The organism is Streptomyces sp. NPDC001750 (genome assembly GCF_042892615.1).
Classification (GTDB): Bacteria; Actinomycetota; Actinomycetes; order Streptomycetales; family Streptomycetaceae; genus Streptomyces.
In genome coordinates this window covers 189251-244781 of the sequence record NZ_JBIAUE010000009.1, presented here as the reverse complement: position 1 = coordinate 244781, position 55531 = coordinate 189251, and the positions used below count along the sequence as shown (strand labels likewise).

Genomic DNA, 55531 nt, shown 5'->3' with positions numbered 1-55531 from the left:
CTGGGCGGCCCCGGCCTGCTCGATCGGCAGGCCGTAGACGCGCTCAAAGTCGGCGTCGAGGGTGGGGAGGTTGGCGCGGCTGGCGGCGAGCCTGAGCGCCTGTTCCGCCTCGGCGGCGGCGGCCTCCGGGCTCTTGGCCGGGGCCGACGGCGGCACGGTCCGCTCGCCCTGCTGGGCGGCCCTTTCCTTCTGCGCGAGGACCGCGTCGAGACGGGCGAGGTAGTCGGCCGGCGCGCCTGCCTCGACGGCGGCGGTCCGGATCTTGTCGAACTCGGCGCGGCTGCCCGCGGCCTGTGCCTCCGCGAGGTAGTCGCGGCGCTGCTGGCGCTGCTCCTGCTGCGGCTGCTCCCAGGGGCCGGGCTCGGCGCGCTTGCTTCGGCGCGGCTGCTGCTGCCTCTGCCCGCGCTGCTGGCGGCGCTGCTGCATCTCGGCGCGGTGCTCGGCGGTCGGCTCGACGGGGTGGTCGCGGTCGCCATCATCGATGCTGCGGCCGTCCACGGGGATCATGAACAGGGTGAACAGGAGGTACTTCAACGCGGCTGACTGGGCCTTGTTGGTGGCCTTGTCGGCGAAGTCGGAAGCCTCGCCCGGCACTTCGGCGGTGAGGCAGTCACCTGCGGGCCCGTAGACGTGGTAGCGCATGGTGATGTTGACGTGCGTCATCTTCTCGCCGCGGCGCTCGGCGCGATGGGCGGCGATGCTCGGCAGGATGAACAGGCCGTGCGCGCGCATTGGGCCCGCCATCGCCGACATGGCGTCGTCGACGCCGCGGAACTTGTAGCGCTGCTGCTGGTTCTCCTTGTCCTTCGCGACGGGCATCACGTCGCGCATGACGGCGGCGATCGCGGCAAATACGCGCGGTGCGTCGGCGGGGGCCCCGGCGGGGGCGGGCTGGTAGATCGGTGCCGTGACCGGCGCCGACGGCTGCGGCGCGGTCGCGGGGAGCGGGAGAGCGGTGACGGTCACGGGCGGGGGCCTTTCGGGGTGTGGCGGATGTGTCCGGCGAGGCGGGTGATGCGCCCGGCGACGGTGATCGCCGCGTCCGGGGACAGGTGCGGGTCGGTCTGGCACTCGGTCGGCAGCTCGTCGAGCAGCAGCTCGCGGGTGGCGTCGGCCCCGGCCGCGCGGATCGACCGCTCGTAGTCCGGCATGGCGTCGTCGGTCACGGCCTGGTCGAGACGCCGCACCGACTCGGCGTGCGCCCGCAGCAACGTGCCGAGCAGCGACGGGTTCTCCGTGTACGCGGTCGCGAGGTCGTCGAGCAGTGGGGCGAGCAACTGATCGCGGATCGGGAGGCGGACGGCGGTGCCGTCGGCGGTGAGCGTCGGGCGCAGCATCAGTGCAGCTCCTCGGGAAGGGCCGGGACGTCGAGGACCAGGACCCCGGTCGCCACGTCGTAGGCGTACGGGTGGGACCAGTCGGTACCGGGGAGCAGTCGGCACAGCAGGCCGTAGGCGGCGCGGTGCGCCTCCCGGTCGGCGCGGAGCGACAGGCCGAGCGCGTCGAGCAGCACCACGTACGCGGTCAGTTGGACGCTGCCGGTGCCGTCGGTCCAGACCGGGACGGTGCGCACCGTGTGCACGCCGGGCGCGATCTGGTCGAGCTGCCGACGGATTACCCGGGTGCGGGTGACGTGGCGGTGGCCGATGCGGGCGCCGGTCAGGTAGTGCGCGGCGCGGAGCGTGCGGCGGGTAGTCTGCGAGTTCACGAGTCGTGGTCTCCTCACGGGTCGTGTGGGCCGTCCGGGTCGCGACCGGGCGGCCTTTTGCGTGTCAGGCGGCGGTCTTGGTGGGCGTCGCGGGGGAGTGGTGGCGGGCGTACCGGCGTTCGGCGAGCTGTATGCGCGCTTCGGCGTCGGGCGTGAGGCGCCCCTCGGCGCGGTCGCGGGCGATGCGGTCGAGGACCTGGCCGAGCACCCGACGAACGCCAGCAATGGCCGTATCGCGGGGGATGGCGTTGCCGGTCATGCCGCCTGCCCGGTGTCGGGGATGAGCAGTGCGGCGGCCGGGATGCCGTAAGCGGCCTGAACGGCAGCGGTCGTTTCGGGACCAGGGCGGCCACGGCCGTTCCACAGGCGCCACGCGGTCATGGGGTGCAGACCGAGCTTGCGGGCGACGGTGGACGGGCGGCGGTGGCCGACGGCGGTTGCTGCGGTGCGCAAGAGGGTGCGGTCGTACTGAGGCATGGTCGTTCCTTTCGAGCACGATCGTCTTCTCGTGCTCGATAAAAACGTAGCATGGTTCGTGTGAGCACGAAACATATGGGGGAGTTGTGGGGATCTTGTGTTGCGCCCCTTGGTGGCGCGCCCTACAAATCGAACACTCGCCCTGCGCGTGGTGCAGGTCAGCGGTAATGTTCACTTGCGTGTTCGAATAAAGTGGGCATACGGTGTTGCACGCTCCGTACGCACAACGTCACAGAGGGGGGTGACTGACATGTCGAATGGGGGTGCTCGTCTGTCGCCTTGTATCTCGCGCGCGATAAAGTCTGCGCATGACAACAGGCCGACGCCCCACATTCGCCGCGTGGCTTACCGAGGAAATGCGCCGTCGCGGCTACGACCTCACGGAGCGGGGGGCGCAATCCCGCTTTGCGCGGGACGCCGGGATCAACCCCGCCATTCTCAGCAGAACCCTCCTTGGGAAAGCCACGCCCGACATCCAGACATGCAGGGCCCTCGCCCGCGTACTCGGCTACACCGTCCCGCACGTCCTCGTCGCTGCCGGCCTCATCACCCATGACGAGGTCGACACGCTCCCCGAACCGAGGGAGTACAGCCCGCGTGACCATGTCGCCGCGCTTGTCGGCAACGACGCTGCCGCGCAGGAAGCCGTCATCGCTCTACTACGCGCCCTGAAAAAGTGGGCGCCCTAAAGAGGTGCACATGTCCATGAAATCCGCCGTCGTCGCCACCACCGCCGTCATAGTGGTCGTCATCGGCCTCACCATTCAGGTCACCGCCTACGTCCTCAACAACGGCGCTCAAGCCCCCTGCGCTGCCGGGCTGGTCGTGACCATCGTCGGATTTCTTGGCCTGTTGGCCACCGCGCCCGCGCTCTTGACGGCGGTTCGTACCGCCGCATACGACGCCGCTTATCTCGCCTGCCTCGCCGACCGCGAGTACAACCGGACCGCCACCGCGCCGCCGTCCGCACTGCTCCGCCACATCGACCGCCGCGCCCAGTAGCTCAGGCGCGGACAGCATCAGGCCCCGGACGCCCTGCGCCCGGGGCCGAGTCATACCCGCAGAAAGGACTACCGCTGTGCCGCAACAGCCTCGACCACAGCCACCCGCAGACGGCACCCCCGCCTACATCGGCTACATCAGGGTCTCGACTTGGAAAGAGGAGAAGATCAGTCCGGAGCTGCAAGAGACGGCGATCCGCGGGTGGGCGGACCGCCGCGGCGTTCGACTGCTAGAGCCCCTGGTCCTCGACCTCGACGCCACGGGCCGGAACTTCAAGCGCAAGATCATGGGCGCCATCCGACGTGTGGAAGCGGGCGAGGCACGCGGCATCGCCGTATGGAAGTACAGCAGATTTGGTCGTTCCCGCGACGGTGTCTCCGTCAACCTCAAACGCCTGGAAGACGCAGGCGGGCAGCTCGAATCCGCTACCGAGGAAGCCGATGCTCGAACCGCTACAGGCCGACTCCAGCGCGGCATCCTGTTTGAGTTCGCCGCCTACGAGTCAGACGTACGCGGCGAGCAATGGCGCGAAACGCACGACCACCGCCGGTACAAGCTCCATCTTCCGGCCTCCGGACGCCCCCGCTTCGGATACATCTGGACACCGCGCCGCGTTCTCGACCCTGCCGAACCAACCGGGTGGAAGCTGCAAGAGGAGACGTATACGGCCCATCCAGAGGCCGGGCCAGTCATGGCCGACCGGTACCGACAGTACGTCGACGGGGCCCCGTTCTACACCTTGATGGCCGATCTGAACAGCGCTGGTTGGCGCACCGTACGCGGCAACACGTGGTCGCAACAGACGCTGATGCGGTACATGGATTCGGGGTTCTGCGCCGGTCTGCTCCGCGTCCATAACCCTGCCTGCCAGTGCCCCCAGGAGAAGCGCAGCAACTGCAACAACACACTCTTCATACCCGGCGTTCAAGAAGAACTGATCGACGCCGAGCTGTGGCAGATGTACCGCGAGCGGCGCGACACGGTGAAAACCACCCCACCCAGGGCAAGACAACCCCTCTACCCCTGCACCAACCTGATGCGTTGTGGTGGATGCCGCGGCACCGTTCCCGCCCAGTCCGCGCAGCGAACATCCGAGGGGGTGATCACCAACATCCGTGGCTACTCCTACGCGTGTGGGCGCCGGGGCATCACGGGCACGCACGGATGTTCTGGGGTGTGGGCCACACGCAGCCACGTTGAAGACGAGGTGCACAGATGGGTTGAGCGTGAGGTGGCCCCGGCGGCGGACGCGGCCGGCCCGATTCCAGTGCCGCGTACAGCTGAGGTCGACCAGAGGGCAGCAGCCGCCCGAGAGCGGGCCCGGTTGGAGGCGGAGTCGAACCGTCTCGCGGACGGTCTCGCGAACCTGCGCGCCGACCACGCCATGAACCCCGGCGACTACGGGCCTGGCGAGTACGAGGCGGCGCGCGACAAGATCAGGCAGCAGCAGGCCGCCAACACAGCAGCAATGGAACGCGCGTCAGCTGTCGAATCCGAGCCGCACCGCGCCGACTACGGCCCGCTGCTCATGGCCCTTCTGGACGCCTGGAATGAGATGCACAACTCGGAGAAGAACTCCATGCTGAAGCAGGTGATTCGGCGGGTCGTTCTCGTACGAACGGACGGCACCGCAAAGGTCGAGATCCACCCAGTGTGGGAGCCTGACCCCTGGGCCGCGACACTCGTCGTGGCCGCAATGTAGGAGCATGTTTTGTACACAGTGACCACCGCCAATGTAAACGGGCTCCGTGCCGCCGCCAAGAAGGGATTCGTCGAGTGGCTGGCCGGGACCGAGGCCGATGTGATCTGCCTCCAGGAGGTACGTGCCGAGCCGCGGCAGCTGCCGGACGAGGTGCGTGACCCCGAGGGCTGGCACACCGTGCACGCCCCCGCGGCCGCCAAGGGGCGGGCGGGTGTCTCGCTCTACACCCGGCGTGCGCCGGAGCGGGTGCAGATCGGGTTCGGCGGTTTCGGCCCCGCCGGGAGCGAGGAGTTCGACGCCAGTGGCCGCTACGTCGAGGTCGATCTCCCCGGTGTGACGGTCGCCAGCCTGTATCTGCCCTCCGGCGAGGTCGGTACGGAGCGGCAGGAGGAGAAGGAACGGTTCATGGCCGCGTTCCTCCCGTACCTGAAGGACCTCAAGGACCGGGCCGCCGCCGACGGGCGCGAGGTCGTGGTCTGCGGCGACTGGAACATCGCCCACCGCGAGGCCGATCTGAGGAACTGGCGGGCCAACAAGAAGAACTCCGGCTTCCTGCCCGAGGAGCGGGAATGGCTGACCCGGGTCTTCGACGAGGCCGGGTACGTCGACGTCGTACGGGCCCTGCACCCGGACCAGGAGGGGCCGTACTCGTGGTGGTCCTACCGCGGGCGGGCCTTCGACAACGACGCCGGCTGGCGGATCGACTACCAGGTGGCTACGCCGGGTCTGGCCGCCCGCGCGGTCAAGGGCTGGGTCGAGCGGGCCGAGACGCACCCGGAGCGGTGGAGCGACCATGCCCCGGTGACGGTGACCTACGACCTGGCGTGAGCGGACCTGGCGTGAGGACGGGCCTGGTGTGAGCGGATCCGGCGTGGGCCGGGGGCGTCGAACGCCATGGGCCTGGCGCCCCGGGGCGGAAACACGGTCCGGAACGCGGACCGGAATCGTGAACCGGAACCGCGGACCGGAGTCGCCGCCAGGAGTCGGGACCAAAGGGGCGGAACCGCGGACTCCTCTTTTGCGTCGTCCGTTTCCGTGCACCCTTTCCCGCTTGTCCGTTCCGCCCCTCCGTTCCCGGCCGGCCGTCTTGGGGCGTGCCGTGATCGCCGCGCCCGGCCGCGCCCCCGTTCCCGCCCGTTCGCGGTGTTCCGGTCCGCGTGCCGGGGCGGCGGCGGGTCAGGGCGGCGTGGGCTCCCGGTCCGCCGGTGGCCGGTCGGGGGGCTCGCGGCGCAGTCGGCGGTCCAGGGCCATGGACAGCTCGGCGTCCATCACCGCGCGGGCCAGCGGGCGGAGCTGGGGCGGTTCGGGGGCGTCGGTGCGCGCTTCGAGCACGTTCACGAAGAGGTCCGCCAGGGCGTCCATGTGTTCGCGGACGCGGCGGCCGGCCGCGAGGACCGTGGCGAGCGGTACGCCCTCGCGCACCAGTTCGGCCGATGCCTCCAGCAGGCGGCGGCTGATGTGGACGATCTCGTCGCCGTCGGTGGCCAGGTAGCCCAGCTCCAGCGCGGTGGCCAGGTTCTCCGGGGTGGTCTCGCCCTCGAAGTAGTCCGCGAGCTGTTCGGGCGTCATGCGGACCGGGGTCTCCTCGGTCGGTTCGCCCAGTCCCAGCACCTCGGCGACATCCCGTCCGCTCTCGAACGTGCGGGCGAGATCGGCGATCCCCGTGAGGGTGTGGCCGCGCTCCAGCAGGCCCGCGATGGTGCGCAGCCTGGCCAGGTGGTGGTCGTCGTACCAGGCGATGCGCCCCTCCCGGCGGGGCGGCGAGATCAGGCCGCGCTCCCGGTAGAAGCGCACGGTCCGCACGGGGATGCCGGCCTCCTTGGCCAGCTCCTCCATCCGGTACTCACGATGATCGCGTCCTTCAACCACATCCGCACCTTACGTCGTACCGACGGTAACTTCCCTTCGCCGTACCCCTACCCATCGGTACGGAGCTGTTCTAGGCTCCCATCGCGCCAGTGATTGCTGGCGGAGTCGTGTGACGTATCGCGGGAGGCGGCAGCATGACCCAGCACGAGCACGTAAGAGTGGCGGTGATCGGATCCGGATTCGGCGGCCTCGGGGCCGCGGTCCGGCTGCGCCGCGAGGGCGTCACGGACTTCGTCGTCCTCGAACGGGCCGACTCCGTGGGCGGCACCTGGCGCGACAACAGCTATCCGGGCTGCGCCTGCGACGTGCCGTCGCACCTCTACTCGTTCTCGTTCGCGCCCAACCCCGAGTGGCCGCGCACCTTCTCCGGGCAGGAGCACATCCGCGCCTACCTGGAACACGTGGCGGACACCTTCGGGCTGCGTTCGCACATACGGCTCAACCACGAAGTAACGCTCATGCGGTGGGATCGCGAGGAGCTGTACTGGCGGATAGAGACGGCCAACGGGGCGACCTTCACGGCCGACGTCGTCATCTCCGCGACCGGCCCGCTCTCGGACCCGAAGACGCCGGACATCCCCGGCCTCGAAGGGTTCCCCGGGCGGATCTTCCACTCGGCGCGCTGGGACCACGACTACGACCTGACCGGCAAGCGCGTCGCGATGGTCGGTACCGGCGCCTCCGCCATCCAGATCGTGCCCGCGATCCAGCCCAAGGTCGGCCGGATGACGCTGTTCCAGCGCACCCCGCCCTGGGTCATGCCGCGCATGGACCGCCGGATCAGCGGTGCCGAGCGCTGGCTTCACCGCACGCTCCCGATCTCCGGAACCGCGCGTCGCGGACTGCTGTGGGGGATCCGGGAGCTGCAGGTGAGTGCCTTCACCAAGCACCCGAACGAGCTGGGTCTGGTCGAGAAGATCGCCCGGTCCAACATGGCGCGCGCCATCAAGGACCCCGTGCTGCGGGCCAAGTTGACCCCCTCCTACCGCATCGGCTGCAAGCGGATCCTGCTGTCCAGCACCTACTACCCGGCTCTGGCCCGGCCCAATGTCGATGTCGTGACCTCCGGCCTGGCCGAGGTGCGCGGCTCCACGGTCGTCGCGTCCGACGGCACGGAGGCCGAGGTCGACGCCATCATCTTCGGCACCGGCTTCCACGTCACCGACATGCCGATCGCCGAGCGGGTGGTGGGCGCGGAGGGCACCACGCTCGCCGAGGCGTGGAAGGGCGGCATGCGGGCGCTGCGCGGCGCGACCACGGACGGGTTCCCGAACTGGATGACGATCATCGGCCCCAACACGGGTCTCGGGAACTCCTCGATGATCCTGATGATCGAGTCCCAGCTGAACTACATGGCCGACTACCTGCGCCAATTGAACGTGCTCGGCGGCCGGGTCGCCCTCGACGCGCGCCGCTCCGCGGTGGACGTCTGGAACCGTCGAGTCCAGCAGCGGATGAAGCGCACCGTGTGGAACACCGGCGGCTGCGACAGCTGGTACCTGGACGCCAACGGGCGCAACACCACCGTCTGGCCGGGCACCACCACCGAGTTCCGGAAGGTGACGCGGGCGGTGGACCTGGGGGAGTACGAGGTCGTACGGGCCCGGGAACGCTCCGCCGGAGCGGGTGCCGTCGTCGGGGCGGTCGCCGCCGGTGCGCCGGGGGTGGCCGCCGCCTCCGGGGCTTTTGGAGGTTCCGCGGCGTCCGCCATGGCGGGGTCCGCCGGGAAGAAGGCCGCGGGATGAGCCGGCTGCTGCGGGGCGACGGCGTCGCCCCCGTTCCGATACGCACGCTGACCGCGCTCTCCGCCGACGGCGCCCGTGTCCACGTCGAGGTGCACGGTCCGGACGGCGCGCCCGCCGTGGTCCTGTCGCACGGCTGGACGTGCAGCACCCGCTTCTGGGACGCGCAGATCAGGGACCTCGCGGTGGATCACCGCGTCATCGCCTACGACCAGCGCGGGCACGGCCGTTCGCCCGAGGTGGGCCGCGAGGGGTACAGCACGGAGGCGCTCGCCGACGACCTCGAAGCGGTGCTGGCCGCCGCCCTGGAGCCGGACGAGAAGGCGGTGATCGCCGGGCACTCCATGGGCGGCATGACGGTGATGGCCGCCGCGCGGCGGCCCGGTCTGCGTGCCCATGCGGCCGCCGTACTGCTGTGCAGCACCGGCAGTTCGCGGCTGGCCGCCGAGTCGCGGGTCGTTCCGCTGCCGGCCGGGGGCGTGCGTGACCGAATACACAGGGCGATCCTGCGTTCGCCCGCACCGCTCGGGCCGGTCACACCGTTGTCACGGCGGATGCTGAAGTACGGGACGATGGCACCGGGTTCGGCTCCGGATCGGGTCGAGACCTGCGCCCGGATCGTGCACGCCTGCCCCCGAACGGCGAGGCGGGCCTGGGGGCATGTCCTCGCGGACCTCGACCTCGACGCCTGCGTACGGGAGTTGAAGGTGCCGACGGCGGTGATCGTGGGTACGGAGGACCGGCTGACGCCGCCCGCGCACGCCCACGCCCTCGTGGCGTCGCTGCCCGGCTCCCTGGGACTGACCGTGCTGACGGGGATGGGGCACATGACACCGGTGGAGGCTCCGGAGGCGGTCACCGCGAAGATCCGGGAGCTGATCATCGCGTACGTCCCCGCGGGCGGCACGGATGCCGCGCGCGGCGGGACTCGTACCGCGGCGGGGGACGACGGCACGGCCGAGAAGGAGGATGTGGCATGAGCGGTGCACGGAGTCTCGAAGGGCAGGTCGTCGTCGTCACGGGCGCGGCGCGCGGCGTCGGCGAACTGCTGGCGCGCAGACTCTCGGCGCGCGGCGCGAAGCTCGCGCTGGTCGGCCTGGAACCGGACGAGCTGAAGAAGGTCTCCGAGCGGCTGCACGGAGACGGCGACCACTGGTTCGCGGACGTCACCGACCATGAGGCGATGGCCCGCGTCGCCCAGGAGGTCAAGGAGCGGTTCGGGAAGGTCGACGTCGTCGTCGCCAACGCCGGGGTGGCGACGGGCGGTCTGTTCGTCGACTCGGACCCGGAGGCGTGGCGCCGGGTCATCGAGGTCAACCTGATCGGCGGCGCCGTCACCGGGCGGGCGTTCCTGCCGGTGCTCATGGAGAGCCGCGGGTACTTCCTCCAGATAGCCTCGCTCGCCGCGATGACGCCCGCGCCGATGATGACCGCGTACTGCGCGTCCAAGTCGGGCGTGGAGGCGTTCGCGCACAGTCTGCGCGCGGAGGTCGGCCACCGCGGGGTGCGGGTCGGGGTCGGCTATCTGTCCTGGACCGACACGGACATGGTGCGGGGCGCCGACGAGGACGACGTGATGCGGGAGTTGAGGCAGCGACTGCCCTGGCCCGCGAACCGCACATATCCGCTGGGTCCGGCCGTCGACCGGATCGTGTCCGGTATCGAACGGCGTTCCGCGCATGTGTACGCGCAGCGGTGGCTGCGGGGGATGCAGTCCGTACGCGGCTACCTGCCGACGCTGATCGGGGTCGTGGGACAGCGCGAGATGCGCCGGTTCGGGCCGCGCCTGGCGGGCGTGCGGAGCGGGCTCGTGGGCGCCGGGGGAGCCGCGGATCAGGACGCACGGGCGGTGCGCGCACGGCGTGACTGAGCGTGACTGATCGACATGCGGCGGGTGTCGGCGCGTGCGACTGTGGTCGAGGTCCTCACGGACCGCCCCCACGCACCCACGAGGAGTGAACAGCATGGGCATCGCAGACCAGTTCAAGGACAAGGCGCAGCAGCTCGCCGACCAGGCCAAGAAGAAGTCGGACGAGGGCCGCAACGAGGAACGCGGCCAGGGCCGCGGCCGGACGGGGCAGGGCCGGGACCGGATGCAGGGCACGTCCGACCGCTCTCAGCAGACGTCGCAGCGGGGTCGTGACAGGCTCCAGGACGCGGAGAACGACATCCGCGACCGGCGCCGCGACGACCGCTGACGCCACGGCCGCCGGAGCGGCGAGCGCTGACGCGTCCCCGACTCGTCGGTTTCGGACTTCTCGGCTTCGCGACTTCTCGATCCCGCGACTTCGCGGGTCGGCGGGTCGGTGGTCCGTGAGTCCGAGCGTCGTCCGCGAGTACGCGCGTTGTCCGTGAGGGGTGTGCCCGGGAGACCGGGCGCACCCCTCATGCGTGTGGTCCGCCAGGCCGAGGTGCCCGCCGGTCACGGGCAGCGGACCACCTGCCCCGCCCACGACAGCCCGCCGCCGAAGCTGAACAGCAGTACGGGCGCGCCGGGGGAGACCTCGCCGCGTTCGACGAGCTTGGCCAGGGCGAGGGGGATGGAGGCGGCGGAGGTGTTGCCGGAGTCGACGACGTCGCGGGCGACCACGACCCCTTCGGGCAGGGCGAGTTGGCGTACGACGGAGTCGATGATGCGCAGGTTCGCCTGATGGGTGACGATCGCGCCGAGGCCGTCGGGGGCCACCCCGGCCCGGCGGCAGGCTTCCGCGGCGAGCGCGGGGAGTTCGGTGGTGGCCCAGCGGAAGACCGTCTGGCCCTCTTGGGCGAAGTGCGGATGCCAGTCGTCGACGAGCCGGACCGCGTCGCGCCGGGTGGGGTCCGAGCCCCAGACGACCGGACCGATGGAGTCGTCCTCGGCCGCGCTCACCACCGCCGCCCCGGCGCCGTCACCGAGCAGGACGCAGGTGCTGCGGTCGGTCCAGTCGGTCACGTCGGACATCTTCTCGGCGCCGACGACCAGGGCATGCCGGGCGGCCCCGGCACGTACCGCGTGGTCGGCGGTGGCCAGCGCGGTGCAGAAGCCGGCGCAGCCGTTGTTGAGGTCGTAGGCGACGGCGGCCGGGATGCCGAGGCGGCCGGCGACCTGGGCGGCGATGCTGGGGCAGCGGTCGATCGCCGAGCAGGTGGCGACGGTGACCAGGCCGATCTCCCGCGGGGTGAGCCCGGAGGCGGCGAGTGCCTTGCCCGCCGCGGCGGCGGCCAGGTCGGCGACCGACTCCTCGTCCGCGATGCGGCGGGTGGCGATCCCGGTGCGCTGCCGGATCCACGCGTCGTCGGTCTCCACCATCGTGGCGAGGTCGTCGTTGGTCAGCACACGGTCCGGCTGGTGGTGGCCGAGCGCGGCGATGCGGGCTCCTGGCATGGCAGCTCCTTGGTGGGCATCAGGATGCCGCGAATATAGCGAACGACCGATCGGAAGTTAAAACGCGGCGCACGGCGTGCCCCCGGATACCCTGGAACTCATGAGCCCGCGCAATTCCGTCGTCGAAGCCCGCAGGACGCGGGACCGGATCATCGAGCGCAGCGTCGCGGTCGCCTCGGTCGAGGGCCTGGAAGGGCTCACGATCGGGCGTCTCGCCGCCGACCTCGGGATGAGCAAGTCCGGCCTGCTCGGCCACTTCGGCACCAAAGAGGTGCTTCAACTCGCCGCCCTGGAGCGGGCGTCGGTGATCTTCCTGGCGTCGGTGTGGGAGCCGGTCGCCGACACCGGGCCGGGGCTGACCAGGCTGCGGGCGGTCTGCGAGCGGTGGATCGACTACCTGGAGCGCGAGCGGGAGGCGTTCCCCGGCGGCTGCCTGTTCACCACCGCGGTGGTCGAGTTCGACGGCCGCGCCGACGGGCCGGTCCGGGACGTGGTGGAGCGGCTGTTCCGCATCTGGCGGCGCCGCCTCGTGGTGGACCTGCGCCTGGCGGTACGGGCGGGCGAGCTGCCCGCCGACACCGACCCCCGCCAGATCGCCTTCGAGCTGATCGGCCTCTACATGGGCCTCAACCACGCGATCCAGCTGGAACGGGACCCGCAGGCCCCCGAACGCACCCGCCGCGCCCTCGACCGCCTGCTGCCGACATCCTGAGCGGACGGCTCCGGGGCCGGGCCGTGCGGGACTGCCCCCGACCGCCGGTTCACGGCCGGGGCCCGCCCGTCACCGAGGTGTCAGGAGCGATCGTCGGCGGTGGACGCCAGATCGCTCGGATCGGTGTTCGCGCCGCACAGGACGACGGCGATCCTCTCGCCCTCACTCGGGCGGTAGCCGTACGGGGCCGACGCGGTGAGCGCGGCCAGGGCGGCGGAGGCGGCGTGTTCGACGGCGACGCGGTGCTGGTCCCACAGCGCCCGGCGGGCGTGGACGATCTCGCTGTCCGGTACCAGGACGGAGCGCACGTCCTCCTGGCGGGCGGCGTGCAGGGCGAGCGCGGTGGCGCGGCGGGCGCCGAGGGAGTCGATGGCGACCGAGTCGACGGGCACGTCGACCGGGGCACCGGCCTCGACGGCGGCGTTCAGCGCCCGGCAGTTCTCCGGTTCGACGGCGACCGTACGGATTCCGTGGTGCCGGGCGGCGGTGGCGACACCGGCGAGCAGACCGCCGCCGCCGACCGAGACCACCACGGTGTCCAGGCCGGGGATTCGGGCGTGAATCTCCTCCATCAGGGTCCCGGACCCGGCGGCGATCAGCGGGTGGTCGTACGCGTGCGAGGCGAGGGCGCCGGTCGAGGTGGCGAACTCCGCACACGCCTCCAGGGCTTCGGCGTACTCCGCGCCTACGATCCGTACGTCCGCGCCGAGTTCGCGGAGCCTGGCGACCTTGACCGCCGGGGCGAGCGTCGGCAGGAACACCGTTGCCCGCACGCCCTGTTGCCGCGCGGCCCAGGCGCAGGCGAGCCCGGCGTTGCCGCCCGAGGCGATGGTCACTCCCGCGTCCGGCAGGGTGCCGGCCTCGCGGTGGGCCTGGATGAAGTTCTGTGCGCCGCGCGCCTTGAAGGAGCCGGTGTGCTGCAGGAACTCCAGCGCGAACCAGACGTCCCCGAGGGGAGCCTCGGACTTGCCGTCGGAGGCACCGAGGTATGCCGTACGGACCGTTCCCGGGTCGACGGGCGCGACGGCGACCGGGCGGACGTGTCCGGTGATCCGGTCGGTGGCGGCCTTGATGTCGTCGTACCTGAGCTGCTGCACTTCGTTGCTCCTGCCGGGAGGGGGACACGGGCCGGTGGGACGATCCGGTCGGCTCAGTAAAACAGGCTGTCGGAGTACGTGTGCGCCGGTCACGCCACGTGTGCCCGGGTCGCTGTCACGTGTGTGCCGGGCTGAGCTCGGCGTACTGCTGCGCTGCGGTCCCGTTCACCGGATGCGGTTGCGGTACGCGCGAGGCGTGGTGTTCCAGTGGGCGCGGAAGCGGCGGGTGGCGTAGCCGGGGTCGTGCCAGCCGACGGCGTGGGCGGCGGCCGCGATGGTGGTGTCGGTGGTGCGCAGCAGGTACGCCAGCCGTTCCGCTCTGATCCGCTGGAGGTAGGCCATGGGCGAGGTGCCCGTGTCGGCGCGGAAGACCCGGGCGAACTGAGAGGGGGAGAGCGACGCCTCCCGTGCCAGCGCCGTGAGGGTCCAGTGCTCGTCGATCCGGTCGTGGAGGAGCGAGATCGCGTGGGCGACGCCGTGCCGGTAGTGGGTGACCAGGTGGGAGGCGGTGGTGGAGCGCCGGTGGTGCGGCGGCGGGCGGACGTCCGCGTTCCGTCCCAGCTCGTCGTTCTCCAGGGCCGGGGCGAGCACGGCCAGCAGGTCGAAGAACCGTGCCAGGCGGGAGAACAGGCTCTGGCCGTTCGCCTCGACGAACCTCTCCAGGGGCTCCTCGGTCCTCCGGTGAATGGCGGGGTCCAGTTCGAGGGTCATGGCCGACGCGCTGCCATGGCGTCCGACGCCGGGGTGCAGCAGGGGGCCGATGCGCGGGAGGTCGGCCAGCCAGGCGAGTTCGCAGGCCAGCAGCGAGCTGGAGAGATACACGTTGGTGATCGCCAGATCGCCCTCGGGCTCGGTGGCGTGCCAGCTTCCCGGGGCCAGGACCACCAGGCTGCCCTCCCGCAGGGCGGTGACACCTTGTTCCGTGTGCTGCTCGGCCCGGCCGGACCGGACGAACGCGAACTCGGCGAAGTCGTGCGAGTGCGCGCAGACGGGGCGGCTCACCGTAGTGCTTTCGGCGGCGAGAGCGATCTGTCCGGGCGGGAAGACGTCGGCCTCCAGCATCGTCAGCACATCACCACGTCCCTTCCTCTCCCCCCTCCCGATCCAACCTTCTTCGAGCGCCGCGTGCCGCGTGCGCGCAGCCCTGTACGAGGTATGAGGTACGAGGCACGCGAGGCACGAGCGAGGGGCGGCCGTCACTCGTCGACGGTCATCTCGTCCACGTCCTGCCGAGTCAGCTCGGCGCCCGCGGTCATCGCCTCACGGACACGGGCGAAGAGGTTGCCCTCGAACTCGTCCGTGGCCATGGTCCGCCGCCAGTAACCGACGACCGGGGAAGCGCTCTTGGCGAACCCGGCCCGGGTGCGCAGGTATCGGCGGAGCGCCTTGAGGCTGGAGGACTCCCCGGACACCCAGACGTGCTCGGTGGCCCGGCGGGTCAGTTCGTCGCATACGGCCGAGACGAGCACGTCCCCGGCGTCCGTCCCGTGCGGGGCGTGGACCCACCGGCAGGCGGTGTCGCTCAGCGACTCGGCGAGCGGTACCTCGTCGTCGTGGTCGCATGCCAGCAGGATGATGCGGATCGACGCGTCGGCACCGAGTTCTTCGGCGAGGGTCTCGATGGCGGGCAGCGATGCCGGGTCGCCGACGAACAGGACGTCGGAGGCCGTGGGAGGGAGCTGTCCGTTGCCGTCCGATATCCCGATGGCGCTGCCGGGCTGCGCGGTGGCGGCCCAGAGGGCGGCCGGGCCGTTCTGGTGGATGGCGAAGTCGATGTCCACCTCGCCGGACTCGGGCCGGTGGTCACGGACGGTGTAGGTGCGGACGATCGCCGGCCGGGCGCCTTCCGGGTACACGAACCGCAGGTTCTCGTCGATGCGGGGAAGAACGAGTTCCGCGCCGGGCTCGGCGGGCAGGAAGATCTTGGTCTTCGCCGCCGCGCCCGAGGTCCGGAAGCCGCGCAGCCCGGGGCCGCCGAGGGTGACGCGCACGAAGCGCGGCGCCAGCTGGGTCCTGGCCACCACGACGGCGCGGTGGACGCGGTAGCGGGGCTGCTGCTCGGCAGTGGAGGACTCGACGGTGTCGGTGGCGTCGGCGGTCTCGGGGGTCCTGGTGGCCTCGGCGGGGGACGCGTCGGTCAGTGACATGGGAGGGCGGTCCTGACTGGTCGGGAGGTGGCGATACCTCGTAGGTTAATTAGGTTTGCCTTACCTACCTAGCGTGCGGGATGTTCGTGGTGTGCGGCCAGGACGGACAGCGCGCGATCCAGGACGATCGGCGCATCCATGCCCGTGCGCTGTGCCATGAGGCGCGGGATTCGCCCTCGGGGCGTCTTCGTCCGCTCCGCGTGTCGACCCGCAGCCCGCCGGGATGTCCTCCCGCTCACCGCCGCTTGTCACTGGCCGGATTCGCGGTGCGCCGCGCGCTGCATGAGCCGCACGAGGGCGGCGAAGCCGCATACGAGAAGGACGTTCGCGACCGCTCCCGTCGCGAACAGTGGCAGTGAGTCGAACAGGCTCGGGTCGGCATCCGGGGCCGTGGTGTCCAGCGCTTCGCCGAGAAGGGTGAGCGGCAGGTACGACAGGGCGAGGACGGCCAGGTGGACCCCCAGGAAGGTCGCCAGTAGCAGGACGTACGCCAGGATCTCCGGTTGGCCCATGGCGTCGAACGCGACGGAGGTCACGGAGACGAGGCCGACGTACCAAGCGGCCGGAACGACGAATCTGATCCTGCGGTGTGAAGTGTCCGTCTGTGTCATGGGGGACGCCCGCCTTCCTGGAGGGGAGGGTTCGGATCCGGACTCGGGGGCAGCGTGACCGGGCCCCTGTGGAGAGGGGCCGCACGTTCTGCCGTTATTGAACATGTTCAATTCCGGGTCTTCAAGCGGGCGGCGGCGGAGGGTCCGGCCGGGTGACGGGCCGTCGGTGCTCCGTGGACGGCTTCGGCCCCGCCCCTGTCCGGTGGACAGGAGCGGGGCCGAGACCGCTCATCGGGCCGAATCGCGTCCGGCTACGGCCGGGTGGTCGTCCGGCGTCGCTTCCACCACACGAGGCCGCCGCCGAGTGCGGCGAGGGCCGCGGCGATCGCGGCGATCAGGCCGACGGGGGTGTCGGAGCCGGTGTGGGCGAGGTTGCCGTCCGGGTCCTTCGGCGGGTTCTGGCCGTCGCCCGCGCCGCCGGTGGGCGGGGTCGTCGGCGCCGGCGCCGGGGTGGTCGGCTTGTCGGTGGGCTTGTCCGTCGGGGTGGGGGTCGGTGTCGGAGTGGGCGTCGGGGCCGGGTTGTCGTCGTCCCCGATACGGGTTCCTCCGCCCAGGTAGAGGGTGTCGGTGTCCCGGTACGACGTGTCGTCGGACTTCAGGGAGTTGTGGGTGGTGTTGTCCAGGTCGCGGTTCTCCGTCTGGAAGCGGACCTTGGTGATGTTCCGCTTCGGCGACTTGGAGAAGTCGACACCGCCGACGCCCTGGGTGAAGGTCTTGCCGTCGTACTTCAGCTCGAACCACTCGACGCCCTCGCGGAGGGACTTCATGTACCGGTCGTAGGTGCCCTGCTTGGTCCACTTCTCGTTCGGGGCACGCAGCGGCCAGGCGGAGACGTCGTTGGAGTCGATGAACGGACGGAAGTCGGTCGGCGACTTGGCGTCCTGCCGGCGGATGTACTCGGCCGCGACGCGGGAGGTGTAGACGCGGCGCAGGTCGGCGTAGTTCGCGCCGGTGTTGACCCGCTTGGACACCTCGGGCATCACGTTGGTGCGCAGGTTGGCCTCGCTGAAGCGCTTCTCGGCCTCGGTGAAGGTGCAGTTGTGGGCACCGGGGGCGGACCAGTCCATGTCCATCCACTCGGTGGACACCTTCAGCGGCGCGTCCAGGATGTAGATGCCGCCGTCCTGCTCACGGACCTGGGCCACCTCCGGCTCGATCCACAGCCGGACCTCGGGGAAGCACGGGATGCCGTCCTCGCGGGGCTGGGTGTCCCAGAAACGGCGTGCGCCCGCGTGCTTCTCCGGGTTGATGGCCTCGGCGAAGTCGAACTTCATGTCCAGGTCGGCGTCGAGAAGGATCCGCCCGGCGTCGGTGGACGCGAACTTCGAGTCCATGATCTTGTCGGGCTGGTCCGGGTTGAGGTTGACCCAGAACTTCTCCGGCGTGAGCGCCAGCCACGTGAACAGGGCGTCGGAGGCGAGCTGCATCTTGGCCTCGCCGCCGAAGCCCGGGTTCTCGTCCGGGTCCGGCATCATGTCGGCCTTCATCGAGTACTGGATGCCCTTGCCCTTGCCGAGACCGCCGACGTAGCGCAGCTCCAGGGTGGTGAAGTCCACGCCGCCGGGTCCCCCTCGGGGAAGGGTGCCCCGGGTGTCGAGGCGGCGGGCGTCGGCCTGGATGCGCCGGGCCTCGTCCAGCGTGCGGCCGGAGCCGTTGATCCGGTCGTTCAGCGGACCGCGCGTACCGCACGACGAGGCGGCGGCGATTCGGACACGCGCACTGCCGCCGGTCTGGCAGCCGGGGGCGAACGAACCGTCGTTCCTGCTGTAGCCGGGGATCGGAGTGGTCTTGCCGACGGGGTTGTAGAAGCGCTGGTTGCCCCGGACCTGGTTGGACGTGCCGGGCCGGTCCTTGACGACGTCACGGTTGAGGTCGGTGATGTGCTGCTGCTGACCGCGGGTGAACCTCTTCGCGCCGGTGAAGCGGAAGGTGTGGTCCGGCATCGACTTGGCGACGACGCGGTCCTTGGCGAGCTGCTTGGGGTCGAGCCGCGAGTTGGACTTGAACTCGTTGAACTCCTTGGTGCGCTTGTTGTAGGCGTCGTACCGGCGTTCGCCGACCTTGTTGCCGTCCTTGTCGAAGAGTTCGACGTAGTACTCGCAGAGCCAGTCGGGGCCGATGAGCTTGTAGTCCTTGACGAGCTGGCGCTCGAAGCCGGAACCCTTGTGGTTGTTCGTCTGATTACGTATGTAGCGGTGCTTGAACCAGTGGTCGAACGTCAGGCCCTCTGCGTTCGCGAGGAAACGGGCGTAGATCTCCATGGCCCGGTCGGCGGGCTTGCCGGAGGAGTCGGCCTGCTTGGTCCAGGCGTCGACGTTCTTCTTCAGGTCGCCGGGGACCTTGGACAGGGCCTGCTTCGTCTGGGCCGCCGTGGGCGCCCTCAGTCCGTCGTAAGCCTTGCCGGGGAGGTCGAATTCGTAGTTCTTCGGCAGTTCATCGGACTTGTGGAGCAGCCCGGACGGGTCGTCGGGAAACCCGGAGTCCCGTGGAGTGGTCTTGGCGGCCGGGAGGCCGTTGCGGGTGTCGCAGCGCTTGCCGGTGCCCGGCTTGGGTTTCGCCAGGACGGGCGGACCCGCCGCGTAGGCGGTCTCGACGGCGGGCAGTCCGGTCAGGGCGACGGCGGCGGCCAGTGTGCCGGCCGCGGCCCATCGCACGGTCAGCCGCCACCGTGCGGGAATGCGTAATTTCCGGTTCAAGGTGCTTTGTCTTCCCCTCGGTTGGGGGCCGGGGGATGTACGGCGGCGCGCGAGGCCCCCGTGACGTGTACGCGCCGTCCTCCCACAGTAGGGGGATCCACCGTCACGGCAAACGCATTCACGACGTCGGCCACGACGTGTCAACTGCCGTGAAAAGAAGGAGATTCGGGCTGGGTTGTGGCGGTCAGACGAAGTACAGGTGCTCCATCGCGCGGACCGCGGACTCGGTGTGACCGACGCGGAACGCCTGGGTCTGTACGTCGGGACGGTTCCAGGGGTCGGCCCGTCCCAGGGCGAGGGTGGCGAGGGCGGACCACTCGGTCTCGTCGGGTTCGTCCTCGTCCAGGTAGAGGCCGGCGTTCTCCAACACCTCGGTGGTCAGACCCAGGGAGGCGATCACGGCGTCGGGATCGCCGCCTATGACGAACGGTTCGTCCCCGGGCCACCCGGAGGCGTGGAACATGGCGCCGTCCGGCAGCCACACGATGTCCTCGGTGTGATCGGCGCCCGCGTGGAAGTGGACGCGGCCGACGACACGGGCGTCGGGGAACCGCTCCCGCAGCGCCTGTGCCTCGTACAGCAGCGGGGTGTCATTGCCATTGTCGGCGAGCGCCGGATCGCAGATCCCCAGGACGTGACCCCACGCGCCGGCCTGTACGACGTCCAGATCGGTGCGCCGGTCGGGGTAGGGCACGTCGAGGGCGGACCGGGGCCCGAGGTCTTCGACGATCGCCTCGACCGTGCCGAAGGAGGCGGCGAACGCCACTGCTCGCGCAAGGTCGTTGGGGGGAAGGGCGTGAGTGCGGCCCCGGAGGTCCGTGTCGAATGGAGGCTGGAGGACGGTGAGGTTGCAGTGCCCCATGGAGCCGCGGACCGTCCGGTCCGGCGGGGAGGTCCAGAATCCGTTGCTGTTCATGGCCGCAACGGTAGTGGCGCGTCGGCGCTTGTACCCGCGACCGAGCACCTACCGATCTGCCGCCCACGCTGGGGAGTTGACGAGTGAGGGGCATACGGAAGGCCAGCGGCTCAAGGCTTCGTGACCACCGGGCGCGAAGTCCTGCCGCCAGGCACCGCCCGGCGGCAGGAGTCCGGGATCAGCAGAAGTAACGCCTCGGCAACGGCCCCGTTCCCGCCCCGGGGCGCGCCCAGGGGCGGTTCACGTCGGGTCGGGGAGGTGTCCCCATCCGGTCCAGTTGCCGTTGCTGTCACGCCAGTTGGCCCACAGCCAGCCGTCGGTACCCTTGAGGACGATGGCGAAGAGATAGGGGCTCACCTGCTGCGTGCGGATGCCGACGCCGCTGCGCCACTCCCCGCCCATGGACGTCCACGAGGTCCAGGTGCCGGAGGTGTTCGTCCAGCGCGTCCACACGGCGAGGTCGGTGCCGATCGCGAATTCCTGCTTCGTTCCGTTCGAGTACGTGTAGACACTCACGCCGTACTCGCAGATGACGACCCCACCGCCGCCCACGTTGCAGTGGCTGAGCGCCTGCGCCGGGGTGGCGGAGACGGCCAGGCCCGCGACGACGGCGGCTGCGAGGAGAGCAGCCTTGAACTTCTTCATCCCGAATCCCTTTCGCTCGAACGCCATGGGTATGAGCCGGGCCCGGTGTGGTCAATCACCGGGCCCGGCTCGTCGGCGCCCCTCCACTCTCCGGCTCACGGCTGACGTTCCGCTCACGTTTCGCTGACGTCCGTGGGTGTTCGTGACCGGGCACGGCTCCCTGCTCCGGTTGGACGTCCCCGTATCGCCACCTTCGGTGACCCGGGAATGGCATGCGCACCCTCTCAGGCGCCGGGCCGCCTCGTCGTCGGCGTCGGGCACCAGCGTCGGTGTGATCGCCGGTCACGCCTGCCGATCCCCGATCGTGGACAGCGGGTGCAATGAGCCGGCAACGTGTTCGCGTCCTCTTCCGGCCTGGTCATCGGGACCACCTCCTTGACACAGTGAAGGCCTCGTCACTGTGTCGAGGTCGAGCGGAACCGGGCCGAGAGACGTCCGGGCATCCTGGTCCGCCGAGGCGGGTGCTCGTCACGTCGGACGAGACACGCGTGGCGACGCCGACGAGTCGGATGCTCCGGTGAGGAAGGCGGCAACATGACGGGGAACGGATGGAGTGCCGGGCGTCGCGCGCGGCGGGCGAGCCAGTGGGCGCCGCGTCGGCCGCGCCTGGTGGGGGCCGGCCTGGGCCTCGGTGCGGCATTGCTGGTAGCGGGATGCGGGCTGGTGTTCGTCATGACGGTGCAGAGCAGGCCGTTGATCGCGGTGCCGCTGTTCCTGGTGGCGATCGTCGTGGGGGCCACGCCCATGTGCGTCAGGGAGGGCCCGTGGGCGCTGGCCCTGGCTCTCTGCCTGATGTTCCTCCTGGTGGTGGCGTCGTTGGGGGTCGGTCAAGCCGTGCTGAACTGGCGCGGCGAAGAGACGCCCGCGACGGTCACCAAGATCCTCCACGTCGAGCGTTCGGCAGGAGCAGGTGAGAGGTACCACTGCACGCTCCGTCTCCCGAACGGCCGCACGAAGTACTTGACCGACAGGGATGCCTGCGGCGCGTCCACCCGCGTCGGTGACCGAGTCCATGTGTATGTCGACCCGTACAACCGCGTGGACTTCCCGAATGCGATGGCGCCCTGGCCCTGGCTCACGCCACCCGTCGTCGGGACGGCCCTCGGAGTGCTCACGGTGACGGCGGCCGTGACGGCGTCCCAGGCGATGAGGAGCTGGCGGCGAACGCGGGGAAGGAGCTGAGCGAACGCGGTGAAGGAGTTGAGCGAATCCGCCGTCCTCGATCAGGCCGGTGAGCCCCGGGGCGTGTTTCACCAGGCTGAGAGGTCCGGATACGGTCATTTCCATCATTTCCTTTTGAACCACCCTTGGGGGGCAACGTGCGAACCCGCACCGCCACTGCCGCGCTGGTCGGTCTGGCCACCGTGACCCTGTTGGGCTGCGACCCGGGCACCAAGGCCCCGCAACAGACCGACACGCCACCGCCCACCGCCGCCGCTTCGCATACGACTCCAGCGGAGCAGGACGACAAGCCTGTCGAGCGGAAGAAGGTGCCGGACTTCGTCGGGATGGGGTTGCAGTCCGCGCAGGACAAGGCGCAGGCCGAAGGGTTCTACGTACTGAAATCCCATGACAGTGCCGGTCGGGGCCGGATGCAGGCGTTGGACCGCAACTGGAAGGTCTGCTCACAGAACCACGCCCCGGGCAAGACCGTCCCGGTCGACACCGCACTCGACTTCGGCGCGGTGAAGCTGGAAGAAACCTGCCCCTCCACGGACCAGCAGGAGCCCGCTCCGGCCGGGAAGTCCATGCCCGACTTCGTCGGCAAGTCCGTCAAAGCGGCACGAGGCGCCCTCGACTCAAGCACCTCGCTCACCGTCAAGGACGCCGCCCGCGACCGCATGGTCCTGATGGAGAGCAACTGGAAGGTCTGCACGCAGGACCCGAAGGCCGGAGCCGCGCTCAACGGCCAGCCCGTCGAGTTCACCGCGGTCAAGTTCGACGAGTCCTGCCCGTAGCCACCCTCGGGATGGGATGGGGTGAAGCGGGACGGCTCCTGAGCTCTCCGGGGGCTCCCGTCCCCTTGCTGCGCAGACGCCCGGCCAACTGGACTTCGTTCAGGCCGCTTTGACGGACTCGATGAAAGCGGCCCAGGCGGACGCGGGGAGGACGAGGAGGGGGCCTTCGGGGCGCTTGGAGTCGCGGACGGGGGACGATGCCGGGGCGGCCGTCCGCGACCTTGAGAACGAACGAGCGAAAGAGGGCGATGTCCCGGGCCGTCTCCAGGGCCTGCGCGAAGAGTTCGCGTGCGGCGATCCAGTAGCCGGGGGACCGCAGCAGCGTCCCCCAGCGGTTCGGGACCTCCGCCGTGGGCCCTACATCCGTGGCGCGCGCCCTGAAGCGCTTCTTCACGCTCCTGTTTGCCGACGGAGTGTCGGTATCTACTGTCCGCATGACTCTCCTGAGCGAACGCGAAGTGCCGACTCCCGATGGCATCAACCCTGCGCGTGCCCGCAGCGTCGTCCGGGCTCTCTACACGGGTCCGACCCTGACCGCCGCCGACCTGAGCGCGCCCCTCCTCGCTCTTCCCGACAACGCGCTGCCCGAGGACGCCCACAAGCACATGCCGCTGCCCGGTGCCGTTGCCGTCGCTGACATCCCGACGACCATTGCCCGTTGGGCCAGGCTCGGCATCCACGGCGTCAAGGTCTTCGCGTACGGCCATGATCGCGACAACCGGGCCTCCGGCGCCGTCGCGCCCGGCAACCGCATGGTGCGCGCGATCGACGCGGCGAAGAGCGTTGCTTCGGACATCGCCGTCACCACCGAGGTGTGCGGCTGCTCCTGGACTGGCAGCGGCGAGTGTGTCCTGCGAACCGACGAGGGCGCGATCGACCTTGAGGCTACCTACCGACTCATGGCCGCCATGGCGGTGCAGCACGCCGAGACCGGTGCCGATGTCGTGTCCCCGACCGCGATGCTCGACGGCTCCGTCCATGTCGTCCGTCAGGCCCTCGACGACGCCGGACACCGCGATGTCGGCGTGAACCCAAACCTTGCCATCCACACCGGTTTGTACGGCCCGTTCAAGACCCTCATGGGCACCGACCCCCGCGCCGGGCACCGTCGTGGCCTCCAGCTTGAGCCCGGCCGCGCCGATCGGGACACGATCACTCAGGCTCGTCGCTGGATCGGGGAAGGCGCGGACTCCCTCACCCTCCAACCCGTCATGACGGCCGTCGATGTCCTCGTCCGACTCCGCGACGACCAGAGGGTGCCGATCGTCGCGTACTCCACCTCGGGGGAGTGGGGCGCACTCCAGGCCGTCGGAGCGGTCGGTACGGTCGAGTACCTGGCGATGCTCAAGCGCGCGGGCGCGGACCAGATCCTGACCTTCGCCGCCGAGACCGCCGCCCGGTATCTGGAGGCCACCCGTGCGTGACGCCCCTTGCCGACGTCCGCGACGGCTCGACGCGATCCTTGCCGATGCCGCCCGCGGCGGGTTCGCCATGTCCTGTGAGCACCGCACCGGTTCTCTCCTCGCGACCCTTGCCGCGTCCAAGCCTGGCGGCCGATTCGTCGAACTCGGCACCGGAGTTGGGGCCGGTGCCGCGTGGCTCGCGTTTGGTATGGACGCCACAGCCCGCCTCACCACGGTCGAGTCCGACGAGGACGTCCAGGCCATCGCTCGCCGACACCTCGGCGACGATCCGCGTATTCGGTGGGTCACCGCCGACGCGGACGCCTGGATCAGCGAGCAGGTGCCGGGCGAACAGTTCGATTTCGCCTACGTCGATTGCAGGCCCGGCAAGTACCTGCGCCTGCCCGACCTCCTCGCCCTGCTCAAGCCTGGCGCCCTGTACGTCGTCGACGACATGCTGCCGCAGAACACCTGGCCCGAGGGCCACCAGTCGCGTGTCGACGAGTTTCTCGAACGACTGCCCGATGTCCTCAATTGGCGCGCCACGCCGATGAACTGGGCCTCCGGCCTGGTGGTGGCTGCCCGTATCTGAGGGTCTATCGTGCCCTCATGTCAGTCGACCTCATTCGCATCGTCTCCCGCGACTCGCCGATGGCCCTCGCCCAGGTGGAGCGTGTACGAGCTGAACTGGCCGCGCTCCACCCCGGCATCGAGAGCACTGTGCTCCCGGTGAAGACGACCGGTGACAAGTGGATGGGCGACCTCTCCCAGGTCGAGGGCAAAGGCGCCTTCACCAAGGAAGTCGACGCCGCCCTGCTCGCCGGAGAGGCAGACCTTGCCGTCCACTGCGTCAAGGACGTTCCTGCCGACCGCCCCCTTCCGGCCGGCACGACGTTCGCCGCCTTCCTCAAGCGCGACGACATCCGCGACGCCCTCATCCATCCCGGCGGACTCACGCTCGACCAGCTCCCGGCCGGAACCCGGATCGGTACTTCCTCGGTACGGCGGGTTGCCCAGCTCTCCGCCTGCCATCCGCATCTGGAATGCGTACCGATGCGGGGTAACGCCAACCGTCGCATGGAGAAGCTGGCCGCCGGCGAAGCCGACGCCCTGCTCCTCGCCGTCGCAGGATTGAAGCGGATCGATCGCACGGACGTCATCACGGAGGTCATTCCGACCGAATTGATGATGCCGCCCATCGGCGCGGGTGTCCTCGCGCTCCAGTGCCGCGAGGGCGATGCGGAGCTGATCGACACGGTCAGCGCGCTGGGCGACCACGACGCCTACCGCGAGACGCAGGCGGAGCGGATGCTTCTGCACGTCCTTCAGGGACACTGCAACAGCCCGATCGCCGGGTTCGCACGGGTCGAGCGCGGCGGAGAACTCTCGTTGAGAGCGTGTGTCTTCTCTCCGGACGGCAAGACCGTGCTCAACGCCCACGAGTGGGCGGGCCGTCTCGACCCGGCCACGCTCGGCACGTCCGTCGCCGTCGCCCTCCTCCGGCAGGGCGCTCGCGACGTGATCGACAGCATCGCGCACTGACCCGTCCCGCTTGTCCCGGCCGGGTCGACCCTGTCAACGCCGTTGTGATCAAGCTGTCTTGACGGAATCGATGAACGGGGTCCAGGCGGACGCGGGGAGGACGAGCACCGGGCCCTCGGGGCGCTTGGAGTCGCGGACGGGGACGATGCCGGGGCGGCCGTCCGCGACTTCGAGGCAGTTGCCTCCGGAGGTGTTGCTGTGACTGCTCTTGCGCCAGGTGGCGAACCCGTCCGCGACTTCGAGGCAGTTACCTCCGGAGGAGTTGCTGTGACTGCTTTTGCGCCAGTGCGCGAACTCCTGGGCGACTTCGAGGCAGTCGCCTCCGGAGGAGTTGCTGTAGCTGCTCCTACGCCAGGTCGCGGCGGTCAGGTCGAGTCGGCTGCACACCATTTCTGTAGTCCTCTGCCGCTTCCTCGATCAGGGTGAGGGACGCCTCCGGCGGCAAGGCGGCGGCCCTCAGCAGATCGTACGACCTCCGATACTGCTTCACGAGGCCCGGATCGTCGACGGTGTGACCGTGGTGCTGGCTCTCCGTGTAGAACAGCGGCGGTGCGTCCGCGAAGTCCAGAATCATGGCGTTGCCCAGCATGAGGGCGTGCGCGCCCGCGTTCCACGGAAGAATTTGGGCAAGGATCCGGCCGCGCTTGATGAGGGTGGCGATGTGGTCGAGTTGCTCGGCCATCAGCTCAGGAGACAGGATCGGCTGGCGCAGCAGGGACTCGTTCAGGATGGTCCAGTACTGCGGGGTCCGGCGGTTCGCTTCGAAGAGTTGTGCCCGCTCCAGTCGCGCGTTGACCTTGGTCTCGGTCTCCTCCGGAAGCTCCGGCAGGCGTTCGGCACAGACGACGGCCCGCGCGTACGGCCCTGTCTGAAGCAAGCCGGGGAAGACGGTAGGCGACCACTGCTCGATGACCTCGGCACGCTTCTCCGCGTCCAGTACGCGTTCGAAGTACTCCGCGTGGCCCTTGCGCCGTGCTTTGCGTACGTCTTCGCAACGCCGCTCGAAGAAGCCGTCCGTCGCCAGTACTTGGTCCACGTGTCGGGCGAGGTCGCTGGGCATGCGGCGGTAGCCGCGTTCGATCTCGCTGAGGTACGTGATGCCGTAGTAGCTGCCGTCGAGCAGCTTTTCGAGGGTGAGGCCCGCCTGTTCCCGCTTGAAGCGGAGTTCGCTTCCGTAGAACTGGGGGACGCCTTCGGAGCCGTCGATCTCCTTGCGCGTAGCCACGGTTGACCACCTTTCGCGCCGTGCCGAGTGGAGCGGAAAACCTCTTCACGGTAGAGGCCGTCGCGGCAGCGTGTGAGGGGTTCGTCACAATGTGCTGCGGATGGTTGACGGTTCGCGCCCCGTTCCTTCGGGCGACCGAACGTGTCGGGCGTGGTACGTTCTGTGACCTTGAAACTCAATAAGGTGACCCCGGCGGCGCGCCAACGTCCCGGGGTCTGGCACAAGGAGAAAAGACCTCCTCATGCAGATTCATCGTAGCCGCCATACGTGCGGTTTCACTGTTCTGCCCAACGCGTTGTTGCAGGACCGGCGGTTGTCGTACACCGCTCGTGGCCTTCTTGCCGATCTTCTTTCCCGTCCTGATGGTTGGTCCGAGGACGGTCGTCGGATGGCCGATTCGAGTCCGCAGGGGCGGTTGGCGGTGGCGAAGGCGCTGCGGGAGCTGACCGCCTTCGGGTACTACCGGGTCCACAAAGTCCGTCGCGAGGACGGGACGTTCGTCAGCGAGTCCCATGTCTACGACACCCCGCAACAGTCCGTCCCGGGATCGGCTTCGGGTTCGGGGTCGGGCCTGATGTGCCAGGTCGTACCGGGTATCGACCGTCCGGGTTCCGGTGGACCGACCGCCGGTGGGCCTGGCGCCAACCCCGTAAAGAACCGTGGGAAAGAACCCTCCCTCCCCGGTCCGAGGCGACGACCGGGCGCGGCCGGTGTCCGCGACGGGGGCGTCATCACGGGTATGGGCGAGCCGCCGGAGGTGCCCATGGTCAGCGACGTATGTACGGCTGGCGACGCCGCGCGTACGGCTACGGGGGATTTCGGGGTCGGTGCCGGGACCGATCGAAGCCGTGTCGATGAGGCGATTGCCGAAGCGCATGGGGTGGCGGTTGCCATGTTGTTCCGGGTGATCGGTCCGGAACCGCGTCTGCGGCTCGGTGCGGTCGAGGCGCTCGGCCTGGCGCCGCTGGTCTCCGCCTGGCTGGAGCGCGGGTACGACCACCGTGACCTGGCCGGGGCCCTGTTGGGCGGGCTGCCCGCCCGTATCCATTCCACCTCGGCGCTCCTGCGCAACCGTCTGACGCGGAAGCTGCCCCCGTCCCCTGCAGTCATGAGCCCCGATTGTTCGACGCCGGGACGGCCTGGTTCGGGCGTGCCGCGCTGGGCAGAGTGCGAGGAGTGCGGCTACCCCGTTCCGCGCGCCGGCCGCTGCCCTGACTGTGCGGCCCCGTCCGACGGTCCCGGCCCCGGTCCCGACTCCCGTCCCGATGACGAAAGCGCCCGTCGCTCGGAAACGACTGCCAGGGGCCGCGCCCTGGTACGCGCTGCCATGTGCGAGGGGGCGGTGGCGGTGCGGACGGCGGACTGCTGTGTCAGTGGTGCCTGACACACTTCCGGCCATGGAAGCGAACCTTCGGACAAGAATCCATGAACTCGGGCGCAAACGGGGCATTCCCGAGGCTGTGGTCGAAGAGGTTTTACGACATGTGCGCCCCTCCATCAACCTGTGCGAATACGACGGGTCGTCGTGGCGGGAAGGCATCCCGCCTGCGGCCATGGCGGGCGGCCTGCCCAGGCTGCCCGAGGGGATGGAGTGGCCCGACGACGACCAGCCGCACCTCGTCACCATCGACTGTGCGGCACTGCCCAGGGACGTCCTGGACATCGATCTGCCGCAGGACGGCCTCCTGCTGGTGTTCTGCAACTTGGACCATCACGACGCCCCCGTCCTCCTGTACGTCCCCGCCGGTACCGAGACCACCGAGCGGGAACCGGAGATTGTTGACGAGGACCACCCGGTCCACGCGCGGACGCCGCTCTACCCCGTGGTCGTTTGGCACCTCGACTACGGAAACTGGGGCAGCATCCCTGGCGTGCTTGAGTTCACCGAACATAACCCGCCGGGTGAGCACAAAATGAAAGAGTTCATTGAAGATCTGGAGCGTCTGTTTGGTGATTCCAGTCACGGGCGCATTCGGCTTGGCGGCGACTCGCTCTACTTCCAGATCCCCCCGGAGGATGACGGTCTGACCCATTTCCTCACTGTTTTCGCAGATCCTTTCGATAGCGTGCTCAACTTTGCCTTCGGGGGAACACGGGAGGACATCGCGGCCCGCCGTTACGAGAAACTCAGGCACTACTGCGAACCCATCTGACTCGTCCCCGGAACGGACCCAAGGCCGGTTCCTGAAGCGCGTGCTGACAGGGAACGGACCTCCCTGTGCGTTTGCGGCGCGGAATGGTACTCCTATCGGCCGTCAAGCGGCCTGGAGCCAGTTGCGATAGCTGCCAGCAAGGTCGTCGTCGCGGCGCATGCCGCGTTCAAGGGCGGAGGTCATGGTGGGGTCGGCCTGGGCACAGGCCGGCCCCACCACCGTCCCGGGACGACTGCTCCCCGTGTGTCGTACTGCGGGACAGAGGCGGACGCGGAGGCTGGGGCGGCGACGTCGGTTCCGGCGAGGCTGCCGCGAAAGACGGAGCTGAACAGAGCGAGTGTGCCCACATCAGGGGGAACAGCTGCAACGAGTGGTCGGGGCGCCAACTTTTACATCCACACGGAAAGGCAACCCATCGCATGCAGAAGATCGCGCTCTTCGGCGCGCCCGCTACTGGAAAGACCACCCTGGCCAGAAGGCTCGCGTCCGAGCTCGGCTCCTGTCACACAGACCTGGACGATCTCCTGTTCACCCCCGACGGGGCACTGCCGCTGGCGGAGTTCCGCCGACAGGCCGCGGAGATCACGAGTGGGGACGCGTGGATCGTAGAGGGGAACTTCTCGAAGCTCGCGGATGTCGTCTGGCATCGCGCCGACGTTCTCGTCTGGCTCGATTTTCCGCTGCCCCTGATCGTCTCCCGCATCGTGCGCCGCAGTCTGCGTCAGCTCGCCGGGCGGGAGGACAGTGCGCAGGCCAGGCGGTTGACCTGGGGCAGGGCATTCTTCGGCCGCCGGTCGCTGCTGCGTACCGCTGTCCGCAAGTACCGGAACAACCGCCCTCGTTACGTCCAGCAGGTGGGCCAGACCGCAGCCCTCGGGGTCGAAGTGGTCAGGCTGCGCAGTCCACGGGAGGCCGAACGATGGATGACCGTGCTGCGCCGGGCCGAGGCAGAGCCCTGACGGATGCGATCGCCCTCGTCGGAACCGCATGTGACCGCCCCATCGGTCGATCACCCGCCGGCCAGCTGTCAGTGGGGCGAGCGGTTCGCTGGTCTTGCGGAACGCGAACGGGGCGGGGCGAAGAGGGTGCCGACAGATGACCTTCGCGCTGTGCGCTGTGGAGCGGAATCCCTTTCACGACGGGGGCCATTGCGGCAGCGTGTGAGGGGTTCGTCACAATGCGCAATGAAAGGCGACCAGCTCCTCATGGACAGCCCACACCACACGCCCCCGCACATGGCGGTCGGTTACGACATCGACGCGGACGTCCGCGCCCTGCGCGGGGCCCTCGCGGCGCACGGCATCACGTTGCCGTCCCTCGGCGTCGATCCGTTGAACCTCGCCGGGGGCGCGGGACAGCCGCAGCTCGTGGCGCTCGGCAACTGCAACGCGGCGACCGCGCGTCGGCTGGCCGATGTGCTGCGTGCGGCGGCCGACGCGTGACCGCCGAGACGTTCGAGCCGTTCGACCCGTTCACGCTGGAACTGATCGCCGTGCCGAAGGCCGTACCGCAGGTGCGGCAGATACTGCGCGACTGGTGCGGTCAGGTGGACGCGCTCAACCTGCTGCTCTGCGTCAGCGAGTTGCTGGCCAATGTGATCGTGCACCTCGGTGAGGGCACGCCGGTCGGTCTCCGCGTCACCGGTACGGACTGCGGTCATGTCCGCGTTGAGCTGAGCGATCCGGAGCCGGGGGTGTGGCCCGCGCCCCGGGCCGCGGGCGTGGAGGACGAGTCGGGGCGCGGGCTCGCGCTCGTCGGGGCGCTCGCGTCGCGGTGGGGCGTGGAGCAGGGCGTGCGCGGCAAGACGGTGTGGTGCGAGCTGCCCGCGCCCGATGGGTGGGGGCGGGTGGTGGACGAACCGGTCGCCCCCGGTGGCGGAACCGTGGCGGGTGCCGTGCCCGGGGCGGGGTGACGGCGGGCAGCACGTCGTGCGTACGCCCCGTCCCGGGGCCTCGCCGGTCCCTTCGGTCCCGGGACCGGTGGGACCTGTGGGACCGGCGAGGGCCCGAGGCGTACCGCCGGACGGTGTTCAACGGCGTTCAGCGCAGGGTGAGCGAGGTCTCCGATTCGACGCGGGTCAGCTTCTCCGGGTTGCGGACGTAGTAGAGGCCGGTGATGCGGGCGTTCTCGACCCGGAGGGCCAGGACGCCGTCCATCTCGCCGTCCAGGCGCAGGACGAGCGCCGGGTTGCCGTTGACCAGGGTGGGGTCATTGGTGACCGTGCCCGTGGCCCTGCCGGAGCCGCCGATGATGAAGCGGGCCACCTTGTCGGCGCCGGTGATCGGCCGTCGTGCCGCCTGCTTGACGCCGCCGCCGTCGCTGACGAGGACGACATCGGGGGCGAGCACGTCGAGGAGTCCCTGGAGGTCCCCGGTTTCGAGCGCGCGCCGGAACGACTCCAGCGCCGCCCGGGTCTGGCTCGCGGAGACCGTCGTGCGGGGGCGGCGGGCATCGACGTGACGGCGGGCGCGGTGCGCGATCTGGCGTACGGCCGCGGGGCTCTTGTCGACGGCGGTCGCGATCTCGTCGTAGCCGACGTCGAAGACCTCGCGCAGCACGAACACGGCGCGTTCCGTCGGTGACAGCGTTTCGAGCACGAGCATCAGCGCCATCGACAGGCTCTCGGCGAGCTCGACGTCCTCGGCCACGTCGGGTGCGGTGAGCACCGGTTCGGGCAGCCAGGGGCCGACGTACGCCTCCTTGCGGCGCGTCAGCGCGCGCAGCCGGTTGAGCGACTGCAGGGTGGTGATCCGGACCAGGTAGGCGCGCTGGTCGAGCACCTGCCCCAGGTCGACCTCGACCCACCTCAGCCAGGTCTCCTGGAGGACGTCCTCCGCGTCGGCCGCCGAGCCGAGCATCTCGTAGGCGACGGTGAACAGCAGGTTGCGGTGGGCGACGAAAGCCTCGGTCGCCGGGTCGGTGGGTCGGGTCGGGTCCGCGGTGTGCGGCGGCTCGGTGGCGTGGTCGTCGTTCTCGTTCAAGTCTCGCCTCTCCCGGGTCACTTCTCGTCCCGTCTCTCCCGAGACACTCGTCTCTCAGGCCGCCCGCTCGGCGGTGGCCGACCGCCCTGTGGTGGTCGCTGTCCCGCCCTCGGTCCGGGCGCGTGACGCCCCGTGCTTGCGAGCCTCGTTCGTCAGCTGCTTGACGGTGGACACGCAGACGAACTCCTTGAGCTTCGCACCGGAACGCCCCGCGACGTAGAAGCGGTTCGCGGTGTCGTCCAGGGACGCGAACTGGAAGATCCCCGCGCGACGGCCCAGGCTGATGCACTGGCCGAGGAACCGCACCTTGAGCGGTGCGGGCCGCTCGCCCGCGATCCGGCTGAGCACCGTGCGGGCGGCGCGGATGCCGAGCTGGCCCGCGGCCTGGCAGCTCATCCGGAACGGCAGGTCCTTCGGCGCCGCCGCGTCCCCGGCCGCGACGATGCGCGCGTCGTCCACGCTCGTGAGCGTCCGGTCCGTGAGCAGACGGCCCACGGCGTCGGTGCTCAGCCCGCTGCGGGCGGCCAGGTCCGGCACGCCGAATCCGGTGGCCCAGACGGTCACACCGCTCGGGAGCTCACGGCCGTCGTCGAGCCGCACGGCGTCGCGGGTCACGGCCGTCACCCTCGCGCCGGGGCCTTCGACCACGGTCACACCGAGTTCGGCGAGGGTCCTGGCGACGGAGCGGCGGCCCCGGGGGTGCAGGTAGGGACCGAGCACATCGCCGCAGACCAGGGTTACGGCCCGGCCCACCTCCGCCAGTTCGGCGGCGGTCTCGATACCGGTCGGGCCGGCCCCGACCACCGCCACCGGGGCCGTCGCGGGCGCGGCGTCGAGGACCGGCCGCAGCCGCCGTGCCTCCTCCAGGTCGGCGATCGGGTGGGCGAACTCCGCCGCGCCGGGCACGCCGGGGTCGGCGCTGCCGCTGCCGACCGCGTAGATCAGGTAGTCGTAGCCGACCGTGCCGCCGGAGGACAGCGTCACGCCGCGCCCTGCCGCGTCGATCCGGTCCGCGCTGTCGACCACCAGCCGGATGTTCTCCGCCAGGACCTTCCCGTAGTCGACGACCGCGTCATGGGTCCCGGCCACCAGCTGGTGCAGGCGGATGCGCTCGACGAAGTCGGGGCGCGGGTTGATCAGGGTCACGGTCACATCGTCGCGGCCCGCCAGACGGTTGGCCGCGACGACGCCGGCGTACCCGCCGCCGATCACGACCACGTCGGTGTTCTCGGTGTTCTCGCTCACGGTGTCTCCTCCGTTGCCGTGTTCCGGGCTGCCGCCGGGTTTCGGCATCAAGACACCGCGTGACGGGTCGCTGTGACAGCACGTGAGGCAGATCACTCCGGCGTGCGTGCGGGCGGGCTGCCGGACGAACCGTGCGGGGTGGTGGCTCAGCGCGGGGGCAGCGGCGGGCGCCGCCGGTCCGGGACCGTGTCGTACGTCGGCGGGGTCGCCGCCGGGTGGGCGGCCAGCAGGTCCAGGGCCACCCGTACCGCGTCGTCCAGCACCGCGTACCGGCCCTCGGCCCAGTCGAGCGGGGTGCGCAGGGCCTCCACGTCCGGCTCGACACCGTAGTTCTCGACCGACCAGCCGTACGTGTCGAACCAGGCCGCGTTCATCGGCACCGTGATCACCGTGCCGTCGCCCAGCCGGTGGCGGCCGGTCATGCCGACCACGCCGCCCCACGTCCGCTGGCCCACCACCGGGCCCAGCTTCAGCAGCCGGAACGCGGCGGTGATCATGTCGCCGTCGGAGGCCGTCGCCTCGTCGGCCAGTGCCACCACCGGGCCGCGCGGGGCGTTGGAGGCGTACGAGACGGGCTGGGCGTCACGGGTCAGGTCCCAGCCGAGGATCGTCCGGGTCAGCTTCTCGACCACCAACTCGCTGATGTTGCCGCCCGCGTTGCCCCGTACGTCCACGATCAGAGCCGGGCGGGACATCTCCATGCGCAGGTCCCGGTTGAACTGGGCCCAGCCGGAGCCGCCCATGTCCGGGATGTGCAGGTAGCCGCACTTGCCGCCGCTCAACTCCCGTACGACCTCACGGCGTTTGGCCACCCAGTCCTGGTAGCGCAGGGGGCGTTCGTCGACCAGCGGGACCACCGCGACGCGGCGGGGGCGGCCCCCGTCGGCCTCCGGCGGCCTGAAGGTGAGTTCGACGGTGGTGCCGCCCGCCGCCGCCAGCAGCGGGTACGGGCCCGCCACCGGGTCGACCGGGCGGCCGTCGACGTGGGTGAGGACCGCGCCCGCCCGGATGCCCGTACCGGCCAGTGGGGAACGGGCCTTGGAGTCGGAGGAGTCGCCGGGCAGGATGCGCCGGATCGTCCAGTCGCCGTCCCGGCACACCAGGTTGGCGCCGAGCAGGCCGATGGCCCGCTGGTAGTGCGGCGGGCCCTCGTTGCGGCGGGACGGTGTCACGTACGCGTGCGAGGTGCCGAGTTCGCCCAGGACCTCCCGCAGCAGATCCGCGAACTCTTCGGGGGAGGCGACCCGTTCGACCAGCGGGCGGTACTGGTCGAGGACCCCGTCCCAGTCGATGCCGGACATCCCCGGGTCCCAGAAGTACGCGCGGATGATGCGCCCGGCCTCCGCGTACGCCTGCCGCCACTCCGCCGCCGGGTCGACATCGTGCAGGATGCGGCGCAGGTCGAGGTAGACGGTGGTGTCGCTGTCGGCGATCTCGGTGGCGGGCACGGCGCGCAGCTCGCCCTCGTCCATGACGACCAGCCGGGTGGCGTCGCCGCTGACCGCGAACCAGTCGAGATGGCCGACGAGTTCGGTCTTGTGGGCCCGGGAGATGTTGAAGTGCTCCAGCGTGGGACGGCCGGACACGTCCGCCGGGTTGGCGAACGTCTCGCCGAGCGCGCCCGAGATCGGCCAGCGCAGCCAGACCAGCCCGCCGCCGCTCACCGGGCGCAGCCCCGAGTACTTCGACGCGGACACCGGGAACGGCGTCACCCGGTTCTCCAGCCCCTCGAACTCCACGCTGACCGTCGACGGTCCCGCCAGTTCCTCGCCCGTGGCGGGAGCGGTCGCCTGGACGTCGTCGACCGGGTCGAGCCCGCCCGCCGCCGGGCGGCCCTCGGGGGAGAGGGCGAAGGGGGAGGGGGTGGCGGAGGAGAGCGGGACCAGGTACGGGCGGCAGCCCAGCGGGAACGACAGGTCGCCGGTGTGCACGTCGTAGACCGGGTCGAAGCCGCGCCAGGAGAGGAACGCGAGATAGCGGCCGTCGCCCGTGAAGACCGGGTTCTCGTCCTCGAAGCGGCCGTTGGTGACGTCGACGATCACCGGGGCGCCGGTGCCGAGGATGCGGGCCAGTTTGATCTGCCGCAGCGACCGCCCGATGCCGGGGTGCGACCAGGTCAGCCAGGCGCCGTCCGGGGAGAACGCCATGTCGCGGACCGGGCCGTTGACGGAGCGGATCAGCTCGGCCGGTTCGCCGGTGGCCGTCTCCTCGTCGGTGTCCAGGAGCAGCAGGCGTCCGTCGTGCGTGGCGATCGCCAGGCGTTCGCCGTCCGGGTCGGCGATCAGTTCGTGGACCCGGCCGATCCGCCCGGACGCCAGCCGTCGCGGCGGACGGTCGCCGCTGGCACGCGGCAGGTAGGCGATCTCGATCGCGTCCGCGCCGTCCGCGTCCGTGACATAGGCGACCTGGCCGCCGCTGCCGAGCATCTCGGGCAGCCGGACCCGGACGCCCGGGGTGTCGGCGATGGTGCGGGCCGGGCCGTCGCGGTGGGTGAGCCAGTACAGGCTGCCGCGTACGGCGACGGCGCTGGCCCGGCCCGTCTCGTCCACGGACAGCGAGGAGATGTTGCTGGCGGCCGAGACCTGGTGCGTACGGCGTCCGGCGCGCGGCCCGCCGAGGCGCACCTCCAGCTTGCGGGGGACGGCGTCCGGCGACGCCAGGTCGTCGACCAGCCATACTTCGCCCGCGCACTGGTATACGACCCGTCGGCCGTCACTGGAGGCGTGCCGGGCGTAGAAGGCGTCGTGGTCGGTGTGGCGGCGCAGGTCGCTGCCGTCGGGGCGGCAGGAGTACAGGTTGCCGACGCCCTCGTGGTCGGAGAGGAACGCGATCCGCCCGGCGACGATCATGGGCGAGTCGAGGTGGCCGCCGATGTCCGGGAGCAGCCGCTTGCCGTGCAGCCAGAGCCGTCCGGTGGCGCCGCCCCGGTACCGCTTCCAGGAGGCCGGCTCGTGCGGCGGCGTGCCGGTCAGGAGCAGGGTGCGGCGCTCGCCGTCGACGTCGGCGACCGTGATGGCGGAGACCGGGCCCCAGGGCAGTTTGCCGCCAGGGCTGCCGTCGGTGGGGAGGGTGTAGGCCCAGGAGAGGTGCGACAGGGGCTGGTTGTGCGAGGAGACGGCGAGGATCTGCGCGGTGTCGTCCGGATCGGGGGTCCAGCCGCAGACCTGGGCGTCCGTCGAGCCCCAGTAGGTGAGCCGGCGGGCCGGGCCGCCCTCGACCGGCACGAGATGGATCTCGGGGTCGAGGCTGCGCCACGTGGTGTACGCGATGCGGGTCCCGCCGGGCGAGAACCGCGGATGGCCGATCCGGGTGCGGTCGACGGTCAGCCGCCAGGCCCGTTCGGGGCGCTGTCCCTCCGGGGCGAGGGGGGCGACCCAGAGGTCGTCCTCGGCCGCGAAGCAGATCAGATCGTCGTGGAGGTGCGGGAAACGGAGATACGCGACGTCGTCACTCACCTCTCCATGCTTTCCGCGCGGAAGAGGCCCGGCAACTCGTGGTCCCGGGGGATGGCGGGCGGCTGTGGTGCGGTGGCCGTGGCGCGGTGGCTGCCGTGCGGCCTTGTGGTGCGGTGGCTACGGTTCGGCGGCCGGGGCGCGGCGGCCGTGGTGCGGTCTGTGGTGCGGAACACAAGCGAAACGGTGTGGTTTCGCTCGGCGGGCGCGCTAGCGTATGTGTACGAAACAGTTTCGTTCGATTGGCTGCCGCTCGAACCGCGGGGCAATGGGAAAAGCAGGAGGTCGTACCGTGGCACGCACCCGGCTCACGCCCGAGCGTGAGGGCGAGTTGTACGCCGCCGTGCTCGACCTGCTCCGCGAGGTCGGTTACGACGCCCTGACCATGGATGCCGTCGCCGCCCGTACCCGGTCCAGCAAGGCCACCCTCTACCGCCAGTGGGGGAGCAAGCCCCAGCTGGTCGTCAGGGCCCTGCGGCACGACAAGCCGGTGGCCCTCGCCAAGGCCGACACCGGGTCGCTGCGCGGGGACTTCCATGCCGCGCTGGACCCCGTCGACACCTGTCGGATGGAGAAGGACTCCGCGTTGATGCGGGGTCTGGCCCATGCCGCCCACGGCAATCCCGACCTGCTCCAGGCCATGCGCGAGCTGCTGATCGATCCGGAGATGACCGGCCTGGAAGCGATGCTGCGCAGAGCCGTGGACCGGGGCGAGGTGCGCGCGGACCACCCGGCGCTGAAGTACGTCCCGCACATGCTGATCGGCGCCTACACGACCCGGTGGCTGGTCGAGGACCGTGCCGTCGACCGCGCGTACATCATCGACTACCTCGACTCCGTGATCCTTCCGGCCCTCGGAGTCTGACCGTCCCGTCCGTCCTGTCCGTCCGATCCATCCACCACCCCCGCCTCTCCCGCACTCCCTCGCTCCGCCCGCTTCGTCCGAGTATTCGTACGGTCGCGTCCCCCCGTACGAGCGCGCCCCTCACTTCTCCCCATAGCACCGAGCCCCACCTGACACGCCGCTCTCGTCGTCGGGCTGGTCCCCCATGCCGATTTCCACCCATACGACCTGACCGGGAGTACGCCCTCGTGGCCACATTCCTCTACAAACTCGGACGGTTCGCCTTCCGGCGCCGCCGGTTCGTCGCCCTGATCTGGGTGGCGCTGCTCGCACTCGCCGGGTTCGGCGCGGCCTCCGCGTCCACCGCCGCCTCCAGCTCCTTCTCCATCCCCGGAACGGAGGCCCAGCGCGCCTTCGACCTGCTGGAACAGCGCTTCCCCGGAGTCAGCGCCGACGGCGCGACCGCCCGGGTCGTCTTCAAGGCCCCCGAGGGCCAGAAGATGACCGACCCGGAGAACAAGGCCCAGGTGACCAAGGCCGTCGGCAGCCTGAAGTCCGGATCGGACCAGGTCGCCTCGGTCGCCGACCCGTACACCGTCGGCGCCGTCAGCAAGGACGGTTCCACGGCCTACGTCGCGGTGTCCTACAAGGTCAGCGCGATGGAGCTGACCGACGAGACCCGGGACGCCCTGAAGGACGCGGGCCACGCGGCGCAGAAGGGCGGGCTGACGGTGGAGATCGGCGGTGACGCGCTCCTGGTGATCCCGGAGACCGGTGCCACGGAGGTCATCGGTGTCACGGTCGCCGCCGTGGTGCTGGTCATCACCTTCGGGTCGCTGGTCGCCGCCGGGCTGCCGCTGCTCACCGCCCTGATCGGGGTCGGCATCGGCGTCTCGACGATCACGGCGCTGGCGAATCCGCTCGGGCTCGACTCCACCACCTCCATCCTCGCGATGATGATCGGCCTCGCGGTCGGCATCGACTACGCGTTGTTCATCGTCTCCCGCTACCGCGCCGAGCTGGCCGAGGGCCGGGAGCGCGAGGAGGCGGCCGGGAGGGCCGTCGGAACGGCCGGTTCCGCGGTGGTCTTCGCGGGTCTCACCGTGGTCATCGCGCTGGTCGGCCTCGCGGTCGTGAACATCCCGATCCTGACGAAGATGGGCTTCGCCGCGGCCGGCACGGTCGTGATCGCGGTCCTCGTGGCGCTCACCCTGGTGCCGGCGATGCTGGGCTTCGCGGGCAAGCGGGTCATGGGGCGCAAGGCGCGCAAGGCCGCGTCCGAGCCGGTCGAGGCCAAGCCGAACATGGGGACCCGCTGGGCCCGGTTCGTGCTGCGCAAGCCGGTGTGGGTGCTGCTGGCCGGGGTCATCGGCCTCGGCGTCGTCGCCGTACCGGCCACGTCTCTGGAGATGGGCCTGCCCGACGAGGGCTCCCAGCCCACCAGCAGCACCCAGCGGCGCGCCTACGACCTGCTCTCGGACGGTTTCGGCCCCGGCTTCAACGGGCCGCTGCTGGTCGTCGTCGACACCGCGGACAGCTCCGACGGCAAGACCGCGGTCAAGCAGGTCACCGACGAGATCTCCGGCATCCGGGGCGTCGCCGCGGTCACCCCGGCCCAGTTCAACAAGGCCGGCGACACCGCGATGATCACCGTCATCCCGAAGGACCGCCCGAGCTCCACCGAGACCGAGGACGTGGTCCACGCGATCCGGGACGCGGGCGCGGACATCAAGTCCGACACCGGTGCGAAGGTCCTGGTCACCGGGGCCACGGCGATGAACATCGACTTCTCGCAGAAGATGAACGACGCGCTGCTGCCCTACCTGGCGCTCGTGGTCGGCCTGGCCTTTCTGCTGCTGATGCTGGTCTTCCGGTCGGTGCTGGTGCCGCTGAAGGCAGCCCTCGGCTTCCTGCTCTCGGTGGTCGCCGCCCTGGGCGCGGTCGTCGCGGTCTTCCAGTGGGGCTGGCTCGGCTCGCTCTTCGGCGTGGAACAGACCGGCCCGATCATGTCCATGATGCCGATCTTCATGGTGGGTGTGGTCTTCGGTCTCGCGATGGACTACGAGGTCTTCCTCGTCACGCGGATGCGTGAGGCGTACGTCCACGGCGAGAAGCCCGGCCAGGCGATCGTCACCGGATTCCGCCACGGAGCCCGGGTCGTCACGGCCGCCGCCGTGATCATGATGGCGGTCTTCGCCGGCTTCATCGGTTCCACCGAGCAGATGGTGAAGATGATCGGCTTCTCGCTCGCCATCGCCGTCTTCTTCGACGCGTTCGTGGTCCGGATGGCGATCGTGCCCGCGGTCCTGGCGCTGCTCGGCGACCGTGCCTGGTCGCTGCCGCGCTGGCTGGACCGGCTGCTGCCGAACGTGGACGTCGAGGGCGAGGGGCTGCGCAAGCAGCTCGGCGACTCCACGGACCCGCAGGACGGTTCCGGCCACGGCGGAGGCGCGGAGGGGGAGCGCGAGCTGAGCCGGGTCTGAGCCGGAACCGGGCGCGGGGCGGGCCGGTGGGCCGGGCCCCGCGAACCGGTCCGTCGAGCCCCGGGACCGGGCCTGAGCGGCGCGCGGTCCCGGATGCGCCGGTCACCCGTCGGGACGGGGTGCCGACGCGTACGACGAAGCCCCCCGTGCGAGGGGGGCTTCGCCGTGCGTGGCGTGCGGCCGTCGGCCGTGTACCGGAGGTACGCACAGGGTGCGCCAGGCACGGTCGCTCAGGTGTGGACGTGGGAGCCGACGCCCTCGTCGTCGACGTTCTCGTCCTCCGTGCGGTGCAGGAAACGGATCAGCGGCGCGTTGTCGAACTGCACCACCTCCACGCCCTCCTCCGTGTGGCGTTCCACGACCAGCTGCGTCCGTCCGCACGGCCACACCCGGACGCCGCCACGCTCGGCGGGGCCGCTGAGGCCGCGCCCCAGCAGCTCGCGGTCGAGCGACCAGTCGATGCCGCCCGGGAAGGCGAGGTGGACGTTACGGGGGTCGGTGTCGGCGTCGTACAGCAGATCCACCGGCACCGCCGGCAGATCGGGGGTGTCGTTGACGAGCCAGGCTTCGGCCTGTTCATGGATCACGGGGGGCATGGCGGACTCCTCGTGTGTGTTCTTCCCCGCATCAAATGTCGCATATTTCATTCCATAAGCGCTTCGAACGGGTGCCCGGTACGGGTGTATCCACCGGTTCTCGGGCGCGCTCGGGTCGGGCGTGTCACTCGGACTGTGACCCACTCGCTCTTGCGAAGGGTTTGCAACAAGGTCCTATCATTGAGCGGTTCACGACATCCGACGTCCGCGACCACGCGGGACCGCAGGAAGCGGAGCCCTCATGCACGTACCCGACGGATTCATCGACCCACCCGTCTCCGCCGTCGCCGGAGTCGTCGCCGCGGGCGCGGTGGCCGTCAGCCTGCGGGGCGCGCGACGGGAGCTGGGGGGCACCTCCCGCTCGAGCGCAGTCGAGAGTGGGGGAGAACGCACCGCTCCGCTGGCCGGTCTCGTGGCCGCGTTCATCTTCGCGGTGCAAATGCTGAACTTCCCGGTCGCGGCGGGCACCAGCGGGCATCTGCTGGGCGGGGCGCTCGCCGCGATACTTGTCGGGCCGTACACCGGGGTCCTCTGCGTCTCCGTGGTCCTGCTCATGCAGGGCATCCTGTTCGCCGACGGCGGCCTCACCGCGCTCGGCGTCAACGTGCTCGACATGGGCATCGTCACCACCGTCGTCGCGTACGCCGTCTTCCGCGGGCTGACCGGTGTGCTGCCGCGGTCCCGTCGTTCCACGACCATCGCGTCCTTCGTCGCGGCTCTGCTCTCCGTACCGGCCGCGGCCTGCGCCTTCACGCTGATCTACTGGATCGGCGGCACCACGGACATCCCGATCGGCAAGGTCTTCACCGCGATGGTCGGCGTCCATGTGCTGATCGGTGTCGGCGAGGCCGTGATCACCGCGCTGACCGTCGGCGCCGTCCTCGCCGTGCGCCCCGACCTGGTGCACGGGGCCCGCGGACTCGCCGCCCCGCTCAAGCTCCGGGTCGACGGCGAACTCGTCGACGCGCCCGCCCGGCAGCCCGTCGCCCCGGTCGCCGCCCGCTCCAACCGGGGCTTCTGGGCCGTCGGCCTGGTCACCGCGCTCGTCCTGGCGGGCTTCGTCTCCTTCTACGCCTCCTCGTCCCCCGACGGCCTGGAGAAGGTCGCCGCCGATCAGGGCATCGACAAGAAGACCGAGGAGCACGCCGCCAAGGACTCCCCGCTCGCCGACTACGGCGTCAAGGACGTCTCCGACGCCCGGCTCTCCGGCGGTCTCGCCGGAGTGATCGGCGTCGGTGCCACGATCGCCGTGGGCAGCGGGGTCTTCTACGTGATCCGCCGCCGTCGCACCCCGGACGCGACCACCGGTGCCGCGACCGCCGGCAGCGCGCGCGGCGGGGAAGACACCTGACATGGGCGCCGGCCACGCGCACCGGCTCTACCGGCCCGGCCGCTCGCCGGTCCACGAGCTGCCGCCGCACTGCAAGCTCGCCGCCGCCCTCTGCTTCGTCGTGGTCGTCGTCTCGACCCCGCGCGGGGCGATGTGGGCGTTCGCGCTGTACGCCGTACTGCTCGGCGCCGTCACCGCCCTGGCCCGGATCCCCGCCGGACTGCTGCTCAAGCGGCTGCTCATCGAGGTGCCGTTCGTCGCGTTCGCGCTGCTCATGCCGTTCGTGGTGCCCGGAGAACAGACCCAGGTGCTCGGCCTCTCCGTCAGCGTTCCCGGCCTCTGGGGTGCCTGGAACGTCCTCGCCAAGGGCACCCTCGGCGTCGCCGCCTCCGTGCTCCTCGCCTCCACCACCGAACTGCGGTCGCTGCTGCTCGGCCTCCAGCGGCTCAGGCTGCCCCCGCTCCTCGTCCAGATCGCGTCCTTCATGATCCGCTACGGCGATGTGATCACCGACGAGATGCGCCGGATGTCGATCGCCCGCCGCTCGCGCGGCTTCGAGGCACGCGGGATACGCCAATGGGGTGTCCTGGCCAAGTCGGCCGGCGCGCTCTTCATCCGGTCGTACGAGCGCGGCGAACGCGTCCACCTCGCCATGATCAGCCGCGGCTACGCCGGTTCCATGCCGGTCATCGACGAGGTGACGGCCTCCCGGACCCAGTGGGCGCACGCCGCCGCCCTCCCCGTCCTCGCCCTCGTCGTGTGTCTGCTGGGATGGACCGTATGAGCACGCCCACGTCCACGTCCGCCGCCGCGCCCTCGCTGGAGGTCAGCGGTCTCGCGTACGCCTACCCCGACGGTCACCAGGCCCTCTTCGGGGTGAACCTCACCGTCGGCCGGGGCGAGCGCGTCGCGCTGCTCGGCCCGAACGGGGCCGGCAAGACCACCCTCGTCCTCCACCTCAACGGCATCCTCGACGCAGGCGCGGGCAGCGTCCGCGTCGCCGGGCTCCCCGTGGAGAAGCGCAACCTCGCGGAGATCCGCCGCCGCGTCGGCATCGTCTTCCAGGACCCCGACGACCAGCTCTTCATGCCCACCGTCCGCGAGGACGTGGCCTTCGGGCCCGCCTCCTTTGGGCTGCGCGGCGCCGAACTGGAGGAACGCGTCACCGAGGCGCTGAAGCGGGTCGGCATGGAGACGTACGCGGACCGCCCGCCGCACCACCTCTCCTTCGGGCAGCGCCGCCGCGTCGCCGTCGCCACCGTCCTCGCCATGCGGCCGGAGATCCTCGTCCTGGACGAGCCGTCGTCCAACCTGGACCCGGCCTCGCGGCGCGAACTGGCCGACATCCTGAGGTCCCTGGACGTCACCGTGCTCATGGTCACGCACGACCTGCCGTACGCACTGGAACTCTGCCCGCGCTCGGTGATCCTGAGCGAGGGCGTCATCGCCGCCGACGACCGCACCCAGGACCTGCTCTGCGACGAGGAGCTGATGCGCGCCCACCGCCTGGAGCTGCCCTTCGGCTTCGATCCGCGTTCCGTCACCGTGGACACCACGCGGCGTTGAGCGTTCCGGCCCGCGCCGGCCGGTTCTTCCGCCGACTTCCGGCCGATCCGGCCGCGCGCCTGCCCGTGAATCCGACCGCGAACCCGCCCGCGAGTGCGTCCGTGAACTTCGGGTGACCCGCCACCCGTCCGGCCCCCTGAGGGATGCACCATGGAGGGATGAGCGGGAGCGGGAGCGCAGGAGCAGGCGTGGACGTACGCGGCACGGTGGCGGCCGGATTCGAACCGGTCCGGGACGCCTTCGTCCGCAACTTCGAGCAGCGCGGCGAACGCGGCGCGGCCGTCACGGTCTACCGGGACGGCCGCAAGGTCGTCGACCTGTGGGCCGGTACGAGAGACGTCGACGGCACCGAACCGTGGGCCGTGGACACCGTCCAGATCGTCCGCTCCGCGGGCAAGGGCATCGCCTCCGCCGTACCGCTGCTGCTGCACCAGCGCGGCCAGCTCGACCTCGACGCCCCGGTCGGCACGTACTGGCCGGAGTTCAAGGCGGGCGGCAAGGAACGCGTCCCGGTCCGCCACCTGCTCGCGCACCGGGCCGGCATCCCCGCCCTCGACTGCCCGTTGACCCCCTCCGAGGCCACCGACGGGATCTCCGGGCCGCAGGCCGTCGCCGCCCAGTGTCCCCAGTGGGAGCCCGGCACCGGACACGGCTACCACGCCCAAACCTACAGCTTCCTCATCGGTGAACTGGTGCGCAGGGTCACCGGGCGCACGGTCGGCCGCTGGATCGCCGAGGAGATCGCCCGCCCGCTCGGCCTGGACTTCTGGTTCGGCCTCCCGGCCGACGAGGCGCACCGGGTGGGACGGATCGGTCCCGTCGAGACTCCGGACGGGCCGGGCGGCGGCGCCCTGCGGCTGCGTCCCAAGCGGTCCGTCGCCGAGGCGTACCGCGACCCGCTGTCCCTCACCCGCCGCGCCTTCGGGGCCATCGACCCGCTGCCCGACGAGAACGACCCCGGCTACCGGGCGGCCGAACTCCCCGCCTCCAACGGCATCGCCACCGCCCGCGCCCTGGCCCGCTGCTACGCCGCGATGATCGGCCCGGTCGACGGGCACCGGCTGTTCGCCCCCGCCACGCTCACCCTCGCGCGTACCGAGGAGTCGGCCGGACCGGACCGTGTCCTGGTCGTCAACACCCGTTTCGGACTGGGCTACATGCTGCACGGACCGGCCGCCCCGCTGCTGGCCCCCGGCTCCTTCGGACACCCCGGCCGGGGCGGATCGCTGGGCTTCGCCGACCCCGAATCCGGCATCGCCTTCGGCTATGTGACGAACGGTCTGCAGAAGGGAGTCACCGCCGACCCCCGTGCCCAGGCACTGATCAGGGCAGTACGGTCGGCGCCATGACTCCTGCTGCTTCCTCCGATTCCCCCGCTGCCCGCACCGACGCCCCTTCTCCTCGGGCCGGTTCACGGTTCGAGGGATACGGCGTGCTCATCACCGGAGCGGGCCAGGGCATCGGCGCGGCCACGGCCCGCCGCCTGGCCTCCGAGGGCGCCCGGGTCCTGGTCACCGACCTGGACGGCGACCGCGCCGAACGCACCGCCGCCGCCATACGCACCACGGGCGCGACGGCCGAGGCACTGCCCTGCGACGTGGCCGACCGGGCGGCGGTCGAGGCCGCGGTCGCGCACGCGGTCGCCGCGTTCGGCTCCCTCGACGTGCTGGTGAACAACGCGTACGCGTGCACCGCCGACACCCCGCTCTTCGAGGACGCACCCGACGAGTCCTGGCAGCGCGACCTGGACATCACGCTCACCGGCCCGTACCGCTGCGCCCGCGCCGCCCTCCCGCACCTGGTGGCCTCCGGGCGGGGCGCGATCGTCAACATCGGCTCGGTCAACGGCGAACAGGACTTCGGCAATCACGGCTACAGCGCCGCCAAGGCGGGCCTGGCCAGCCTGACCCGTACCCTGGCGGGCCACGCGGGACCGCGCGGCGTGCGCGTCAACCTGGTCGCCCCCGGCACGGTCCGCACCGATGCCTGGGCGGGCAAGGATGCCGAACTGGCCCGGGCCAGTGGCCTCTACCCGCTGGGCCGGGTCGGCGAGCCGGAGGACATCGCGTCCGCCGTCGCGTTCCTCGCCTCCCGTGACGCGGCCTGGATCACGGGGACGACGCTGCGGGTGGACGGCGGACTGACCGCCGTCAACTACGGCTTCCGGAAGGCGATTTCGGGGGAGTAGCGGGGTGATCGCACGATGCCCGCCGCGCCGTGTCGTACGGCGGGGCGGGCATCGTGCGATCCACGCGGCGACGGGCACCCGGGGCGTGCGAACGGTCGGCCGCCGGGCGACGGGCCGACCGCCTCCTGGTGGGCCGACCGCTGGTCGACGGGTCGGCCGTCAGCCGACGGGTCAGCCGTTGGCCAGCGGGGTGTCGTCGGCGGTCCTGCGCCACAGCCGGTCGGAGCTGGGCTGGGCGATGTTCAGGTAGAGGCTGTCCCAGCTGCCGTCGTTGTACCTGTTCAGGCTGAGCGCGAGATTCTTGTCCACCATGGGGCGGTACGTCCACCAGCCCGTGTAACTGTCGCCGACCTTCTCCGGGTGCAGACTCCACTTCTGCAGCTGCGAACCGTCACAGGTCCGGACGACGACCGTGGTCCCCCGCTGGGGCGTCGCGGCAGCGGGCTGGAGGCACTTGTTCGCGGCCTCGTTCCGCAGCGTGGCGGTGTAGGTGTGGGGGGCGTCCGCCTGCCAGGCGGAGAGGTCGATCTCCCACCGCTCGGTGCTGTACCTCCACGCGGGGTCGCGCAGGGTGATGCCGGTGGCGCCCTCGGCAGTGCTGTTGCCGAGCAGTGCCAGGCGGCTCCCGTCCATCTTGTTGATCAGGTCCTGGCCGGGGAGGGGCGCCGCGGAGACGGGTGCCTGACCGGAGGCGGCGAGGCCGGCCACAGCCAGTACGGCAGCGGCGAGAACCCTGGCGGGGTGAAGGCGCTTGGGCATGGTGGTGTCCCTTTCGGTGCTGGGGAGTGCGCGTCCGGAGCTGAGCGGTGCGCGCGGGCGGAGACCTGGGCATCCAAGCAGCCACCACCCCCGCGGAGACGGGGGCGCGGGGCGGGTGCGCTCCCTTTCACCCCATCGGCGGCCCACCCCGTCGGAGGCCCACCCCGTCGGAGGCACACCCCGGCGGGGGCCACCTCTTCCCGCGTCGGTTCAACTCGTGTGGAGCATCAGCCCGATGCCGACGACCATCAGCCCCGCCGCCGCCAGGCGCGGCGCGCCGAACCGTTCCTTGAAGAACAGCGTCCCCATGGCCGCGCCGACGATGATCGACGACTCCCGGAGCGCCGCGATCGGGGCCAGTGCCGCCCGGGTCTGCGCCCACAGGACGAGGCCGTACGCGGCCATCGAGAGCGCCGCGCCCAGCAGTCCCCGAGCGGCGTACGGGCGCAGCTGCGCCATGAGCACGCCCCGCCGCCGGTACAGGGCGTACGCCGGGATGGCCAGGCCCTCCAGGATCATCAGCCAGACGATGTAGCCCAGCGGGGTGCCCGCGGCCCGCACCCCGACCCCGTCGACCGTGGTGTACCCGGCGATGGCCAGACCGGTCGCGACGGCGGCGAGCAGCGCCGGCCAGTCGGGTCGCCCGCCGGACCCGCGGATGCCCCAGAGGGCCAGCCCCACCAGCCCCGTCGAGGCCACCGCGACCCCCGCCGCGACCCAGGCGTCCGGGCGTTCGCCGACGAAGACGGCGGCGAGGACGGTCACCACCAGCGGGGCCGTGCCGCGGGCGATCGGATACATCTGCCCGAAGTCGCCCAGCGTGAACGAGCGCATCAGCAGCAGCATGTACACCACGTGCAGAGCGGCCGAGACCGCGAGGTACGGCCAGGCCCCGGCGGCCGGGAACGGGACGAAGCAGGCCGCCGCCGCGCTGATCAGCAGCGCGCCCCCGGAGATCAGGGTGAAGGAGACGAGCTTGTCCTCGATCGCGTGTGCGATGGCGTTCCAGCCGGCGTGGGTGACCGCGGCGACGAGTACGGCCAGGGCGACCAGCGGTGTCACGCGGACTTCTCGCGCACGTCCACGACCGTTCCGCCGGCGTGCGCGATCAGCTCCTCGGGGCCGAGGGGGAACACCGTGTGCGGGGTGCCCGCCGCCGCCCACACCACCGCGTGCTCCAGCAGCCCCCGGTCGGCCAGGACCCGGGTCCGCGTACGGTGCCCGAAGGGCGGTACACCCCCGATCGCGTACCCGGTCGTCTCCCGGACCAGGTCCGCCCCGGCCCGCTTGACCTTCCCCGTCCCCAACTCCGCCCGCACCAGCTCGACATCGACGCGCGAGGCACCGTCCATGAGGACCAGCACCGGCACGCCGTCCGCCTCGAAGACCAGCGACTTGACGATCTCGGACAGCTCGCAGCCGATCGCGGCGGCGGCCTCGGCGGCGGTACGGGTGGCCTCCGGGAACCGGCGTACCGCGACATCGAGCCCCAGCTCCCGCAGGGCCTCGGCGAATCGGGGGTGGGCGTCGGACGGGGCGGCGGAGGCGGAGAAGGAGGAGTTCATACCCCCGCACGCTACCGAAGGCCGCGCCGGCCCTGGCGGCGGGGACGCCGAGAGAACCGGGGACCGGGGCCGGCGGAGGTCGTCGCGACATCACGGCCCGACGGAGGGACGAAGGCCGCAGAAGGCCGCGCCGCTCGACGCCACGACCGTCCCGGGGAACCGGGCTCAGAGGGTGGCGGCCCCGGCGCGGTCCGGATGCGACCGCAGCACTTCCGCCAGCGGTCGCGCGGTCCTCTTGTGCCCGAGGTACTTGACCGCCGGATGCGCGTCCAGTCCCGGATTGCGCACCAGCAGGGTCTTCTCGAGGATCTCGGACGACTCGTCCGTCACGACCTTGCGGAGGTCCAGGGACGCGACGATGTAGTCGTCCCGGTCGGCCACGTTCACCCAGCGACGCAGCATCCCCGGCACGTGCGGCGGTTGAGGACGAAGCCGCTCCCGGATGATCGTGCGCATCCCCAGCGGCGAACCGAAGGTCACCAGCAGCGGCAGCGGCTGCCGCAACTGGTGCAGCGCCTCATATGCGACCACCGTACCCAGCGAGTGCGCGTAGACGGCACGGGTCTCCGGCCCGATCTCCGCCAGCAGGGCCTCCTGCGCCTGCTTGCGGATCCGCTCGTCGTCCAGATACGCGGCGACCTGGGCGAGGTTGGCCACGATGGTGGCCTTGAGCGCGCCGAAGACCGAGCGGGCGACCGGTCCGCAGCGGCCGAGGCTTCCCGCGACCACCCGGAACAGCTCCAATGGGCCCTGCTCGGGCCCCAGGTCCTCGCGGAACGGGGTCAGTTCGTGGGCGGCCTCCTCCCGGTCCTCCGGGCGGGTGGCGTGTGCCGCGATGTTCTCCAGGCAGTTCAGGCCCACCTGCCCGGCGGTGTCGGTCATGCCCTCCGGCAGCCGCTGGTCCCATTCGTCCCGGGGGACGTAAGGGTCGAACAGGTCGCGGTAGTAGGCCATGGCCGTGCTGATCCGGTCGCCTTCCAGCGCGGCCGCCGCCTCCGTCTCCTCGGCCCTGCGCAGGGACTCCGCCAGTGCCGCGCGCCATGCGGTGTGCAGTTCCTCCGCGGGCTCGTCCAGCGGTCCGATCCCATGAACGAACACGACTTCTGCCACGTGCGCGGCTCCCTCCACCCCGTTCGCGCGCCCGGTCCGCCCGGACGATGCGGGACGGGCGGCGCGCACCTGCGGCCCCAAGCCTCCGGCCGCCCGGTGCATTTCGTCAACTCGCCGCTTCGGTTGCCGCGTTGACTCGATAATAATTGGATGTCGAACCGCTTTTCCTTGGTGATCGCTGCTCAGTGGGATGCGTCCGGTCGCAACCTGGACGATCTGGAGCAGGAGGCACGGCTGCTGGACGCCTACCTGCGCGATGACGACAGAGGCGGCTGCCTGCCCGCCCACGCGGGCGGTCTGGTGCTCGACCCGGGGACGGTGGAGACGGTGCGGGACGCGGTCGCGTCCGCGTTCACCCATGCGACGCTGTCCGCCGAGGAAGGGCCCGCGACCCTGGTCCTCGCCTTCCTGGGGCACGGATTCGGCGTGCGCCACGACGATTTCCTCTTTCCCATCGCCGGCACGCCCGCCACACCCGACTCCGAAACGGCCTATTCCGTCCCTTCCGGGCTCCGGGACGGCCTGTCCCGGCACGGGGACGTGCGGGCACTCGCCGTCCTGATCGACGCCTGTCAGTCGGGGGTCGCCGCGCTGACCGCGGCCAGGGAGTGGATCCCCGCGTCGATGGAACGCGGCCGGGAGATCGGCCTCGTGACCTCCGCCTCGGCCGACCAGAGCGCCTACGGGCTCTCCTTCCTGCGCGGCGTCAACCAGGTCCTGCGGCACGGCCACGCCCGGCTCGGCAGGGAGCTGTACGACGAGGACCTGCGCTGGGCGGCGGGACGACAGGTCAGGGGACAGGTGCCCCAACTGGTCCGGCACGGCGGGACGCGCGCCGGCGACACCCCGGAGCGACCGCACTGGATCACCAGGAACGTGGCGTTCATCGCCGCCCACAGCGTGCTGGCGGACAGCGGCGTCGGCAGGGAGCAGCTCGGCCGCCTGCGACTGTTCCAGCCCCCCGAGCCCCTGCCGGAGATCACCCGCATGGTCGGTGCCCACCGCGCGGTCGCGGTCGTGGGGCGCCGTGGATACGGCAAGAGCGTACTGGCGGCCGCCCTGTGCAGGTCCGAACTCCTCCCGTCCGAACCCGACTTCGACATCGTGGCGCTGCACGAGTTCGTGGAGACGGACATGGACGAGCCCGTCCTCGCGGACGTCGCGACGCAGCTGCGGACCCACCTCCCCGGCTTCGAGGACGCCCGCACCGCCTTCCACCAAGAGGTTCCGGCCGCCGTACGCAACGACTTCCCGCCGGAGCGCCGACTGGTCACCGAGCCGCTGGCGCGCTGCGCGACGCCCGGCAGGCCCGTGCGCGTCGTCATGGACGCCCTCGACCAGCTGCATCCCACGCAGCGGATGCGCGTCACCGACGCGCTGAACGCGCTCGCACACGAGGCGCCCTCCTGGTTCGGGATCGTCGTCACCAGCCGCGACGGCCTCGAACTTCCCGCCGACTGGCAGCGGTTCGCGATGCCCCCGGCGTCCCGGGAGCAGTTGAGCGAGTACGTGCGGCTCAAGGTCAGCCAGGCGGAACGGCGGGCCCGCATCGTGGAGGTGGCCGACGGCAACTGGCAGACGGCCCGGTTGTGGGCGGACGCGGGCAGCAGCAGGGCTCCGGTGGACGGCGGTTACCGGACGGCGTTCCACCGGGCTCGCAGGCTGGCGCCGGGCGGGGCGAACCAGACCGACGCCGTGCTGAACGTGCTCGGTGCGGTGGGCCGAGGCCCGGTGCTGCCCCGGCCGCTGCTGCTCCGGGGCGCCGCGCTGCGCGGCGGTCCCGGCACGGACACGGCGCTGGACCAGGTGCTGGAGCAGCTGGCCGGGCTGCTGAGCAGGGTTCCCGACGCGCGTGTCGGTGAGATGATCGGAGTCGACCACCAGACCATGGTGGACCACATGAACACCGAGGACGACAGGCTCGACCTGAACGACGGCCACCGATCGCTGGCGGAGGCGCTCGACAGCATGGCACCCATGAACTGTCACGATCCGGACGACCCGCTGCACGCCTACGCCCGGGACTCCGAACCCCTGCACCTGTGGCACATCGGGGACTACGAACGGCTGCTGGAGAGCCTGAAGGCCCGTGCCTCCTCCGACGCGGCGGCCAACCGCGACCGGCTCATCGGCTGGTCCCAGCGGCTGTCCCAGACTCCGGGCCCGGAGAGCCCGTTCACATTGCGAGCCCGTCAGCAGGCCGCTTACTGGGCCGGACGAGCGGGGTCGTACAGCAGGGCGCACGCCATGCACGAGGCCGTCCTCGCCGATCAGCTGCGGGTCTTCGAGGACCCCGAGCATCCGGACATCCTGGAGAGCCGGCACCGCATCGCGTACGCGACGGGGCAGATGGGCCGGTTCGCGGAGGCGGTGGAGCTCCACGAAGCGGTTCTGGGGGCGCAGACACGGGTGTTCGGGGCCGACGACCGGCGCACGATGGAGACCCGGCACCACATCGCGTACTGGACGGGCCGCGGCGGCGCCATGGCGGAGGGCCTGCGGCGCCACGAGGAACTGCTGCCGCAGCAGCTCCGTGTCCTCGGGCCCACGCACAAGGACGTCCTGGAGAGCCGGCACTACATCGCCTACTGGTACGGCCGGCTCGGCCGCCCCGAGGAGGCGCTCGCCATGCACGCGGAGCTGCTGCGGGACCGGGTGGCGGCGTACGGCGAGGACCACGAGCAGGTGATCTTCAGCAGGATGAACATCTGCAAGTTCACCTGTGAGGCCGGAAGATTCCGGGCCGGGCTGGAGGACTACCGGCAGCTGCTTCCCCAGGTGGAGCGGGTGAAGGGCGCGGAACACCCTGACACACTGCTGGTCCGGCTCAACATCGCCCGCTACACGTGGGAGCTGGGTGACGTCGCCGCGGCATTGCCGCTGCACGAGGAACTGCTGGCCGACCAGCGCAAGGTGTCCATCGAGCGGCACCCCACCATCCTGATCTGCCGCAACAACCTGGCGTGGCTCCGCGGCGAGCTGGGCGACCCGGAACGTGCGCTCGGCGAACTGACCGCGTTGCGCGAGGAGCGCGTGGCGGCGTACGGGCGGGCGGACCACACCGAGGTGCTGACCACCCGGCTGGGCATCGCCTGGTGGACGGCGGCGACCGGAGATCTGACCGCGGCGGTGCGGGAGTTGCGCGCGGTGGTCGCCGACCGCGCCGCGGTCCTGGACGACGACACACACCCCGACGTGCTGGACGCTCGTTCGCGCCTGGGCGAGCTGCTGGTCCGCACGGCGGAGGGCGACGGCGTCGCGGAGGCCGTGGAGCTGCTGACGGCGACGGAGTCCCAGCAGCGTGACCGGGCGGGTGATCTGCATCCGTACACGCTGGCGACGCGCGCCCGCCTGGCAGCCGCCCTGTTCGCGGCCGATCGCCCGGAGGAGGCCCGAGTCCTGCTCGGCCGTCTCCTGCCCCAGCAGGAGGAGGTCCTCGGCGCGGGTCACTCGGCGACGCTGCGTACGAGGGATCTTCTGCTCTGACGGCGCGGCCGCCCGGAACGTGGTTCCGGGCGGCCGGGGCCGGAGCAGGTGTCCGCCCGGCGGCCCCACCGGGCCGCGTGGAGCACTCGCGCTCTATGAACCCGCGCGGAGGACCGCCGCCACCACCGGGCCCGCCGCATCGCCGCCGTGGCCGCCGGACTGGACGACCGCGGCGGCGGCCAGGTCGTTGCTGAAGCCGGTGAACCAACTGTTGGACGTGGCCTGGCCGTCCACCTCCGCCGAACCCGTCTTCGCCCCCTTGTCGCCGCCGACCGAGGCCATCGCGGCCTTGCCCGTGCCCCAACTCGCGGTCTGCCGCATCATGTTGGTGAGCTGCTGGGACACGGAGGGGGACAACGAACGGGCGGCCCTGGCGATGGGGCGGCCGTCGAGGTCCGGGTCGACGATGATCGGCTGGTGGAAGGTGCCGTTCTTCGCGGTGGCGGTGATGGACGCGACGTTCAGGGCGTTCATCTGGATCGTGCCCTGGCCGATGTACTGGGCGGCGGCCTCGCCTCCGGTGGCCTCCGGCACGCTGCCGTCGAAGGTGGCCACACCCGTCTGCCAGTCCAGGCCGATCCCGAAGACGTCACGGGCCTCCTTGGCGAGCGCCGCGTCGTCCTTCGTGTCGTCGATCAGCTTGATGAAGGCGGTGTTGCAGGACCGGGCGAAACTCGTCGTCAGGGTGCCGTCCGGGATGGAGAAGTCGTCCAGGTTCTTGAAGGTGCGGCCCATGTACATCGCGGTGGTCGGGCACTCGATCCTCTGGTTCGCCGAGGTGAGCCCCTTCTCGATCAGCGTCGCCGCGGTCACGATCTTCATCGTCGAACCGGGCGCCTGCTTGCCGAGGAACGCCGCGTTGAATCCGTCGGCCGGGTTGTTGGCGACCGCCCGTATCGCACCCGTGGACGGCCTGATCGCGACCACCGACGCCTGGTTGTACTTCTTCACCGCGGTCTCGGCCGCCGCCTGGGCGTTCGCGTCCAGGGTGGTCCGCAGCCTGCCCGGTCTGCCCTCGCTGAGGGTGACCAGGGTCTTGTCCGGGCCGCCCGCTTCCGCGCTCTCGATCACGGTCTCGATGCCCGCGGTGCCGCCCGCCTTCTCCCCGTACTTCTCGCGCAACGTGTCCAGGATCGGGCCCAGGGAGGGGTACTTCTCCCTGGTGAGCACCTTGCCGTCGTGGTCCACCGCCTCGATCGACGGCGACGACGCCTCCTTGGTCTTCAACGACGCACCGGCCGTCAGCTCCGGGTGGATCACGACGGGCTTCCAGTCGACCAGCGGCCTGCCGGTGGTCTGACCGCGCACCACGGTCAGTTCGGACGCGTACGACCAGGGCTTCGACTTCCCGCCGAACGACACGGTCGCCTTCACCGTGTACGGCACCTTCGTACCGACCGCCGCGCCCGGGGTGATCACCGCCCGGCTGACGTGGGCCTCGTCCCGGTAGCCGGCGAGGACCGGTTCGGCCTCGGTCGCGTTGTTGGTGAGCTGCGACGCGACGGCCGCGTCACCCTTCGCCCAGGCGTCGAGGAACCTCTTCGACACGTCGTCGATCTCCGCCTTGGTGACCGGTCCCGTCCGCACCTCGGCGGAAGTGGTCCCCGCGCCCGATCCGTCGTCGGCGTCGTTCAGCGTGTTCAGGACGTTGTACGCCCCGTAACCCACCCCGCCGGCCACGACCGCGAACACACCGCCGACGATCGCCACCTTCGCTCCACTGCGCATCCTTGCAGTCCCCTCCCCAGGAGTTCCCCCCCTGAACGCGTACAAGTGAACGCGTTCAAGCGGATGCCGCTGGGCACCCTACGGGACACCACCGACAACCGGGACCGCCGTTATCGGAACGGGATATGTGCGGTCTGAACGCATCAGGACGTGCCGGGACACGCCGGTCGGATCCGGGCGGCGGGACGTGTTGGCCGGATCCGCGGGACATGCCGGTCGGGTCCGGGTGACCTCCCGGTCCGAGGACGTGCTCGTCGGACCGGGGCGGCGTGCTCGTCGGATCCGGGTGTGCTCGTCAGATCCAGGTGTCCAGCCACATCCGTGCGCGCCAGGCGTCGTCCGGGATCGGGGCGCCCGTGTAGATCGGCCAGAAATAGATGAAGTTCCAGATGATCAGCAGCACCAGCACGCCCGCCGCGACCGCCCCCAGCGTCCGGCGCCGATCGCTCGACACGTCGCCGCCCGGCGGGCCGGTCTCCCACGTCGGTCCGAGGCCCGCGTCCGCACCGGTTTCCCGGCCCTTGCCCGTGCCCGTCCCCGCAGTGCCCGTGACCGCAGCAACCGCACTCGCCCCCGGGCCCAGCATCGCGCCGATCATCATCGCCACCGCCAGACACAGGAACGGCACGAACACGACCGCGTAGAAGAGGAAGATCGTCCGCTCCTGATACAGGAACCAGGGCAGCCAGCCCGCCGCCACTCCGCAGGCGATCGCGCCCGCCCGCCAGTCGCGCCGGAAGATCCACCGCCACAGCACGTACACCAGGGCGAAGCACGCGGCCCACCACAGCAGCGGCGTCCCGATGGCGAGCACCTCGCGGGAGCACTTTCCGGTCGCCGATTCCGCGCAGCCCGGCTGCTCCGACCAGAAGTACGACACGGGCCGGCCGAGCACGATCCAGCTCCACGGGTTGGACTGGTAGGTGTGGCCGGAGGTCAGGTTCACGTGGAACTCGTAGACCTGGTGCTCGTAGTGCCACAGGCTGCGCAGCCAGTCCGGCAGCCAGGTCCAGGCGCCACCCTTGCCGTCGGTCTGTGCCCAATCGCGGTAGTAGCCCTTGCCGGTGACGATCCACCCCGTCCAGGAGGCGACATACGTGAGGACAGCGACCGGGACCGTCGAGACGAACGCCGGCAGCAGGTCCCGCTTCAGCACCGCCGTGTACGGGCGGATCGCGCCCGCCGTCCGCCGCGCGCCCACGTCCCACAGCACCGTCATCAGACCGAAC

At 70.8% G+C, this 55531-nt stretch carries 53 protein-coding genes and 1 pseudogene (2 of these 54 cut by a window edge); 27 read left to right on the top strand and 27 right to left on the bottom strand.

The annotated features are described in order from the left end of the window. The 5 genes from ACFYY6_RS17170 to ACFYY6_RS17150 form a co-directional block, all read right to left on the bottom strand. Window positions 1–966, bottom strand: the 5' portion of a protein-coding gene (locus ACFYY6_RS17170) for an ERF family protein (RefSeq protein WP_389193801.1). It extends 51 nt beyond the left edge of the window; 966 of the gene's 1017 nt are visible here — the first part of the coding sequence; its start codon is at window positions 964–966; its stop codon lies beyond the left edge, outside the window. Continuing rightward, the gene (locus tag ACFYY6_RS17165; RefSeq protein ID WP_389193799.1) at window positions 963–1337 is read right to left on the bottom strand and encodes a hypothetical protein; all 375 of its coding nucleotides are present in this window, start codon (window positions 1335–1337) and stop codon (window positions 963–965) included. The genes ACFYY6_RS17170 and ACFYY6_RS17165 overlap by 4 nt, the downstream gene beginning before the upstream one ends. After that, complete coding sequence (locus ACFYY6_RS17160) at window positions 1337–1708, bottom strand: hypothetical protein (RefSeq protein ID WP_388969206.1); 372 nt, start codon at window positions 1706–1708, stop codon at window positions 1337–1339. Before ACFYY6_RS17160 ends, ACFYY6_RS17165 begins: the two co-directional genes overlap by 1 nt. A 64-nt stretch (window positions 1709–1772) precedes the next feature. After that, window positions 1773–1967, bottom strand: a complete 195-nt coding sequence (locus tag ACFYY6_RS17155) for a hypothetical protein (protein ID WP_388969209.1) — start codon at window positions 1965–1967, stop codon at window positions 1773–1775. Beyond that, window positions 1964–2185 (bottom strand): XRE family transcriptional regulator, encoded by a 222-nt coding sequence (locus ACFYY6_RS17150; RefSeq protein WP_388969212.1) that lies wholly within the window; start codon window positions 2183–2185, stop codon window positions 1964–1966. Before ACFYY6_RS17150 ends, ACFYY6_RS17155 begins: the two co-directional genes overlap by 4 nt. 308 nt (window positions 2186–2493) lie before the next feature. Here ACFYY6_RS17150 and ACFYY6_RS17145 point away from each other — a divergent pair, with 308 nt between their 5' ends. The 4 genes from ACFYY6_RS17145 (at window position 2494) to ACFYY6_RS17130 (ending at window position 5717) form a co-directional block, all read left to right on the top strand. Beyond that, entirely contained in the window at window positions 2494–2874 is a 381-nt protein-coding gene (locus ACFYY6_RS17145; protein WP_389193796.1) for a hypothetical protein, read from the top strand. Between the two features lie 10 nt (window positions 2875–2884). Beyond that, a complete protein-coding gene (locus ACFYY6_RS17140) occupies window positions 2885–3187 on the top strand; it encodes a hypothetical protein (protein ID WP_389193793.1) in 303 nt (100 codons plus the stop codon). Window positions 3188–3263: 76 nt separating this feature from the next. Next, the gene (locus ACFYY6_RS17135; protein ID WP_389193790.1) at window positions 3264–4889 is read left to right on the top strand and encodes a recombinase family protein; all 1626 of its coding nucleotides are present in this window, start codon (window positions 3264–3266) and stop codon (window positions 4887–4889) included. A 9-nt stretch (window positions 4890–4898) separates the two neighbouring features. Then, the gene (locus tag ACFYY6_RS17130) at window positions 4899–5717 is read left to right on the top strand and encodes an exodeoxyribonuclease III (protein WP_389193787.1); all 819 of its coding nucleotides are present in this window, start codon (window positions 4899–4901) and stop codon (window positions 5715–5717) included. A 348-nt stretch (window positions 5718–6065) separates the two neighbouring features. On the opposite strand, the gene ACFYY6_RS17125 is transcribed toward ACFYY6_RS17130, so the two are convergent. Next, on the bottom strand, window positions 6066–6725 hold the full coding sequence (locus ACFYY6_RS17125; RefSeq protein WP_389193935.1) for a MerR family transcriptional regulator: 660 nt from the start codon (window positions 6723–6725) through the stop codon (window positions 6066–6068). A gap of 167 nt (window positions 6726–6892) precedes the next feature. On the opposite strand from ACFYY6_RS17125, the gene ACFYY6_RS17120 reads away from it, so the two are divergent. The 4 genes from ACFYY6_RS17120 (at window position 6893) to ACFYY6_RS17105 (ending at window position 10698) form a co-directional block, all read left to right on the top strand. Beyond that, window positions 6893–8503, top strand: coding sequence for an NAD(P)/FAD-dependent oxidoreductase (locus ACFYY6_RS17120; RefSeq protein WP_351624047.1), 1611 nt, complete (start codon window positions 6893–6895; stop codon window positions 8501–8503). Next, on the top strand, window positions 8500–9480 hold the full coding sequence (locus ACFYY6_RS17115; RefSeq protein WP_351518894.1) for an alpha/beta fold hydrolase: 981 nt from the start codon (window positions 8500–8502) through the stop codon (window positions 9478–9480). Before ACFYY6_RS17120 ends, ACFYY6_RS17115 begins: the two co-directional genes overlap by 4 nt. After that, window positions 9477–10370 (top strand): SDR family oxidoreductase, encoded by an 894-nt coding sequence (locus ACFYY6_RS17110; protein ID WP_351518896.1) that lies wholly within the window; start codon window positions 9477–9479, stop codon window positions 10368–10370. Before ACFYY6_RS17115 ends, ACFYY6_RS17110 begins: the two co-directional genes overlap by 4 nt. Window positions 10371–10464: 94 nt before the next feature. Next, on the top strand, window positions 10465–10698 hold the full coding sequence (locus ACFYY6_RS17105) for a hypothetical protein (RefSeq protein ID WP_351518898.1): 234 nt from the start codon (window positions 10465–10467) through the stop codon (window positions 10696–10698). Window positions 10699–10922: 224 nt separating this feature from the next. On the opposite strand, the gene ACFYY6_RS17100 is transcribed toward ACFYY6_RS17105, so the two are convergent. Continuing rightward, window positions 10923–11864 (bottom strand): beta-ketoacyl-ACP synthase III, encoded by a 942-nt coding sequence (locus tag ACFYY6_RS17100; RefSeq protein WP_351518899.1) that lies wholly within the window; start codon window positions 11862–11864, stop codon window positions 10923–10925. Window positions 11865–11964: 100 nt separating this feature from the next. Between ACFYY6_RS17100 and ACFYY6_RS17095 the strand changes: the two genes are divergently transcribed. After that, a complete protein-coding gene (locus ACFYY6_RS17095; protein WP_351518900.1) occupies window positions 11965–12576 on the top strand; it encodes a TetR/AcrR family transcriptional regulator in 612 nt (203 codons plus the stop codon). Between the two features lie 80 nt (window positions 12577–12656). Here the strand turns inward: ACFYY6_RS17095 and ACFYY6_RS17090 are convergent, their stop codons facing one another. From ACFYY6_RS17090 to ACFYY6_RS17060, 7 genes are all read right to left on the bottom strand, one after another. Then, the gene (locus tag ACFYY6_RS17090; RefSeq protein WP_351624051.1) at window positions 12657–13673 is read right to left on the bottom strand and encodes a serine/threonine dehydratase; all 1017 of its coding nucleotides are present in this window, start codon (window positions 13671–13673) and stop codon (window positions 12657–12659) included. Window positions 13674–13838: 165 nt separating this feature from the next. Then, window positions 13839–14735 (bottom strand): AraC family transcriptional regulator, encoded by an 897-nt coding sequence (locus ACFYY6_RS17085; RefSeq protein WP_351518965.1) that lies wholly within the window; start codon window positions 14733–14735, stop codon window positions 13839–13841. Between the two features lie 134 nt (window positions 14736–14869). Beyond that, window positions 14870–15820 carry a siderophore-interacting protein gene (locus ACFYY6_RS17080; RefSeq protein ID WP_351518902.1) on the bottom strand — a complete coding sequence of 317 codons (951 nt, stop codon included), beginning with the start codon at window positions 15818–15820 and terminating at the stop codon, window positions 14870–14872. 248 nt (window positions 15821–16068) lie between these two features. After that, on the bottom strand, window positions 16069–16431 hold the full coding sequence (locus ACFYY6_RS17075; protein ID WP_351518904.1) for a hypothetical protein: 363 nt from the start codon (window positions 16429–16431) through the stop codon (window positions 16069–16071). Between the two features lie 251 nt (window positions 16432–16682). After that, window positions 16683–19127, bottom strand: a complete 2445-nt coding sequence (locus ACFYY6_RS17070; RefSeq protein WP_386606803.1) for an LPXTG cell wall anchor domain-containing protein — start codon at window positions 19125–19127, stop codon at window positions 16683–16685. Window positions 19128–19311: 184 nt separating this feature from the next. Next, window positions 19312–20043: a DUF6333 family protein gene (locus ACFYY6_RS17065; RefSeq protein ID WP_389193782.1), complete on the bottom strand. Its 732-nt coding sequence runs from the start codon at window positions 20041–20043 to the stop codon at window positions 19312–19314. A 240-nt stretch (window positions 20044–20283) separates the two neighbouring features. Then, a complete protein-coding gene (locus ACFYY6_RS17060) occupies window positions 20284–20688 on the bottom strand; it encodes a hypothetical protein (RefSeq protein WP_389193779.1) in 405 nt (134 codons plus the stop codon). 534 nt (window positions 20689–21222) lie between these two features. Between ACFYY6_RS17060 and ACFYY6_RS17055 the strand changes: the two genes are divergently transcribed. Both ACFYY6_RS17055 and ACFYY6_RS17050 read left to right on the top strand, forming a co-directional pair. After that, window positions 21223–21870, top strand: a complete 648-nt coding sequence (locus ACFYY6_RS17055; RefSeq protein WP_389193776.1) for a DUF3592 domain-containing protein — start codon at window positions 21223–21225, stop codon at window positions 21868–21870. A gap of 137 nt (window positions 21871–22007) precedes the next feature. After that, on the top strand, window positions 22008–22646 hold the full coding sequence (locus ACFYY6_RS17050; protein ID WP_389193773.1) for a PASTA domain-containing protein: 639 nt from the start codon (window positions 22008–22010) through the stop codon (window positions 22644–22646). 99 nt (window positions 22647–22745) lie between these two features. On the opposite strand, the pseudogene ACFYY6_RS17045 reads toward ACFYY6_RS17050, so the two are convergent. Further along, a pseudogene (locus tag ACFYY6_RS17045) lies at window positions 22746–22835 on the bottom strand (DUF397 domain-containing protein); the annotation flags it as partial. Window positions 22836–23011: 176 nt separating this feature from the next. On the opposite strand from ACFYY6_RS17045, the gene ACFYY6_RS17040 reads away from it, so the two are divergent. From ACFYY6_RS17040 to hemC, 3 genes are read left to right on the top strand one after another with little or no spacing between them, the layout of a single operon-like run. Continuing rightward, entirely contained in the window at window positions 23012–24070 is a 1059-nt protein-coding gene (locus ACFYY6_RS17040) for a hypothetical protein (RefSeq protein ID WP_351518911.1), read from the top strand. Continuing rightward, window positions 24063–24641, top strand: a complete 579-nt coding sequence (locus ACFYY6_RS17035; RefSeq protein ID WP_351518913.1) for a class I SAM-dependent methyltransferase — start codon at window positions 24063–24065, stop codon at window positions 24639–24641. Before ACFYY6_RS17040 ends, ACFYY6_RS17035 begins: the two co-directional genes overlap by 8 nt. A 17-nt stretch (window positions 24642–24658) precedes the next feature. Continuing rightward, entirely contained in the window at window positions 24659–25591 is a 933-nt protein-coding gene (gene hemC / locus ACFYY6_RS17030; RefSeq protein ID WP_351518914.1) for a hydroxymethylbilane synthase, read from the top strand. Between the two features lie 48 nt (window positions 25592–25639). On the opposite strand, the gene ACFYY6_RS17025 is transcribed toward hemC, so the two are convergent. Together ACFYY6_RS17025 and ACFYY6_RS17020 are read right to left on the bottom strand one after the other, a co-directional pair. Further along, the gene (locus ACFYY6_RS17025) at window positions 25640–25981 is read right to left on the bottom strand and encodes a DUF397 domain-containing protein (RefSeq protein ID WP_388650386.1); all 342 of its coding nucleotides are present in this window, start codon (window positions 25979–25981) and stop codon (window positions 25640–25642) included. Beyond that, the gene (locus ACFYY6_RS17020; RefSeq protein ID WP_388650384.1) at window positions 25938–26816 is read right to left on the bottom strand and encodes a Scr1 family TA system antitoxin-like transcriptional regulator; all 879 of its coding nucleotides are present in this window, start codon (window positions 26814–26816) and stop codon (window positions 25938–25940) included. The genes ACFYY6_RS17025 and ACFYY6_RS17020 overlap by 44 nt, the downstream gene beginning before the upstream one ends. A gap of 241 nt (window positions 26817–27057) precedes the next feature. Between ACFYY6_RS17020 and ACFYY6_RS17015 the strand changes: the two genes are divergently transcribed. The 5 genes from ACFYY6_RS17015 (at window position 27058) to ACFYY6_RS16995 (ending at window position 30881) form a co-directional block, all read left to right on the top strand. Continuing rightward, the gene (locus ACFYY6_RS17015) at window positions 27058–28200 is read left to right on the top strand and encodes a hypothetical protein (RefSeq protein ID WP_351518919.1); all 1143 of its coding nucleotides are present in this window, start codon (window positions 27058–27060) and stop codon (window positions 28198–28200) included. A gap of 13 nt (window positions 28201–28213) precedes the next feature. Beyond that, a complete protein-coding gene (locus ACFYY6_RS17010; protein ID WP_351518920.1) occupies window positions 28214–28969 on the top strand; it encodes a DUF1963 domain-containing protein in 756 nt (251 codons plus the stop codon). Window positions 28970–29388: 419 nt separating this feature from the next. Further along, window positions 29389–29928 carry an adenylate kinase gene (locus ACFYY6_RS17005; RefSeq protein WP_351518921.1) on the top strand — a complete coding sequence of 180 codons (540 nt, stop codon included), beginning with the start codon at window positions 29389–29391 and terminating at the stop codon, window positions 29926–29928. Between the two features lie 246 nt (window positions 29929–30174). Continuing rightward, the gene (locus tag ACFYY6_RS17000; protein ID WP_386606812.1) at window positions 30175–30411 is read left to right on the top strand and encodes a hypothetical protein; all 237 of its coding nucleotides are present in this window, start codon (window positions 30175–30177) and stop codon (window positions 30409–30411) included. Continuing rightward, window positions 30408–30881 carry an ATP-binding protein gene (locus tag ACFYY6_RS16995; protein ID WP_351518922.1) on the top strand — a complete coding sequence of 158 codons (474 nt, stop codon included), beginning with the start codon at window positions 30408–30410 and terminating at the stop codon, window positions 30879–30881. Before ACFYY6_RS17000 ends, ACFYY6_RS16995 begins: the two co-directional genes overlap by 4 nt. A 127-nt stretch (window positions 30882–31008) precedes the next feature. On the opposite strand, the gene ACFYY6_RS16990 is transcribed toward ACFYY6_RS16995, so the two are convergent. From ACFYY6_RS16990 to ACFYY6_RS16980, 3 genes are all read right to left on the bottom strand, one after another. Then, window positions 31009–31950, bottom strand: a complete 942-nt coding sequence (locus ACFYY6_RS16990) for an RNA polymerase sigma-70 factor (RefSeq protein ID WP_389193768.1) — start codon at window positions 31948–31950, stop codon at window positions 31009–31011. A gap of 54 nt (window positions 31951–32004) precedes the next feature. Beyond that, window positions 32005–33195 carry an FAD-dependent oxidoreductase gene (locus ACFYY6_RS16985; protein WP_351518924.1) on the bottom strand — a complete coding sequence of 397 codons (1191 nt, stop codon included), beginning with the start codon at window positions 33193–33195 and terminating at the stop codon, window positions 32005–32007. 146 nt (window positions 33196–33341) lie between these two features. Next, window positions 33342–36650: a S41 family peptidase gene (locus ACFYY6_RS16980; RefSeq protein WP_351624076.1), complete on the bottom strand. Its 3309-nt coding sequence runs from the start codon at window positions 36648–36650 to the stop codon at window positions 33342–33344. 289 nt (window positions 36651–36939) lie between these two features. On the opposite strand from ACFYY6_RS16980, the gene ACFYY6_RS16975 reads away from it, so the two are divergent. Continuing rightward, complete coding sequence (locus ACFYY6_RS16975; RefSeq protein WP_351518928.1) at window positions 36940–37512, top strand: TetR/AcrR family transcriptional regulator; 573 nt, start codon at window positions 36940–36942, stop codon at window positions 37510–37512. 227 nt (window positions 37513–37739) lie between these two features. Further along, complete coding sequence (locus tag ACFYY6_RS16970; RefSeq protein ID WP_351518929.1) at window positions 37740–39974, top strand: MMPL family transporter; 2235 nt, start codon at window positions 37740–37742, stop codon at window positions 39972–39974. 230 nt (window positions 39975–40204) lie between these two features. Here ACFYY6_RS16970 and ACFYY6_RS16965 read toward each other — a convergent pair whose 3' ends face one another. Next, on the bottom strand, window positions 40205–40570 hold the full coding sequence (locus tag ACFYY6_RS16965; protein WP_351518930.1) for an SsgA family sporulation/cell division regulator: 366 nt from the start codon (window positions 40568–40570) through the stop codon (window positions 40205–40207). A gap of 241 nt (window positions 40571–40811) precedes the next feature. On the opposite strand from ACFYY6_RS16965, the gene ACFYY6_RS16960 reads away from it, so the two are divergent. The 5 genes from ACFYY6_RS16960 to ACFYY6_RS16940 all read left to right on the top strand — a co-directional run bounded on the left by ACFYY6_RS16960 (window position 40812) and on the right by ACFYY6_RS16940 (window position 45654). Continuing rightward, window positions 40812–41921, top strand: coding sequence for an energy-coupling factor ABC transporter permease (locus ACFYY6_RS16960; protein WP_351518932.1), 1110 nt, complete (start codon window positions 40812–40814; stop codon window positions 41919–41921). A gap of 1 nt (window position 41922) precedes the next feature. Next, window positions 41923–42684, top strand: coding sequence for a cobalt ECF transporter T component CbiQ (cbiQ, locus tag ACFYY6_RS16955; protein ID WP_351518934.1), 762 nt, complete (start codon window positions 41923–41925; stop codon window positions 42682–42684). Then, window positions 42681–43466 (top strand): ABC transporter ATP-binding protein, encoded by a 786-nt coding sequence (locus ACFYY6_RS16950; RefSeq protein ID WP_351518936.1) that lies wholly within the window; start codon window positions 42681–42683, stop codon window positions 43464–43466. Before cbiQ ends, ACFYY6_RS16950 begins: the two co-directional genes overlap by 4 nt. 188 nt (window positions 43467–43654) lie before the next feature. Beyond that, complete coding sequence (locus ACFYY6_RS16945) at window positions 43655–44815, top strand: serine hydrolase domain-containing protein (RefSeq protein WP_360116519.1); 1161 nt, start codon at window positions 43655–43657, stop codon at window positions 44813–44815. Beyond that, window positions 44812–45654 carry an SDR family NAD(P)-dependent oxidoreductase gene (locus ACFYY6_RS16940; RefSeq protein ID WP_351624081.1) on the top strand — a complete coding sequence of 281 codons (843 nt, stop codon included), beginning with the start codon at window positions 44812–44814 and terminating at the stop codon, window positions 45652–45654. Before ACFYY6_RS16945 ends, ACFYY6_RS16940 begins: the two co-directional genes overlap by 4 nt. A 171-nt stretch (window positions 45655–45825) precedes the next feature. Here ACFYY6_RS16940 and ACFYY6_RS16935 read toward each other — a convergent pair whose 3' ends face one another. The 4 genes from ACFYY6_RS16935 to ACFYY6_RS16920 form a co-directional block, all read right to left on the bottom strand. Continuing rightward, on the bottom strand, window positions 45826–46413 hold the full coding sequence (locus ACFYY6_RS16935) for a hypothetical protein (RefSeq protein ID WP_351518939.1): 588 nt from the start codon (window positions 46411–46413) through the stop codon (window positions 45826–45828). A gap of 210 nt (window positions 46414–46623) precedes the next feature. Next, entirely contained in the window at window positions 46624–47475 is an 852-nt protein-coding gene (locus tag ACFYY6_RS16930) for an EamA family transporter (protein WP_389193763.1), read from the bottom strand. Then, window positions 47472–47978, bottom strand: coding sequence for a YbaK/EbsC family protein (locus tag ACFYY6_RS16925; RefSeq protein ID WP_351624083.1), 507 nt, complete (start codon window positions 47976–47978; stop codon window positions 47472–47474). The genes ACFYY6_RS16930 and ACFYY6_RS16925 overlap by 4 nt, the downstream gene beginning before the upstream one ends. Before the next feature lie 165 nt (window positions 47979–48143). Then, window positions 48144–49088, bottom strand: coding sequence for a hypothetical protein (locus ACFYY6_RS16920; protein ID WP_351518944.1), 945 nt, complete (start codon window positions 49086–49088; stop codon window positions 48144–48146). Window positions 49089–49238: 150 nt separating this feature from the next. Between ACFYY6_RS16920 and ACFYY6_RS16915 the strand changes: the two genes are divergently transcribed. After that, window positions 49239–52574: a tetratricopeptide repeat protein gene (locus ACFYY6_RS16915; protein WP_389193760.1), complete on the top strand. Its 3336-nt coding sequence runs from the start codon at window positions 49239–49241 to the stop codon at window positions 52572–52574. A 93-nt stretch (window positions 52575–52667) separates the two neighbouring features. Here ACFYY6_RS16915 and ACFYY6_RS16910 read toward each other — a convergent pair whose 3' ends face one another. Then, window positions 52668–54302: a penicillin-binding transpeptidase domain-containing protein gene (locus ACFYY6_RS16910; protein WP_389193758.1), complete on the bottom strand. Its 1635-nt coding sequence runs from the start codon at window positions 54300–54302 to the stop codon at window positions 52668–52670. A 295-nt stretch (window positions 54303–54597) separates the two neighbouring features. Next, a protein-coding gene (locus ACFYY6_RS16905; protein ID WP_389193755.1) for a dolichyl-phosphate-mannose--protein mannosyltransferase crosses the window boundary here: on the bottom strand, window positions 54598–55531 show its 3' portion. It continues 905 nt past the right edge of the window; the window shows 934 of its 1839 coding nt (coding positions 906–1839); its start codon lies off the right edge, out of view; its stop codon occupies window positions 54598–54600.

What these genes read in the sequence shown, in the direction of transcription:
- ACFYY6_RS17165 (WP_389193799.1), bottom strand. Translation starts at nt 1,337, where the DNA reads ATGCTGCGCCCGACGCTCACCGCCGACGGCACCGCCGTCCGCCTCCCG.
- ACFYY6_RS17155 (WP_388969209.1), bottom strand. Translation starts at nt 1,967, where the DNA reads ATGACCGGCAACGCCATCCCCCGCGATACGGCCATTGCTGGCGTTCGT.
- ACFYY6_RS17150 (WP_388969212.1), bottom strand. Translation starts at nt 2,185, where the DNA reads ATGCCTCAGTACGACCGCACCCTCTTGCGCACCGCAGCAACCGCCGTC.
- ACFYY6_RS17145 (WP_389193796.1), top strand. Translation starts at nt 2,494, where the DNA reads ATGACAACAGGCCGACGCCCCACATTCGCCGCGTGGCTTACCGAGGAA.
- ACFYY6_RS17140 (WP_389193793.1), top strand. Translation starts at nt 2,885, where the DNA reads ATGTCCATGAAATCCGCCGTCGTCGCCACCACCGCCGTCATAGTGGTC.
- ACFYY6_RS17125 (WP_389193935.1), bottom strand. Translation starts at nt 6,725, where the DNA reads ATGGAGGAGCTGGCCAAGGAGGCCGGCATCCCCGTGCGGACCGTGCGC.
- ACFYY6_RS17120 (WP_351624047.1), top strand. Translation starts at nt 6,893, where the DNA reads ATGACCCAGCACGAGCACGTAAGAGTGGCGGTGATCGGATCCGGATTC.
- ACFYY6_RS17115 (WP_351518894.1), top strand. Translation starts at nt 8,500, where the DNA reads ATGAGCCGGCTGCTGCGGGGCGACGGCGTCGCCCCCGTTCCGATACGC.
- ACFYY6_RS17110 (WP_351518896.1), top strand. Translation starts at nt 9,477, where the DNA reads ATGAGCGGTGCACGGAGTCTCGAAGGGCAGGTCGTCGTCGTCACGGGC.
- ACFYY6_RS17105 (WP_351518898.1), top strand. Translation starts at nt 10,465, where the DNA reads ATGGGCATCGCAGACCAGTTCAAGGACAAGGCGCAGCAGCTCGCCGAC.
- ACFYY6_RS17100 (WP_351518899.1), bottom strand. Translation starts at nt 11,864, where the DNA reads ATGCCAGGAGCCCGCATCGCCGCGCTCGGCCACCACCAGCCGGACCGT.
- ACFYY6_RS17095 (WP_351518900.1), top strand. Translation starts at nt 11,965, where the DNA reads ATGAGCCCGCGCAATTCCGTCGTCGAAGCCCGCAGGACGCGGGACCGG.
- ACFYY6_RS17085 (WP_351518965.1), bottom strand. Translation starts at nt 14,735, where the DNA reads ATGCTGGAGGCCGACGTCTTCCCGCCCGGACAGATCGCTCTCGCCGCC.
- ACFYY6_RS17080 (WP_351518902.1), bottom strand. Translation starts at nt 15,820, where the DNA reads ATGTCACTGACCGACGCGTCCCCCGCCGAGGCCACCAGGACCCCCGAG.
- ACFYY6_RS17075 (WP_351518904.1), bottom strand. Translation starts at nt 16,431, where the DNA reads ATGACACAGACGGACACTTCACACCGCAGGATCAGATTCGTCGTTCCG.
- ACFYY6_RS17065 (WP_389193782.1), bottom strand. Translation starts at nt 20,043, where the DNA reads ATGAACAGCAACGGATTCTGGACCTCCCCGCCGGACCGGACGGTCCGC.
- ACFYY6_RS17060 (WP_389193779.1), bottom strand. Translation starts at nt 20,688, where the DNA reads ATGAAGAAGTTCAAGGCTGCTCTCCTCGCAGCCGCCGTCGTCGCGGGC.
- ACFYY6_RS17055 (WP_389193776.1), top strand. Translation starts at nt 21,223, where the DNA reads ATGACGGGGAACGGATGGAGTGCCGGGCGTCGCGCGCGGCGGGCGAGC.
- hemC (WP_351518914.1), top strand. Translation starts at nt 24,659, where the DNA reads ATGTCAGTCGACCTCATTCGCATCGTCTCCCGCGACTCGCCGATGGCC.
- ACFYY6_RS17025 (WP_388650386.1), bottom strand. Translation starts at nt 25,981, where the DNA reads ATGGTGTGCAGCCGACTCGACCTGACCGCCGCGACCTGGCGTAGGAGC.
- ACFYY6_RS17015 (WP_351518919.1), top strand. Translation starts at nt 27,058, where the DNA reads ATGCAGATTCATCGTAGCCGCCATACGTGCGGTTTCACTGTTCTGCCC.
- ACFYY6_RS17010 (WP_351518920.1), top strand. Translation starts at nt 28,214, where the DNA reads ATGGAAGCGAACCTTCGGACAAGAATCCATGAACTCGGGCGCAAACGG.
- ACFYY6_RS17005 (WP_351518921.1), top strand. Translation starts at nt 29,389, where the DNA reads ATGCAGAAGATCGCGCTCTTCGGCGCGCCCGCTACTGGAAAGACCACC.
- ACFYY6_RS17000 (WP_386606812.1), top strand. Translation starts at nt 30,175, where the DNA reads ATGGACAGCCCACACCACACGCCCCCGCACATGGCGGTCGGTTACGAC.
- ACFYY6_RS16965 (WP_351518930.1), bottom strand. Translation starts at nt 40,570, where the DNA reads ATGCCCCCCGTGATCCATGAACAGGCCGAAGCCTGGCTCGTCAACGAC.
- ACFYY6_RS16960 (WP_351518932.1), top strand. Translation starts at nt 40,812, where the DNA reads ATGCACGTACCCGACGGATTCATCGACCCACCCGTCTCCGCCGTCGCC.
- cbiQ (WP_351518934.1), top strand. Translation starts at nt 41,923, where the DNA reads ATGGGCGCCGGCCACGCGCACCGGCTCTACCGGCCCGGCCGCTCGCCG.
- ACFYY6_RS16950 (WP_351518936.1), top strand. Translation starts at nt 42,681, where the DNA reads ATGAGCACGCCCACGTCCACGTCCGCCGCCGCGCCCTCGCTGGAGGTC.
- ACFYY6_RS16940 (WP_351624081.1), top strand. Translation starts at nt 44,812, where the DNA reads ATGACTCCTGCTGCTTCCTCCGATTCCCCCGCTGCCCGCACCGACGCC.
- ACFYY6_RS16935 (WP_351518939.1), bottom strand. Translation starts at nt 46,413, where the DNA reads ATGCCCAAGCGCCTTCACCCCGCCAGGGTTCTCGCCGCTGCCGTACTG.
- ACFYY6_RS16925 (WP_351624083.1), bottom strand. Translation starts at nt 47,978, where the DNA reads ATGAACTCCTCCTTCTCCGCCTCCGCCGCCCCGTCCGACGCCCACCCC.
- ACFYY6_RS16915 (WP_389193760.1), top strand. Translation starts at nt 49,239, where the DNA reads ATGTCGAACCGCTTTTCCTTGGTGATCGCTGCTCAGTGGGATGCGTCC.
- ACFYY6_RS16910 (WP_389193758.1), bottom strand. Translation starts at nt 54,302, where the DNA reads ATGCGCAGTGGAGCGAAGGTGGCGATCGTCGGCGGTGTGTTCGCGGTC.